Here is a 57,671-nt window from a genome sequence, read left to right on the forward strand (position 1 = left end):
CCGGATCCGGACAAACCTACGGATATAGAACTTGACGATGACGGCAATCCGTTAGGCGGAACCCGCGGCGATCTTCCTTCCGATGAAACGGACGGAAAACCGGGAAGCAGTCTCTTGCCGAAAACCGGGGAAAGCAGTCTTCTCCCCTGGCAACTGGCGGGTGCCGCTTTCATCCTGGCAGGATGTTGGCTAAGACGAAAACGTAAGCAGCAAGAATCCTAATTTAGGGGGGCATTTCCAAAGATCCGGAGAATCGGAGCTTGGGAGTGCCCTCCTTTCATTCATTGTTAAGAAATTGTTCAGAAAGGTGAATTACAATAAGCCAATGACGCAATGACTTTTGTAATATAATTATTTTTTTAGGTCTTTATCCCGCTTCAAGGGAATAGCAGCAAAAAGGAGCAATAGGTCCATGAACCAGAATCGCAAACACGCCCTTTTTTCCGGGATTTTGATTTGTCTCGTCTTCGCGTTGACCTCAGGATGCACATTGGCAGAGAACGGACCGGACCAGGCAGGCGACGGCGGACAAGCCGGCCCAAAGCCTGCGATTCAGCGCTACACCGGAGAGAAAAGCCGGGAAATACCGTTCGTATACACGGCCAAGAAAGAACTGTCCCTCACGTTTAACGGGATGGGCGATCGGGATACGATGTACCGGCTATTGGACGAGCTGGATACTTACCGGATCCAAGCGACGTTTTTTTTGCCCGGCATGAGAGTGGCCGAGGAGCCAGACATCGCGGCCGAGATTTTGGCCAGAGGCCATGAGATCGAGAACAACACGCTAAACCAGCTGGATCTCAAAAACCTGGATTATGAACAAATCTATAAGGAAATCGAGCTGAGCAACGAGGTGATCGAGAAGCAGATCGGGGTCAAGCCGAAGTACGTCCGCACGAAATCCGGCGATTATCCGGCGGATGTTCCGCTGATTGCCGCGCAATTGGGCATGAAAGGGGTCGTGAGCTACAACATCAACCCGCGCGACCGGGACATGCAAGACGCCAATGCGATCGGAGATTACGTCAAACGTTATATTCACCGGGGCGGGATCATCTCGCTGAACACCGACATCAACCCGGAGGTGATTCCGTCCATTCGGTACATCGCCCAAGCGGCCGACGAGATCGGGTATCGGCTGATTCCGCTGGACGAGCTGGTCGAGCACGGAGGGATGCGCAAGCCGCTAGACCAAATCCCCGGATACGACGCGGCACAAATTAATCCGGATTACAAAGACGCCCAATACCGGCTGATCTATCAGGTAGATACGCCGCAAAAACACGTGGCGCTTACGTTCGACGATTGGGGCAGCGATAAAACGGTCACCCGTATTCTCGATATTTTGGCGGAGGGCCATGTCCACGCTACCTTTTTCCTAAGAGCTAAGGGCGTCGAAACGAATCCGAACCTGGCCCGGGCCATGGTAGAAGGCGGTCATGACGTCGCCAACCATTCCTATAGCCATCCGGTGGTGACGTCTTTAACCCCGGCGGAGCTGCAGGAAGACGTGGTCAAGGCGCATCAGGTCATTACCGAGGCGATCCAGCAGCAGCCCGTCATGCTGTTCCGGCCGCCGACCGGCGTCGTGGACGACAAACGGGCCAAGGCGATTGCCGCCATCGGTTATCCCGATATCGCTCTGTACGACGTGACGACGCTCGATTGGGATTCCTCTAACAGCGCCGACGACATCGTGAACGGGGTCATGGAACAGGCCAAGCCGGGTAGCGTCATTTTATTGCACATGCTTGACGACATCCATACGATCGAAGCGCTGCCGCGCGTCATTCAAGGTCTGAAGGCCAGAGGGTACGCGTTCGTGAAGATGGCGGATTTGATTCAAGAGCAGAATTCGAATACAACGGAGACTAAATGAGATGAATTTACTAGATAGGATCACATCATGCCAAGCCACGATCGCCGTGATCGGCTTAGGATACGTCGGACTGCCGATCGCGTGCCTTCTCCCAAAAAGCCAAGGTCATCGGGTTTGACGTGAATGCGCGAAAAATCGAAGCTTACCGTCAAGGCCGGGATGTTACCGGCGATATCGGAGACGAGGCGATTGAGAAGTGCAGCGTTGAATTCACGTCGGATCCGGAGCGGCTGCGGGAGGCCGAGTGCATTATTGTGGCCGTCCCAACCCCTGTGCAAAGCGGCAACGTGCCCGATTTGCGATTCGTCCGAGACGCGAGTATGCTCGTCGGAAGCGTGATGACTCGGGGAGCGGTCGTCATTTACGAATCCACCGTCTATCCGGGGGTGACGGACGAGGTTTGCGTCCCGGCACTGGAAGCGGAATCGGGACTTGCCTGCGGACCGGATTTTAAAGTTGGCTATTCGCCGGAACGCATCAATCCCGGAGATCGGCAACACCGGCTCGAAAATATCGTGAAAATCGTCTCCGGGAACGACCGGGAAGCTTTGGAACTGGTGGCCCGTTTATACGAGCTGATTATCGATGCCGGCGTCCACCGGGCGGAGAGCATCCGGGTCGCGGAGGCGGCCAAGGTCATCGAAAACGCTCAACGGGATATTAACATCGCGTTCATGAACGAGCTGTCGATGCTGTTCCATGAGATGGACATCGATACCAACGCGGTGCTGCAGGCTGCCGGAACCAAATGGAATTTCCTGCCCTTCCGGCCGGGTTTGGTCGGCGGACACTGCATCGGAATCGATCCGTATTATCTGACCTATAAAGCGGAGGACGCCGGCTACCATTCCAAAATTATTTTGGCTGGCAGGCATATCAACGACGGAATGGGGAAATACGTCGCCCAAAACATCATAAAGAGGATGGTTCGCCAGCAAGTTGACCTGAAGCATTCGCGGGTAGGGGTTCTCGGTATATCGTTCAAGGAGGATTGCCGGGATATCCGGAATTCAAAGGTGATCGACATTATCCGGGAGCTGCAGGATTACGGCATCACTCCGTTGGTGGCCGACCCGCTCGTGGACCCGCGGGAAGCTTACGAGGAATACGGCATCGAGCTCAGCGACATGTCCTATATGCGGGATCTGAACGTGGTGGTTCTCGCTGTACCGCATCGCCGTTTCACAAGCTTAAGCTTTCCCGAGGTGGAGGCGATGTTCCGTCCGGGCCAAGCCAAATTAATGGTCGACGTGAAAGGCGCTTTTTCGAAAAACAGGTACGAGGAGAGCGGCATCCATTACTGGAGCTTATAGGACTTGGAATGAAAAGGATGGGAGAGCGAACCGTGTTCAGAAAGAAGCCTAAACGTTCGGAAGAAATCATGGCGGTTCCGCGCGGAGACAGAAGAACTCTGAGGTACGTCCCCGACCCCGAACGCCTTCGCGTTTCGGTGGACAGGAGGGGGCGCCGGAAGGCATTGCCTCGCCGGAGATCCGGCCTGGATCTGCAACAACTCGGACAGAGATATATCGCGGATTTTCCGGTGGCGATCAAGGCGAAGGGACACCGAAAAAAGGGCGGCAGCGAGGGGCGGGTGAACGACCTTTCCGCGACGGGAATGCTCGTGGAGTTGCCGGAGTCGGTGCGCTTGGGAGAACGGGATATGGCCAAACTTCGGTTCCGCATTCCCCCGGGTATCATGCCGGAAGGGTTTGAAGGGAAGGTGAAGCTGGACGCGTCCGTCGTCCGGACGTTCGAAACGTCCGGGGAGAACGGCGTTAAGCGCATGGCCGCTTTCGAGTTTGTGGAGCCGCTGACGGCCTATTTCCGGAGGAAACGTTGGGGATACTCGGTGTATACGGCCAGCGCCACTTTGCTGGCGGCCAGCGCTTTCATTCTGTTGTTGCGCGCCGAAAGCATCATTTACTTTAAATACAACCTCGTATTGTACCTATACAGCTTGATTGCGGCAGCTTTCCTGATTACGCGGTACCTGTTCGGCGCGTTGTACCGGGACGTGCCGATCAATCCGGAATATACCCCGGGGGTGTCGATCATCATTCCCTGCTTCAACGAGGCGGAATGGATCCAGCGGACGGTCATCAGCTGCATGAACCAGGATTATCCGATCGACAAGCTGGAAGTGATCGTCGTCGACGACCGGTCGACGGACGCATCCGCGGAGCGGATTCGCGGTATCGTGGAGAAGCTGCATGCCGAGGAGGAGCGTTTCGCCACCCCCGAGCGGCTGAAGTTTACCGTTCTGGAAACAAACGGCGGCAAGCGCATGGCGTTGGTGAAAGGCGTGGAAATGGCCAAGCACGATTTGGTCGTGTTCGTCGATTCAGACAGTTTTCTTGCGCCGACGGCGATCCGCCACCTGATCCAGCCGTTCCAAGATCCGAAGATGGGCGGCGTGGCCGGGCGCACGGACGTGGAAAACAAATACACGAACACCATCACCAAGCTGCAAACGGTCCGATATTACATCGCCTTTCGGATCATGAAGGCCGCCGAATCGTGGTTCGACAGCGTCACCTGCTTATCGGGGCCGCTGTCTTGCTATCGCAAGGAGTTGATCCTGAAGCACTCCAAGGCGTGGCTGAACCAGAAGTTTCTCGGCCAACCCGCCACGTTCGGCGACGACCGGAGCATGACCAACTTTATTTTGAAGACGCACCGGACCGGCTATCAGGACGCCGCGATTTGTTCGACGATCGTCCCTTCGCGGATGGACGTATTCCTGAAGCAGCAGATGCGCTGGAAGCGTTCCTGGCTGCGCGAATCGTTGCGGGCGGCGGGGTTCATTTGGCGGAAGGAACCTTTTATGGCGCTGTTTTTCTATGTCGGGCTGATCGTTCCGATCGCCGCCCCGGTCGTGGTATTGTACAATCTCGTGTACGTGCCTGCCGTTTACGGGATTTTTCCCGGGACTTTCTTGACTGGGCTGCTGATGATGTCGATGCTGATGAGTTTAGCGCATCTGATGTACCGCAAGAGCAGGTTATGGGTGTTCGGCTTTGTTTTTTGCCTGTTCTACGAGTTCGTGCTGCTATGGCAGATGCCCGTCGCGTGGGTGACTTTTTGGAAGTCCACTTGGGGCACGCGGGAGACGCCGCAGGACGTCGAGGCCAAGCGGAAAAAGGAAGCTCGAAAGAAAAACAAACCTAAAGGGATCGGAATCCCTTTTTAATTGCCTACTAATGCATTGATTTGGGTTTGGGGTGAGAATGGCCGAGATGGCGCAGAAAAAACGAAACACCGTGTTGAACGTCCGCCGGAAAAACCGCCGGAAACGTATTCGGGTCTTCTTTCAAGCCGCGATCTTGCTGATCTTCGGAACCCTCCTGTACCACGCCGTGTTCGACGTGAAGACCTACGAGGCACCGGACAAGTCGGCTTGGAATCAGAAGCGAGGGTTCATCGCGTTGTCCTATTTCGGCGTGGGGCGGAACGGAACGGCGAAGCTGGTGGCGAAGAGCCAGCTGGACGAACAATTGAAGGCGCTGCACGATCAGGGATACCGGACGATCTCGCAGCAGGATATTCTCGATTTCTATGCCAAAGGCGCGTCGTTGCCGGACAAAGCGTTGTTCCTTGCGTTTGAGGACGGCCGGAACGATTCGGATTTGTTTGCCGAACCGCTGCTGGAAAAATACAACTATAAAGCGACGTTTCTATCCTATGCGGACAAAATGGGCAATAGCGAACGCAAATTCGTACAGCCGAAGGACATGCTGGACATGGTCAAAACCGGCTTTTGGGAACTGGGAACGAACGGATATCGGCTCAGCTACATCAACATTTTCGATAAGGATGGCCGGTTTGTCGGGATGAAGGACGAAAAGGAGCTGACCGACAAGGCGAATGTAGCCTATTACAACCATTACTTAATGGATTTCCTCCGGGACGAAAACATGATTCCGGTCGAAAACCGCGCACAAATGGAGGCCCGGATCGAAAGCGACTATAAGGCGATGAATGACGTCTATGCGAAATCGCTTGGATACGTTCCTTCGGTTTACATGATCATGCACGCGAACGCGTTGGGGGAAGGCATGAACCCCTTGGTGACGGCGGCCAATACGGCGAACATCAAGCGGTTGTTCAAGCTGCATTTCAACCGGGAAGGTTCCTCGTTGAATACGAAAGCCAACGGCGTTTTGGACTTGACCCGGGTTCAGCCGGAACCCTATTGGTCGACGAATCATCTCCTGATGAAAATCCGTATGGATACCGGGGAATCGATGGTGTTTGTCCGCGGGGACGAGGAGGCGGCGGGCGCATGGGAAGGACTGAACGGAGCCGCCGAGTTCGCCGGCAACAAGATCGTGTTGACGTCGCCTCCAGGCGGCATCGGCAAACAGGCCCTGAAGGAAAAGGTCCGGGACGTCAAAGTAGCCGCGACGGCAGCCGGCAACGTTGTCGGCAAGCAAATGATTTACCTTCGTTACAACCGCGAAAATGAAAGTTATGTGCGTTTGATTTTGGAAAACAACACCGTTACGGTCGAACAGAAGACGGCCGGACGTCTGCCGGAATTCCTGTTTAAGCAAGAGCTGGCTCCCGTATCCTGGGAAGAGGAGGATCTGGCTTTCGACAAGGCTTCGGTCTATACGCGGGAGCAGACCGCGGCCGGAGCTTCGAAACAGACGGAAATTCCGGTCAATATCCGGGATTCCCGGCGAATCGAAGCCGAGCTGCAAGGAAATGAGCTGAAGCTGACGGTGGACGGGGAGGTTTTGCTGGAGCACCTGCGGGTCGACGATTCGATCGGCTCCGGTCAGGTTGTGTTGGCGGCGCAATTCAGCGAACAAAACGAAAAGGACGATATTTACGACGCGGTTTTCGAGAACGTGGAGATCACCTCTCTGGGAGCAAAGGACGGAGGGGCGGCCGTGGTGTTCAGCAATCGGCTTTCGGGCTGGAAGGGCGTGACAAGGCAAGCGAAGTTAACGTTTGACGGCGCCGTCAACTGGATGATCGAGCATTTTTAAGACGAGGCGTGCGCTTCGGAATAAGGGGGGGGGAGCGGTGCGAAAGAAGTTATCGTGGCTGTTCATCGTACTTGGATTAGCCATTTTGGTTACTCCGGCGCTGCAGGAATGGAAAGCGGACCGGGAGCAGGAAAAAATGCTGGCTGTGGCGGAGCAAGCGAAAGAGCGGAACGATCTTGCCGAAGTGACGAAGCTTGCCGCCGGTTATGAGCGGGTGTCGCGCTTGCTGGGGGAGGAGGCCAACGAGCCGCGCACGGTAGAGCCGAAGCCCTTCAAGCCGGGCGCGGATGGGAAAACGCCGATCGCCACGATCGAAATCCCGGTGATCGACCTTAAACTCCCCGTGTTGGAAGGCGCAACGAAAGCAAACATGAAATATGCGGCGGCGCACATGACCGAAACGTCTCCGTTAGGCGAAACGGGAAACGCGGCGATCGCCGCCCACCGGGCGAGAACGAAAGGGCGGTTGTTTAACCGTCTGAACGAGGTGAACATCGGGGATCAAATCGATATCGACGCCGAAACCGGACGTTTCGTTTACGAGGTTTACGAGATCTCGGTCGTTGAACCCACCGATGTCTCCGTCCTGGAGCCCAAAGGCGACGACCGGATCTTGACCTTGATCACTTGCGAACCGCTGAAAAATCCGACGCACCGGTTGATCATTCACGCCAAGTTGCTTCCCGATAGCGGGAAAGAATCACAAAAATCCATGTAGAAGATCACTTTAATATCGTTACTCCTCCTGGATAAGATAGTAGAATGGAAGAAGATTCGTACTAGAAAAGTCAGATAAGAACATTCCAGGAGGATCGCCAAATGCCTATCTTTTTCGATGAAGCGAAAGGCCTATTCCATTTGCAGTCCCGCAATACGAGTTACCTGATTCAATTGGTCCACGGGTATCCCGCCCATGCGTATTTCGGCGCCAAGCTGCGCCACGGCAGTAACCTCGAAGGTTTGCTGACCTTCCAGGAACGCGCTTCGTTCAGCCCGAATCCTCTTCCGGAGGACAAATCGATTTCGCTGGACTCTCTTCCGCAGGAGTACCCGCAATACGGGACGAGCGATTTTCGCAGCCCGGCCTATCAGGTGCGTCTCGCGAACGGAACACGGGCGACCGAGCTGACGTACCGTACCCATCGGATCGTCCCGGGAAAGCCGGCGTTAGAGGGGTTGCCTGCCGTTTACGTCGAGCTGGACAACGAAGCGGAAACGCTGGAACTGGAGCTGGAAGATCGCGTCTCCGGACTGTCCGTCGTATTAAACTACACGGTTTTTGCCGATTTTGACGCCATCGCCAGATCGGCCCGGTTCAGCAATGGCAGCGGCGAACCGATCCAACTGGAGCGGGCACTCAGTGCCTCGGTCGATTTCCCGGACGCTTCCTACGACGCCCTGTATCTGTCGGGAGCCTGGGCGCGTGAGCGCCATGTGCAGCGCAGACGGCTGGCTCCGGGCGTAACCGGGATCAGCAGCCGCCGCGGTTCGAGCTCGCATCAGCAGAATCCGTTCCTGGCGTTGTTGCGGCCGGACGCAACGGAGCAGCAAGGCGAGGTTTACGGCTTCAGTCTGGTTTACAGCGGGAACTTCACCGCCGAAGCGGAGGTCGAGCAGTTCGGGACAACCCGCGTCTCGATCGGGATGAATCCGTTCGATTTTTCCTGGAAGCTGGCGCCCGGCGAGAGCTTCCAAACGCCGGAGGCGGTGCTCGTGTATTCCGCCGAAGGGCTGGGGGGCATGTCGCGCACCTATCATCGACTGTATCGGACCCGGTTATGCCGCGGGCAATTCCGCGACCAGGAACGGCCGATTCTCGTCAACAACTGGGAAGCGACGTATTTCGATTTCAACGCCGACAAGATCGAGGCGATTGCCCAAGAAGGCAGCAAACTGGGCATCGAGCTGTTTGTGCTTGATGACGGCTGGTTTGGCCGGCGAGACCGCGATAACAGCTCGCTGGGCGATTGGTTCGAGGACCGCCGCAAGCTGCCTGAGGGGTTGGCGGACTTGGCCCGCCGCGTCAAGGACACCGGGCTGCAGTTCGGCCTTTGGTTCGAGCCGGAAATGGTCTCTCCGGACAGCGATCTGTACCGGGCCCATCCCGACTGGTGCCTCCACGTTCCGGAGCGCCGTCGCACGGAAGCCCGCGACCAGCTGGTGTTGGATATGTCGCGCAGCGACGTGCGCCAGTACTTGTACGATCGCTTGAGCGACATTTTCTCCACGGTGCCGATCACGTACGTCAAGTGGGACATGAACCGGAACATGACGGAGATCGGTTCGGCAGCCAGCCCGGCGGAGCGGCAGGGGGAAGTCGCCCACCGTTACATGTTGGGGCTGTATGAACTCTTGGAGCGTCTGACGAGCGAATTTCCGCATATCTTGTTCGAGAGCTGCTCCGGCGGCGGCGGCCGGTTTGATCCGGGCATGCTGTATTACATGCCGCAAACGTGGACGAGCGACGATACGGATGCAGCGGAGCGCTTGAAAATCCAATACGGCACCAGCCTCGTTTATCCGGTGTCGACGATGGGGGCGCACGTCTCTGCGGTGCCGAACCACCAAGTGGAGCGGACGACCCCGTTGACGTTCCGAGGGGACGTGGCCATGTCCGGCAATTTCGGCTACGAATTGGATCTCACCCGGTTTACGGACGACGAGAAGGATACGGCCAAACGCCAGATCGCGCTGTACAAAGAAATTCGCGGTTTGGTTCAGCAAGGCGATCTGTACCGTCTGCAAAGCCCGTTCGAAGGCAACGAGACGGCATGGATGTTCGTCAGCCCGGACCAGAACGAGGCGTTGCTGTTCTATTTCCGCGTGCTGGCGGAACCCAACGGCCCGTTGCGCAGCGTGAAGCTGCAGGGTCTCGATCCGGCCAAAGACTACGAGGTGGCCGGTAGCGGCGAGGTGTACGGCGGTGACCGCCTGATGAGCGCCGGCTTGTCCATGGCCTCGGTGCGCGGCGACTTCAGCAGCAAGATGGTCCGGCTGAAAGCGAAGCGGTAACCTACGAAAAAGACCTGAAGGAGTGAGTCTCCTTCAGGTCTTTTTGCTTGCCAAGAGGCGTTTCGCGCCTTACGCTTCTTTTCCTTCATCGCGGCAGCCGGGAAACATGCCCGTGGTGATGGCGATGCGGTTCCAGCAGTTGATGACGTTGATCGCAAAGATGAGATCCATCGTTTCCTTCTCGCTGAAAAAGCCGCGGACCCGGTCATAAACCGGCTGCGGCACGCCGCCTTCGGCGATTCGGGTCACGGCTTCGGTCAACTCCAGCACCGCTTTCTCCCGTTCGGTATAGCAGGGCGATTCCCGCCAAACGCTGACGAGGGCAATCCGCTGCTCGCTATCGCCGAGCTGGCGCAATTCCGTCGTGTGCATATCGAGACAATAAGCGCAGCCGTTGATTTGCGATGCGCGTATTTTGATCAACTCGTACAAGACCCGGTCGAATCCGCTCTCCGTGACTTGGCGTTCCAACCGGCTCATCGCCTGGTAAACGTTCGGGTTGGCTTGATAATGATCCATTCTGACTTTCATGCGATATCCCTCCATTGGAGAATGATTTGTTTCTTACGCATGTAAGACAAGAGAAGGGATCGATTTGTGACCGCTAGAGGCTCGAGGCTTTGACGATTTTCTCGGGATTGCTGATCATATAGAAACGCCGAATCCGGCCCTGCGCATCGCCTTCAAACAGAATAACGTGAATGACCCGTCCATCGCGGTAATGAACCAGTCCGATTTCCCCGTTGATCTGCGTCGGAACCAGCTCGCCCTGCAGGGAACCTTTGGCCTGGATCCCAGCCCAGAAAGCAATGATACGCTCCTTGGAAAAGATGGGGTTGAGCGCTGCCCTGACTTTGCCGCCTCCATCGGTAATCAGCACGGCGTCCTCCCGAATGACTTCCAGAAGGGGGGCGAAATCCCCGGTTTTTGCGGCTTTTAAAAACTCGCTGGTCCATTTTGCCACTGTCTTCTCATCAGCGGGGGTTACTTCATGCTCCGTTTTGACCTTTTGCCGGGCCCGGCTCAGCAGCTTGCGGCAGGCGACCGCGCTTTTCCCCAAGATGTCGGCGATCTCCTCGTATTCCAGGGCAAACGACTCCCTCAGAACAAAAACGGTCCTCTCGTCGGGCGTCAGCCGCTCCAGCAATACCATAAACGCGTAAGAGATTTGCTCTTCTCGGAGCAAGCGGTCAAGTTGCGTCTCTGGAAGCGGATCGAAGACAGGTTCGGGTAACCATGGCCCGGTATACAGCTCCCGGGACATTCGAGGCGATTTCAGCGCGCTCAGGCTGCGGTTCACGACGGCGCGCATTAAATAAGACTTGGGTTGGCGAATGCTGTCAGCCAGTACGTTCTGCTGCAGCTCCGCAAACACTTCCTGCACGATGTCCTCCGCTTCCGACCAGGAACCGGTCAGCCGGTAAGAGAGGGCGGTCATCGAATGGCGGTAATCTTGATAAAACTGGGCCAAGCGGGCAGACGTCTGCATGGTTGCCAGCCCTCCTTTCATTGCGATTCACTATCTATTATCTTAACGAAAAAATAAAAAATGCCCAGCCCCTTTTCAAACGGGGGGCCGGGCATTGGCTACGGTAGCTTAAAACTTGAAGATATGTATCGTCTTTTGCAGCTGGAACACCGCATTTTTCATCGCTTCGGCCTCTTCGGCCATCGCCCGGATCGAGGTGATTTGCTCGTTCATGGAAGCCGAGACCTGTTCGGTACCTGCCGCGGATTCTTCGGTGATGGCGGAAATGTTCTGAATCGCGGAAGAGATATTCTGCGCGCTTTCCAGCATCGCTTCGCTTTCTCGGGAGAATGCGGCGATTTCTCCGCTGATGTACTGCACGCTTTGGACGATCTCCTGGAAGATCTGTTCCGCCTCGCGGATCATTTCGCTTTGCTGACGGACGACTTCCTCGTTGATCTTGATGTTTTGTCCCGCCTGCTTCACGTCCTGCTCGATGCTGCGGACCAGGTTAAATACCTCTTTGGTTGAAGCGGTCGATTCCTCGGCCAGTTTGCGAACCTCGTGGGCAACCACGGCGAAGCCGGCTCCGTGCTCGCCTGCCCGGGCAGCTTCAATCGAGGCGTTCAGCGACAGCAGGTTCGTCTGTTCGGCAATCTCCGAGATCGTGGCGGTAATTTTGGTAATGCCTTGCGCATTCTTGGCCAAAGCCTCGATGGAATCGGCGACTTTCCCGGTGGCTTCGATATTCTTGCGCATACCGTTCGCCTGCCGGGAGACGGATTCCCGACCGCGTTCTACCAGTTGAATCATTTCGTCGGAGCGTTGATTCATATCCCGGGTGGCAACGGTGTAATTACTAACCTTTTGCTCGATCTCGCCGATCGCATCTTTCATGCCGCTGACATCTTCGGAGATGGCGTTGGCACCAAGCGCCAGCTCATTGGAGGAGTGGGTGACTTGGGTCATGACTTCGATCAGCTCTTGGTTGCGGTCGGAAATGCTCCGGCTGGAATCCATCACTTTGCGGGTGATATCCGATGTCTCCTGCAGGATCTTGCGCAGCTTGTCCACCATGCTGTTGAAGGAACGGCTGAGATCGTCCATGCCTCCGGACTCCGAAATTCGACTGGTGAAGTCGCCTTTGGCGATTTTTGCGGAAGCGCTTGTGACATCGTCAAACGAACCGGTAAGCGCTTTCTGAAGATAACGCGAAAGCGGGAAAGTAAGCGCTGCCAATATGACGACCAGCAAGATACCGATGATGATATGTCCCAGCAGGATGTAGGCAATCAGGGATGGGACGGCAAAGAGCGCGGCCACGAGATAACACGCGGCGGAGATCTTTCCGGATAAGGGAAGTCGGTTGAACCATGTCATGGGATTCATGTCCTCCTTAAGTAGTAGGTGAATTCTACCATAATTATAACATCCAGGGCGCCAGGGGTATAGGACGAAATATTCCGAGAAATTCTAAGCGAAAGTTGAAAAATTTCCGATTTTGCCGAACCTTGGAGGTTGCGATTTTCTTATTGACAACCAACTTGGACCCTTGTTAAATATAATAAAGAATTATTTCGTATACGAAATATTAAAGAGTGAAACAAAAGTGTAAAGGATGAGTACCGTTTGGATCAGAAGCAGCGCATGCATGATATCGTGGAGTCCTTCCGCGAAGTGAAAAGGGCGTTTTATCATTTGTTATCCAAACAAGCCGAACCCTTCGGCATAACCGGCATTCAGTTCATGACGCTGAAACGAATCCAGAACAACCCGCACATCGGGATTACGGAGCTTGCCGATCAAATGCGGATGGGGAACAGCACGGTCAGCGGCGTGATCGATCGACTGGTCAAGGCGGGGCTGGTGGTGCGCGAACGATTGGACATCGACCGCAGATCCGTTGTTTTGCAAATCACGGACAAAGGGATGGAGGTCTATCAGCAGACCGACCTTGAATATACCAAGGCGATTTCGATCGTATTGGCGTCAGCGGAGAAAGATATTGACCATATGCTGCAGACGCATCACAAAATCATCGCATCATTAGAGAAAGCGAGAGAAGAAACCTATGAGCCATGAAACTACTGTACCGGCCGCAAATTTCAAAAGATGGCCGATCGTCATGGCGCTCTTGATCGGAGCGTTTGTGTCGATCTTGAACCAAACCTTGATGAACGTCGCCCTGCCGCAAATGATGGACGACTTGGGCGTCGGAGCAACAACCATTCAATGGCTTTCTACCGGATTCATGCTTGTGAATGGCGTCTTGATTCCGATTAGCGCCTTTCTGATGGAACGTTTCACCACGCGGATGCTGTTCATTTCCGCGATGATTTTGTTCTCGGCAGGCACGTTTATTTGCGGCATCGGCTCGAGCTTCGAGCTGGTGCTCATCGGGCGGCTGGTTCAGGCTGCCGGCGCCGGCGTGCTGATGCCGCTCATGACGGTCGTATTTCTGACGATCTTCCCGATCGAGAAGCGCGGCCAGGCGATGGGGATGATGGGGATCGCCATGATCTTCGCCCCTGCGGTCGGCCCGACGCTTTCCGGCTGGGTCATTGAGCATCACCCTTGGAACGTCTTGTTCTGGATCATTTTGCCGTTTGCGGTCCTATCGATTTTCCTTGGCGTGATCTTTATGAAAAATGTAACCCGGATTGGCCGGCCGAAGTTGGACGTTCTGTCGATCATTTTGTCGACGCTGGGTTTCGGCGGCGTTTTGTACGGGTTCAGCGAAGCCGGCAGCACGAGCTGGGGGGAGACGGAAGTCGTCGTCAGCTTGATTGTTGGCGTTGTCGCCCTGGGATTGTTCCTGTGGCGACAATTGAAGTCGGATAAACCTTTGCTGGAGTTCCGCGTATTCCGCTACGACATGTTCTCGCTTACCACGATCATCAATGTGGTGGTGACGATGGCGATGTATGCGGCGATGATCCTGCTGCCGATTTACCTGCAAAAAATCCGCGGATTCTCCCCACTCGAGTCCGGGCTTCTACTGATGCCTGGAGCGATTCTGATGGGGATCATGTCGCCGATTACCGGGATGATCTTCGACCGGATCGGTGCGCGTTGGCTGGCGGTGATCGGTTTAGCCATCACGGCGATAACGACTTGGGAATTCAGCAATTTGACCGACGGCACGACGTATTCCCATCTTATCTTGATGTATACGGCGCGCATGTTCGGGATGTCCATGCTGATGATGCCGATTCAGACGGCCGGCCTCAATCAATTGCCGGCCCGGCTTAACGCCCATGGGACCGCGATGTCCAATACGCTGCGGACGATCGCCGGCGCGCTGGGCACCGCACTTCTCGTCACGATCATGTCCACGCGTGCAAAGGATAAGGCGGCAGAAATGATCATTTCCGCCGGCATCAACCCGAAAGATCCGGCCAACGCCCAGCAATTGGCCCTGATCACCCGTGATGCGACGATCAACGGGATCGATTTCGCCTTCGTCGTGGCCACGGGGATTACGCTGATCGCTTTCGTCTTAGCTTTCTTTATCCGCAAAGTGCAGGTGAATAAAGAAGGTCAGGACCCGAACCAAGAGGAGAACGGCATGAAGCCTGCCAAGGCTTAAGCCGAAAACTTGGAGAGCAATACAAAACCGGCACCGATAGGTGCCGGTTATTTTGGTTGAACTGGAGTTCATGACTCTCGATCCGTGTTTGGGAGGTGTATATTGCGAAAATGCAGATATTGCGGAGGCTGTGCCCGGAGATAGCCTTCGTCCGGACGGCGTGCGTCCATGGGCGATCGATTCCGAAACGGCATCCCGGCTATGGAGGCTAAGCGAGGAGTGGATCGGCACCCGGTTTGCTGCGGAGTAAGGCAGAAAAAAAGGCTGTTCCCAAATGGAAATTGGGGAACAGCCTTTGATTTTGTACGCGTCAATCGATTCCTTTAGCCCAACACAACTTCGACCTGATGCACGCCGCCGTCGCCAACCGGCGCGATGACGTTGCCTTGGATCGGCTGGCCGTCGACCGTGATGCGGGCTACGCCTTTCTCCACGTGGTTCGGGTTGCTGACCCGGATCACATACGTATCGCCGCGGAAGACGCGGGTGATCTCGTAGCCGTCCCAAGCCGACGGAATGCAAGGGTCCACCTTCAGACCGTTAAAGTCGGCTTGAATGCCGAGGATTGCCTGCGTAATCGCCACGTAGTTCCATGCAGCCGTCCCGGTGAGCCAGGAGTTCTTCGCTTCGCCGTGACGCACCGCGTCTTTACCGGCGATCATTTGCGAGTAGACATATGGCTCCATCCGATGAACTTCGCTGATCTCCTCAAGGTAAGCCGGCGCGATCTTGGCGTATACCTCAAACGCCCGGTCGCCGTGGCCCAATACGGTTTCGGCGATCATGATCCACGGGTTGTTGTGGCAGAAGATCCCGGCGTTCTCTTTATACCCTGGCGGGTAACTGGAGATTTCGCCCAGATTCAAATAATATTTCGAATACGGCGGCTGCTGCAGCACGATACCGTATTTCGTATCCAGACGCTCCGCCACGGAAGTGAGCGCTTTAGCTGCCAAACCTTCCTCTACGCCGATACCGGCCATGACGCACATGCCTTGCGGCTCGATGAAGATTTGTCCTTCGGCGTTTTCCTTGCTGCCGATTTTCTCGCCGTAATGGTCGTAGGCACGTAGGAACCAGTCGCCGTCAAAGCCGTGCTCCAGCGTCGTTTTTCGCATTTTTTCGGTCCAATCGAGCGCTTCGGTCGCTTCGGTGTCCAGCCCGCGCATGCGGCAAATTTCTGCGAAATCCGGACCAACGAAGACGAACAGGCCGGCGATAAATACGGATTCGGCTACGCGGCCTTCGATATTCGCGGTCGTTTGGAACGATTCGCCCGGCTCCTTGGAGAAGCAGTTCAGGTTGAGGCAGTCGTTCCAGTCGGCCCGGCCGATCAACGGCAAGCCATGCGGCCCGAGGTTATGCACGACATGATAGAAGGAACGTCTCAAATGTTCAAACAGCGTCGCCGTGTTGTCCGGATTGCTGTCGAACGGCACTTGCTCGTCGAGGATGCTGATATCGCCGGTCTCCTTGATGTAAGCGGCCGTACCCAGCACCAGCCACAACGGATCATCGTTAAAGCCGCTGCCGACTTCGTTGTTGCCTTTCTTCGTGAGCGGTTGATATTGGTGATACGCGCTGCCATCCTCGAATTGCGTGGCGGCGATGTCGAGAATCCGCTCTCTGGCGCGCTCCGGAATTTGATGCACGAAGCCAAGCAAGTCCTGGTTGGAATCGCGGAAGCCCATGCCGCGGCCAATGCCGGATTCGAAATAGGAGGCCGAACGCGACATGTTGAACGTCACCATACATTGATACGGATTCCAGATGTTGACCATACGGTTCAACTTGTCGTCGCCGCTTTGGATTTGGTATTTGGACAGCAAGCCGTCCCAATACGCCGCCAAGTCGGCCATCGCGCGGTCAACGTCGGCGTCGGTGGCGAATTTAGCGATCATGTCAAGCGCCGGTTTTTTGTTGATCACGCTTGGGGATTCCCATTTGTCTTCTTCCGGCAATTCGACGTAACCGAGAATGAAGATCAGGCTTTGCTCTTCGCCCGGCGCAAGTTTCAGCGTCACTTCGTGTGAACCGATCGGCGACCAGCCGCTGGCGACGGAGTTGGAGGCTCTGCCGGCCACGACGACCTGAGGTTCGTGCAAGCCATTGTACAGGCCCACGAACGATTCGCGGTCCGTATCGAAGCCGTCGATGTCGCGGTTGACGGAATAGAAGGCATAGTGATTCCGGCGCTCGCGGTATTCCGTTTTATGGTAGATGACCGAATCCAGGACTTCCACTTCGCCGGTGCTCAGGTTGCGCTGGAAGTTGGTCATGTCATCCTGCGCGTTCCAAAGGCAGAATTCGGCAAAAGAGAAGAGGGAGACTTTTTTCGTCTGGGAGCTCGTATTTTTTACCGTCAGGCGATGTACTTCGCCATTGTAGCCTAGCGGAATAAACGCTAATTGCGTCACCGAAATCCCGCCGCGTTCCCCGGTAATCGACGTATAGCCCAAGCCGTGCCGGCATTCGTAAAAATCAAGCTCGCGCTTCACCGGCATCCAGCCCGGCGTCCAGAAATCGTCATTGTCGTGGTCGCGGAGGTAGTAATAGCGTCCGCCGGTATCGAGTGGAATGTTGTTGTAGCGGTACCGGGTCAACCGGCGCAAGCGCGCATCCCGATAGAACGTGTAACCGCCGGCCGTGTTGGAGATGAGTCCGAAAAATTGCTCATTGCCGAGGTAGTTAATCCAAGGGTAAGGGGTTTGCGGCGTATGGATCACATACTCTTTACGCTGATCGTCAAATGCTCCGAATTTCATGAATAGGAACTCTCCCTTCGTTTGTGAACGCGCGTTTATTTTATTGAAAAAAGATTCCTCCCGGCGATCGTTGATCGAATAGAGGAGGAGGTACACCGGCTTAATCCATCGGGGGCTGGCAGGAATCCCGGATGACCAGGCGGGTTGGAAAGCTGACCGTGCTGAACGTGGGCTGTTCCGCTTCGCAAAGCTCGATCACCCTTAATACGGCGGCTTTGGCCATTTCATCGACGGGCAGCCGGACGGTCGTCAGCTTGGGCGTGATCCGTGAGGCCAGCTCCACATCGTCAAAACCGATGACGGACAACTGCTCCGGCACGCTGATCCCCTTTTCCGCAAACGCTTCCATCGCGGCGAAGGCCATGTCGTCGTTGGCGCAGAACAACGCCGTCGGCAAGGTTCCCTGTTCGATCAGCCTGCAGGTTTCGCGGTAGGCGCTCTCTTTCAGGAACTCGCCCTCCAGCATAAATGCTTCGGGCAGCGGTAATCCGTGCTTCCTCAGGGTGTGCTCATAGGCTAAGTATCGCTCGCGCCCCGAGTACGTATTCATGCTGCCTTTCAGGATGCCGATGTCCCGGTGACCCAGCTCGATCAAGTATTCGATCGCCTGGACCGTGCCCTCGTAGTCATTGGAGTTGATGACGGCGAGGTGGTTCTTGTTCAGCCGCTCCGCCATGATTTCCGCGATGTCGTAATCGACGAGCACCAGCGGCGCTTCCTGATCGACCATTTCCCGAACCAGTTCGATGTCCTTTTGCGTGCCGACCAGAATGCCGCCGTCGATTCGCTTCTGCAAGAAGGCCTGCTTGACCTTCTGAAAATCCCCCGGCGAATAGACGGTATGAATCAGCACATAAAATCCGCGGGCATTGGCTGTATCGACGACCATGTCGACGATCGGGGCAAAGTAGCTGTTCTGATAGATGCGGCTGGTGTCTTCCTTCTCGGTCATGCTGATGGCGAACAGGCCGATCGTATCCGTCCGTTTGCCGGCTAGCGCCCGGGCAAAGCTGTTCGGTTCGTAATGGTGCTGCTCGATGACGCGGAGCACCTTGGCCCGTGTTGCTTCCGGAACGTTCGGATAGTTGTTGATCACCCGTGATACGGTGCTGCGGGACACCCCGGCCAGTTTAGCTATGTCTTCGCTGCGCATAAGGTTCGTCCCCACTTTCGTAAACGCGCGTTTATAGGGTTATTTTATAGCATCCCCCGAAATTAATCAATTCCCAAAAAAGCACGAAAAAAAGGCGGCTATTTCGCCGCCTTTGGAAGGTTCTCCAAATACTTCTTCATCATCTCGATCGCTTTGTCCTTATTCTTCGTATCGGCGCGGAGGGAGATGATCATGTCCGTCATGCCGAGCGGCAGCTCCTTCACGAGGGTGCTGTCGGTGACGTTAATCCCGTACACATGCTCGGTATTGTCTTCGTCGGATACATCCTTGACGAGGTTTTCATCGGTCAGGAGAGATTTAAGCTCGCCGTTCGCCACGTCGTCGAGGCTCAGAAAAGCGCCGCCGTTCGACAGCCACAAGAACGTAGGCGAATCGGTAATATAAATATCCGGACTGGTTGTGGCGATCACCGCCATCGCTTTTTGTTGGTAAGCCATATCGGCGGAACTCAAACCGGCTTCTCCCTGAGGCGGCAAATACACATTCTCAATCTCCACCCGTTTGAAACCGGGGATCTGCGCCGTCATGGCTTGCTCCAAAGCGTCGACACCGCCATTTTGGTCGTCGGTCATAAAATTCCCAACCATCATGATCGACAGGTCGACGGGAGGCAGGGAGGCCAGTCGTTTTTGTTCTTCGCGGTGGTCAAGATAAGCGTTCGTGCCGAAAATAATGGCTACCACAGCAATGAGTCCGATAATCACATAAGTCCGGTAGAGCCGGAAAAAATCGTCGATCTTCTCGGCGGTTCCGGCGAAATTGCCCCACTTCGCATAGCGCTTCTGTTTTAGCTCCGCAATTTTCCGCTGTTCCTCCGTCTCCACGATCCGCTTGTAGGCTTGGATTTTTCGTTCGATTTCCTCGGCTTCGCCGGGATCGAGGTGGCGGGAGCGGGATTTGCGCAGCAAAATGTCGAACACTCGCTCCAGCTCTTCGCGGGAAGCGTTTTCGGGCAGGGCTAGCAGTTGATAATCCTGTTTTAAATTGTCGTTGTCCATCGTCTTTCTCCTCTGAATCGTTCGGGTTTTAAGGTATAAATATTATATGGAAAGTGATGCATACATTTATTATACTTTGTATTTGTAACGAAGGGAAATCGCCTTCCGGCATGAAAAAAGCCGGGTGAACCTTGCGGTTCCCCGGCCTTTGCTTCATTAGAAGCCAGGCTTGGATTAACGAACCCGGCGCATGGAAATGATCATGTCGCTCCAGTACCCGCTGTCCAGCGGGCTGATTTGAACCCCGGGGTCGCCCCAGGTATGAATGAACCTGCCGTCGCCGATATAGATGCCGACATGGCCGGCAATATTGTCGGATTTAAAACGACCGGGGACGGTGAAGAAGATCAAGTCCCCGACTTGAAGCTGGTCGCGCGTGACCGAAACGCCTTCTTGGGCTTGATCCCGGGCCAGACGGGGCAGGTCTTGGCCAAATTTTTTGAAGACATGCCGGGTAAAGGACGAACAATCGAACGTTTTGGACTGCTCGTAAGGAGCCGCGCCGAATTCATAAGGAACACCCAAATATTGCTTGGCATAGGCGATCATCTCATCGCGTTGATCGGCGACGCCGAGAATTCCGTAGCGGCTTGTCCCAGTCTGCGGCTGAATGGGGTCACCCGCCGGGGTAATGCGGTCAAACGCCAAATCTCCCGTGCGGGAATCGATCCGGGCTTTCGATTGCAGCAGGGCGGATACGGAATCCATCGTCATGTACACTTGACCGTTCTCCCGCACTGGCGCTTGGGGCAGGGAAATCGGGCGTCCGAAGGAAATCGCATGCCTTTGGCTGGGTTGAACCGTAAACATCACATCGGTAAAGCCGAGATTGGCGCTATCCTCCGTTTCTTGCAGCCGCAAGCCAAGACTATGGGCCACTTGCGTCAGCGGTACCCAGGACGTGCCGCCGGCGTCCGTAACCGCTTCCGTTTTCACCGGCGAATGACCGGCTGGAGGAACGGAATCCGAGCGGAGCCGGTTCTGCTGGTTGCATGAGGTAGCGAGCATTAGCGGCAGCGCCATACAAACAAGAAATATCCCAAACTTCAAGGAATTGCGCATAAGTTGAGCAGCACTCCATTCATTCAGATTAGCGAGTCACTTGAAGTATGTAAAAAAAGAGATAGAACTATTCGGGCAGGAGCTAAAGGAGCATCCATCACCATGAAGAGCACCATCATTCAAAGATCGCACGTGCAGCGCAAGCCGTCCCGGCAGCGCCGCAACCTCGCGATCGCAACTTGGGAAGGCGTGCCTTCCACGATTTTTCAGACATTGCTTGGCGGTCAGTTCCTGACCGGGTTTCTGCTGTATCTCGGGGCGAATTCAGCGCAAATCGGCTTTGTGCTGGCGATCACGACCTTTGTCAATATTGCCCAGATTGCGGTGGCGTTCCTGATCCAACGATTGACCAGCCGCAAATGGGCGCTGGTGCTGTTCGTCGGGATGCACCGGATCCTTTGGGGGGCGACGGGCCTCGTTCCGTTTATTTTTCCCCACCGTTATTGGGTTGCGGGTTTTATTGGACTGTATATCGCCGCGTTTATATTCAATACGGTCGGCGCGATGCTGTGGAACTCGCTGATTAGCGATATTGTGCCGGCCCGCGTCCGCGGCAGGTATTTCGGGATTCGGAATACGTTCCTTAATGCGCTTAACACGCTGGTGATGTTTTTGGGCGGGATGGTGCTGGATCATTATCCGGCAGCGCAAGGGTTCTTCTACTTATATATCGTGATCTGGATATGTGCGATTGCCAACATTATCGTGTTTATGTTCTATCCCGACGCGGCTTTCGAGCGCTCGGCCGAAAGCAAGTTCATGCCGATGCTGCGCAAACCGCTCCGCGACGGAGCTTTCATGAAGGCAACCTTGTTCCTGGCAGGCTTCCTGCTGCTGCAGAACCTAGTCGTTCCGTTGTATTCGTATGTGATGCTGGAACTGCTGCACATCAATTACCAAACTATCTCGCTCTTAAATGTGACGCAGACGGTGTTTATGATGGCAAGCTTTTACGTTTGGGGCAATCTCAATGCGCGATACAGTAATCGCCGTCTGTTGTTCTGGACGCTGCCGATCATCGCGCTTGCGATTCTCTGCTGGGGCGGCTTGTCCTTCTTGCCGATGCTTCCCGTTCTCTTTCTGGCCCACATGGTGTTTGGGGTGGGGGTCGGCGGCTTCAACCAGTTGGCTTTTAACTTCATGATCGGCGATACCCCCAAACCGGAACGCCCGATGTATATGGCGATGTACTCCGCCATCACCGGTGTTGCTTCTTTCTTTGGTCCGCTGCTGGGCGGACAGGTGCTGGAATGGATCGAAGCGTGGCCGACCTGGACTCAGGTATACGGGATGCAGCTGTTTGTCGGTACGGCGATGATCGTCTTGGCGGTGAGCCTGGGACGACGGATCTTGCGAGACGTGTGAAGGGGGGCGTATCATGGGGGGAAGATGTTGCTCCTGCTATGACGGACAGGGGTGACTTTTGGGAGCGCTTTAAGGTATATTACAAGTTGAACAGCTAAGCAATGAAGGGAGATTATCATCCATGGCACAAAGAACGGCTTATGAAGGCACTTATCAAGGCGAAAGAGCGGTATGGCTCAAATCCGGGCGATTCGAGGCGGTGATGCTGCCGGAAATCGGCGGTAATCTGATTGCTTTCCGCGATGTCGAAAGCGGTTACCGTTTCTTGCGCGAACCTGGCGAGAGCGAGATGGAGGTTTTCAAAAGCAATCCGGGGGTTCACGGCATTCCGGTCCTGTTCCCTCCAAACCGTTACGAGGACGGGTTGTTCCCGTGGAAGGGCGAAGTGCTTCAATTTCCGGTGAATGAGGCAGCGACGCATAACCATCTGCACGGATTCTTACATACGACGGCCTGGGAGGTCGAGGATTTCGGCCAAACCCCGTTGGAAAGTTATGTATCCGTCAAGGTTTCCGTTGACGAGAACCATGAAGTGTACCGTTACTTGCCATTCAAATTCACCGTGCGGCTGAAATACATCTTAAGCGATGATGGTTTGGCCCAGCAGGTGTTCGTTCGAAATGACGGCGACAAGGAGATGCCATGCCTGCTGGCGTTCCATACGGCGGTGAATGCGCCGTTTGCGCCGCAGAGCACGGCCAAAGACTACAAGGTGAAGCTGACGATCGGGCAACGTTGGCAAATGAGCGAACGGATGCTTCCGACCGGAGCCTACCAACCGCTGACGGCCGAAGAGCTGCAAATGCAGGGAGAAGGCGTATTCCCATTCTTCGCTTCGATGGATAATCATTACACGGCCGTGCCGCAAAACGGCAGAAACCGGATGGAACTGACCGATACGAAACTAGGCAAGACCCTCGTTTATGACGTGGGTACGTCCTACAAGCAATGGATGATTTGGAACAACGGAGCAACGGAAGGATTCTTCTGCCCCGAGCCGCAAATCAATCTGGTCAATGCGCCGAAGGCAGAGTTGCCGGCAGAGGAAATCGGGTTATTCAGCCTGCTTCCCGGAGAGATCTGGGAGGAGCGCGCCCGTCTGTACGTGAAGTAAGGTAGACAACGGAAAAAGCAGCCGACCGGCCGTCTGGGACGACGCGGATCAGGCTGCTTTTTCTTTGGCCGTTTGGCATGGCAGGATTTCCATGGCGGAGGTTAATTGACCCCGGCGGTTACCTTGCCGCGCTGTGACGGAATCAGCCGTTTCATTTGCTCCAGATTGCGTCTGGGCACATGAATCGTCTTGATGCCGTGCCGTTCATCCCGGAACCATACGACGTTGTCGCGAATTTCGGAGACTTGGGACAGGTTGACGTAGCAGTTCGTGCTGATGCGATAGAAGCGAGGGTCCGAGATCAGCTTCGAGGTCTGTTCGGCGGATAATCTCTGTTTAATACTGTAATTCCGTCCATGGAAGCAAACCAGTCCGTGAGCTCCGATCTTGAAGAAATACGTCTCGTAAGGATTGAGATCCTCGTAGACGCCTCTTTCTTCGAGTCCGACGTTCATCATTCCAAATCCCCCTTTAGAAGATGCTTTCGGAAGCGCTTACAGTATATCATATTTTAACCAATTTGGGTAGGTGACCGATTTATATTAAAAATTTTATATTTATCCGGCCGAGACTGGACTTTTAGGTCCTTTTACGAAAAAATAGAGGGGATGCCATTCAAAACAAGCTTCTTATAAAGGAGGAAATTCACTTGTCAGCGCCACAACCTCGATTGATGTTATTTGTGGGATCGTATGCCGAAGCGGGCGATCCCGGAGTTTATGCATATGAAATGGATACGGCCAGCGGCGAGATTCGTCTCATGGATCAAGCCTCCGGTTTGAAGAACCCCACCTTCCTTGGCGTGGACGCGGAGCGCCGCAAGGTTTATGCGATTTCGGAAACGACCAAAGAGGGAGACCGGATCGGCGAAATCGTCGCATTCGACGTGGATGATGCAGGCAAACTGCACGAATTGAACCGGGAGGTCACCATCCGCCCTTCCTCTTCGCATATTCAACTCGACCGGAGCGGCCGGTATGCCGTCGTGTCGGGTTATCACGGCGGGAACGTCGGCCTTGTGGAGATTCAGGCAGATGGAACTGTTGGCCGATTGGTCGACGAGCGTCAGCATGAAGGCCAAGGGGCCGACCCGGTGCGTCAGGACCGTCCGCATCCCCATTCCGTCGCCTTCAGCCCGGATAACCGGTTTGCGTTGGTCGCCGACTTGGGACTGGACCGCATTGTCGTCTATACGTTCGAGCCGGAAGCCGGCCGACTGGTTTTCCGGAGCGAGGCAGCTACCCCGCCGGGGGCCGGTCCGCGTCACCTCGCCTTCCATCCGAATGGAAAATGGGTATATTCCATCAATGAGGTGAATTCCTCGCTGTCCCTCTTTTATTATGATGAAGCGACCGGGCAGTTGGCCTTGCAGGACACGGTGCCAACTCTTCCGGCGGGTTATGCCGGGGATAACACAACGGCAGAGGTCGCCATTTCGGCGGATGGCCGGTATCTCTACGGTTCCAATCGCGGCCATGACAGCTTGGTGCAGTACGCAATCGATCCGGGGAGCGGACGTCTTACGCTGGTGGAGCATGTCTCGAGCGAAGGCGGACATCCACGTCATTTTGCGCTTTCCCCGGACGGCAAGCATCTGATTGCGGCGAACCGGGACGACAATGTGCTGGCCGTCTTTGCGGTAGCGCCCGATAGCGGCCGCTTGACGTTTACCGGCCGAACCGTATCCGTATCCAAGCCGGTCTGCGTAAAGCCGGTATGGTTCTAGAAGGATTTATTTGCAATGTGGCAGAGGCTCGCTTAAGATTAACGCAGGGGATTAATCTCCAGTAAACATGAAGGAGCCGGTTCTGACTCATGACGTTTTTTAAGGAATTGTTTCAAATGGCGGGATTCCGCAGGGTGCTTGCCCTGCTGTTTGTCGTTATCGTATTGTATTTCGCCCGAAGTATGCTGAACATGCTGCTGATTACGTTCATTCTAACGTATCTCATCAATCGGCTTCATAATTTTATCAGCCGGAATGTGGCCAAGGTGATTCGCGTCAACCGAACCGTCACCGTGCTGTTAATCTACGTCGTGTTGATTACGCTGCTCGGCTCCGCGATTTACTACTATATGCCGGTGCTGCTTACTGAACTGACCGACCTGGTCAACCAGGTGATCTCCTTCTATTCCAATCCTCCGGTGCTGCCGGATAATCCGATCCTGAATTACATTGTTGAATATTTGAAAGATATCGATTTATCGGCTTATATCAACAACGGGTTCGATTTCCTGCTCAGTACGCTGACGGATATCGGCGAATGGAGCTTGAATCTGTTCATCGCGATCGTCCTTAGCTTGTTTTTCCTGCTGGAAAAAGAGAAGGTCACGAATTTTACCGTCTTATTCCGGGAAAGCCGGATTGGCGGGCTGTTCAAGGAACTGGAATACTTTGGAAGAAAGTTTGTTCAATCCTTCGGCAAAGTGATCGAGGTGCAATTTTTGATTGCCCTCGTCAATGCGGCCTTATCGACGATTTTTCTATGGATTTTCGGATTTCCGAACCTCATCGCCCTGGCGATCATGATCTTCCTGCTAGGCCTGGTCCCGGTCATGGGCGTCATCATTTCGCTGATCCCGCTTTGCGCGATCGCCTTCAAAATCGGCGGGTTGGTCAAAATCGTTTATGTCCTGATCATGATCGCCGTTGTTCATGCGGTCGAGACATATTTCCTGAACCCGAAATTCATGTCCAACAAAACCCATTTGCCGATATTCTTCACCTTTCTCATCCTGCTGGTCTCCGAGCATTTCCTTGGGGTCTGGGGATTGATCGTGGGCGTTCCGATCTTTATCTTCCTGCTGGATATCGTGGAGGTTCCCGTGGGCGTTCATCCGTCCGCAGCGGTGAAAATCGCGGCAGAATCGGGTACGCCGGATAAGGAGTAATCCTCGAATGTAAGACGAGGCAAGACGCAAAACCGCTGGGCTGACCATAAAGGCAGCCCAGCGGTTTTTTCATGAACCTACGCTCCCATCAGTGAGGAAGGTGGTTCCAGTTGATCTGGTTGTTCTGGTAATCCGCCGTAGGATGTCCCGGCTCGCGGTCTTTCCAGGAGCGGTGAATGACTTTCTTTAGCTTGTCCGGGAGCTTGGCTTTGATCTTATCCGCCTTGGTTCGGTCGATTTTGCCTTCGGCCAGCGCTTTGTCGATATTGCGGTTCGCCGATTCGGTCAGCTTCTTCAGGTATTCCTCTTCGCTCCAGCCCTTCTCGGCCTGTACGATCTGCAGCAGCGTTTTCCCTTGCTTCAACTGCTCGACCAGCGCCTTCGGTTCGATGCCTAGCAGCTCAGCCGTATCTTTGACGATATGACCGCCGCGGAAATGTCCGTGCGGTGGGTGCTTCGTTTCCGTTTGCGACGGATTTGGGCTCACCTGCTGCGGTTGATCCGCCGGTGCGCTTGTATCCGCGTATGCGGTACCCGCCGAGGCAGCCGAGCCGGCTGCGAGCAGGAGAGCAAGGGTCAATTTGCCGGCCATCGGTTTCAAGTTCTCCATAAACATGGACTTTTTTCACCTCTTCGTTTAGAATAATTTGGTCCTTGCCTTCATCAGTTTTGACCAAAAAAACGCAGGATATCTGAAACGAACCTTAATATTTCTTAAAATTTCGCTTAAAATAAATGGAATGTGTCGTGGAACGTAGGGGGAATGGAAGTGACATTTGGTGCCAGAATGCTGAAAACGGGAGTCGCGGTTACATTGGCTCTATATGCCGGCGTTCTACTGGGGTTATCTTCGCCGGTCATCGCGGCGATCGCCGCGATTTTTGCCATGCAGCCGACGATTTATCGTTCATGGCGTTACTTGATCGATCAACTGCAGACGAATACGCTGGGGGCCATCTTGGCGATGCTTGGGGGCATGGTGTTCTCGAACGAACCGATCGCGGTAGGTCTCGTTTGCATTATCGTCATCATGATCTGTCTAAAGCTAAAAATGGGGGATACGATCGGCATTACGCTCGTTACGGTCGTTTCCGTTATGGAGGCTTCAGGCCAGTGGGAATTTGCGTTGAACCGGTTTTTGCTGAGCTTGATCGGTATTTTTTCCGCTTTTATCATCAATATTGCCCTGTTTCCGCCCAAACCGAAGGTGCAATTCGAGCAGCAAGTCCGGCAAACGTTCGATCGGCTGTCGCTGCTGCTGCGTACGGCCATCTCCGACGAGATCAAAGAAGCGGTCTTTCGGGCCGATAAGCGGGAGCTGGAGGATACGATCACCCAATTGGCCGATAAGTACAAGCTGATGGAGGAGGATCAGAAGAAAATCAAGGCGCCGAAATTCAGCGACCATCGACAGCTCGTGGTGTATAAGCAAATGTTGCGTACGCTTCGCAAAGGGTTCGAGGTGCTGGATGCGGTGGAGCAGCATTATTTCCAAGCGGCCCGTACGCCCGAGCTAAACCGGGAATTCGACGAGCATCTGGAGAAGCTGACGAAGTTCCATGAGCATGTCATGCTGAAGTTCGACGATAAGCTGAAGCCGGGCTACAGCGAATCGATGCAGTTCGAAACGGAAAACGACGAGTTTCTGCGACGGATGCTGGACCGGTATGCGGCGGAGCGGACAGGCGTGCTGCGCTTATCCATCGTGTCGGCCGAGATGTACGAATATGGGCATCAATTGGAGCGCCTGAACCGGTTGGCCGATCATTCCGCGACAGGTGCCGGCGATTAATCGATACCAAATGAAAAAAAGTCCTGCCGTTGAGGCAGGACTTTCATGTCGGAAATCCGCAAACATAGATTGATAAGTAAGGATCTTCTTGGTACAATAAAAAATGGACTGCAAACTATATGATGATAGTCGCAATCAACCTGAGTCAATCTTATCACATTTTTAAATGATTGTCAATAGATCGGCTGTGGAAGATGCAGAAGCCATTCAAGGGAGCGATTCAATTGGATCATACAGATCAGGCTTGGCAGGAAGAGCAACGCCGCGTGGAGTACGTGGCCGACCAAATCGACGCCAGAATTCGGAAGCTCGAGCGGGAGGTCGGCAGCGTTCGCGGGGACGTCGTGGAGATGCGGAAAGACTTTTGGGACGAGGTGACGGTGAATTTCAGCGAAGCGGATGATGTCGGCGAAACGTCCACCAGTTTGCGGCAGCAATCCCAGGTGCTCGCGGAGCGGGAAAAAAGCCATCAGCATGCGTCCATCGCGCTGGGGAAGATGAAACGTCTGAAGCAATCGCCTTATTTCGGCCGAATCGACTTCGCCGAGGACGGCGAACCGGAAGAAGCCATCTATCTCGGGATTGCTTCGCTGCTGGAGGAGGGAGATGAGACGTTCCTCGTCTATGACTGGCGGGCGCCGATTTCCAACCTCTACTATGACAGCGTCCCCGGTCCTGCGTCTTATGAAACGCCGTCCGGCACGATCACGGGGACAATGTCGCTGAAACGCCAATTCGTGATCCACGGCCGCCGCATCAAGCTGATGTTCGACACCGGCGTCACGATCGGAGACGAGCTGCTGCAGCAAGTATTAAGCCGCAGCTCCGATGCGCAAATGAAGAGCATCGTGGCCACGATCCAGCGCGAGCAGAATAAAATCATCCGCAACGATCGCAGCCGAATGCTGATCGTGCAAGGGGCGGCCGGGAGCGGCAAGACGTCGGCCGCCTTGCAGCGGGTGGCTTACTTGCTCTACAAGCACCGGGAGGTGTTGCAGGCTGACCAAATGATCTTGTTCTCGCCCAATCCGATGTTCAACAGCTATGTATCGACCGTACTTCCTGAACTAGGCGAAGAAAACATGCAGCAAACGACGTTCCAGGAGTACCTTGAGCACCGGCTCGGGAGGGAATTCCAGCTCGAGGATCCGTTTGTGCAGATCGAATACGTGCTTTCCGCTCCCGAAGATGATGCTTATCAAGCTCGTGTCGACGGAATTCGCTTTAAATCATCGGTGCAGTTTTTGCATGCGATCACGCGGTATAAGGAGCTGCTGGAGCAGAAAGGGATGATTTTTAAGCCGCTGCGCTTTCAAGGGAAGGAAATTGTCGGCGCGGAGGAAATTGCCCGGCAATTTTATGCCTTTGACCCGGCGATCCGTCTGGCAAACCGCTGCGAGCTGCTGAAAGAATGGCTGCTCAAGGAAGTCGCTGCCTTCGGCAAATCGGAACTGGATCAGCCTTGGGTAGAAGAACAAATTCAGTTGCTGGATACGGAGGATTATCAGCGGGCTTACCAGCGCATGCGCCGCAAGCAGCAAGGCAAAGGAACCTCGTTCAGCGACTATGAGGAAGAGAAGACGATCCTGGCCAGAATGGTTGTCAGCGACCGTCTCAAGCCGCTCCGCAAATGGGTCAAATCGCTGCGGTTCGTAGATGTGACGCGGCTGTATATGCAGCTCTTCAGCGATCCGTCGATGATCCGCGAGGTCAATCCGGAAGGGCTTCCCGAACGTTGGGAAGACATCTGCGACCAGACGCTGCGGAAAATTGCGGAGGGCGAGCTTTTCTATGAAGATATAACGCCTTTCCTCTATTTAAAAGAGCTGCTGCTCGGTTTCCGGTCCAACACCTCGATTCGTCACGTCATCATCGACGAGGCGCAGGATTATTCGCCGTTTCAGCTGTTCTTCCTGAAGCGGCTGTTCCCTCGGGCCAAAATGACGGCCCTTGGCGATTTGAACCAGGCGATTTATGCCCATGCCTCGGTGCTTCAGCAGTCTTCGGTGCTCAGCGATTTGTACGGAGCGGAGGAGAGCGAGCTGATTACGCTGGAGCAAAGCTACCGTTCCACACGCCAAATCGTCGAGTTCACTCGCGAAATGATTCCCGGCGGGGAGGCGATCGTTCCGTTTAATCGGGAAGGCGCGATGCCTGAGGTTCACCTGGTCGGCGATGCCGACGAGCTTCACGTTTCGTTGGAGGCAACGATCGGCCAGCTGCGTGTGGACGGATACGAATCGATTGCCGTGATTTGCAAAACGGCGGAGGAAAGCTTGGAGGCTTACGAACGGCTGAGCGCCAAGTTGCCGGCCAAGCTAATCAAGAAAACGACGTTATCCTTTGAGAAGGGGGTCCATGTCATTCCGGCGTATCTGGCCAAAGGCGTGGAATTCGATGCGGTCCTGATTTATGACGGATCGGACCGGAGATATACGAGGGAAGCCGAACGGAAGCTGTTTTATACAGCCTGCACGAGAGCGATGCACCTGCTGCGCGTATATTCCATCGGCGAACCGAGCCGATTTGTCCAGGAAGCCGCGAAATCAACCTATACGCTGCTTCCTTAAAGGGCGGTATAATTTCGGCGAAATGAATCACACTAACCGGGTCTGTTTTAAACTTCTTTCGTGAAGGGTGGCCTGATGGTTAGATGGTCGGCAAAAAAGGCGATTTGATTGCTTTGGCATCCATACCGCTTATCATGACGCTAGGGAATTCCATGCTGATTCCGATTTTGCCCCAAATTGCCCGCGAGCTTCATGTCACCTCCTTTCAGGTAAGCATGCTTATCACCGTATATGCTGTGGTGGCCATATTGCTGATCCCGATTGCCGGCTATCTCTCCGATAAATTCGGCCGCAAAGCGATCATCGTCCCCAGCTTGATCGTCGCGGGGATCGGCGGCTGCATTGCGGGGGTTGCGGACTGGTTTACGGATGGGCTTGCCGTATACTGGATGATTTTGGGCGGCCGTTTCCTGCAAGGGATCGGGGCGGCCGGCGCCTTTCCGATCGTGCTGCCGCTTGTCGGCGACCTGTTTGAAAGCGAGGAGGAAGTCAGCCATAATCTGGGCGTGATCGAAACCTCCAATACGTTCGGCAAAGTGCTAAGCCCGATCTTAGGCGCGTTGCTCGGCGCCTGGATTTGGTATGCGCCGCTCCTGTCGATTCCGGCGCTGTGTCTAATCTCGCTGCTGCTGGTGATCATTTTGGTACACGAACCCAAGGATCGGGAGAAAGCCAAACCGCTCCGCGAATTCGTTTCTTCCGTCAAAAGCGTGCTGAAGCAAAAAGGCCGCTGGTTGTATGCCATCTTTTCGATCGGCTGCATCTCCATGTTCCTGCTCTTTGGCGTGCTGTTTTACCTGTCCGAGCAGCTCGAGACGAAACACGGCCTGAACGGCGTGATCAAAGGGCTGGTTTTGGCAATTCCGCTTGCGGCCTTATGTTTGGCGTCTTTCATTACCGGCAAAAAAATCGGTAAAGACAAAAAGCTGATGAAATGGTCTGGCGTTGCCGGGCTGATTCTATCCACCGGCGCATTGTTCGGCATCGGCTTTTTTAACAATATCTATTTTGTGATCGCTTGCCTCATCGTCTGCGGGTCTGGCATCGGCATCGTACTGCCCAGCTCCGATGCCTTGATCACCGAGGGAATCGACAAGGAGATGCGCGGCACGATTACTTCAATCTACAGCAGCATGCGCTTTATCGGCGTATCGGCGGGGCCGCCGGTGATGTCGCTGTTGATGAAGGCGGGGCACATGACGATGTTCTTCGTCATCGCCGGGGTTTCACTGGTGGCGGTCATCCTGCTGCTGACCCTGGTTAAACCCGAATCGGGGCGCGGCGGGGCGGTCAAGCCGAAAGAGCCCCGGAAACGAGCCAAGGTCGCAAGACCCTTGCACCAAGGATAATTTGGCCACTCACAGCAGCGGACCTTCGGGTTACGCTGCTGTTCTATTGTCCGGGCTTTTTTGGTATGATAGGAGCGAAGTGCCGCTGAGCAGATGAGACCAGCGGGCAGGGCAACGAATCGTGATGATTTTGGAGGGGTAGACATGAATGCCAAACAGGCGGCGGGTTACCGCGCTGCAGAATGGGTTAAGGACGGAATGACGATAGGTCTCGGCACAGGGTCGACGGCTTATTACGCGATCGAGAAAATCGGAGAGATGGTCGGGAATGGACTTAAGATCCGCGCGATTGCAACCTCTAAGGCTTCGGAGGAGCTTGCCGCGAAATATCGTATCCCGATGATTCAGGCGAAGGACGTGGACCGTTTGGATCTGGCTATCGACGGGGCCGACGAGGTGGATCCGCAAATGGCGTTGATCAAAGGCGGCGGCGGAGCTTTACTCCGGGAGAAGCTGGTCGCCATCAACAGCGACCGTTTTATCGTCATTGCCGACCAGGGCAAGATGGTTTCCAGCTTGGGGCGTTTCAAGCTGCCGATCGAACTGGTTCCATTTTGCTACGAATGGACGCTGCGGGAGCTGAAAAGCCGTTACGACGTCCCGTTCGAAATGCGGATGCAAGGGGACCGGCTGTACGTTACCGACAACGGGAACTACATCGTGGATGCGGCCTTCGGCCAAATCGCCGAACCTGCCCGATTAAGCGATGAGTTGAAGGCGATGACGGGCGTTGTCGAGCATGGATTGTTCGTCGGAATCGCGCAAACCGTCGTAATCGGTTATGAAGACGGCCGTACGGAAATCAAGGAGGCTCCATGTTCAAACCAATAAACTCGCGGGTGGACGAGCCGGCGATTCGCGAATTGCTGGAATGCGCGGTCGTGTTCGATCCGGATGCGCTGGAAGCGGCGGCTCGTTTATACCGGAATGGCGATGCCTATAAGCTGTACGGGTACGAGGAGGAGAACGGATATGCGGGAATCATCGGTTTTCGCGTGAACGCTTCGCGAACGCTCGAAATCACCCATCTTGCCGTCCATCCGGAACAACGGATGAAAGGATATGGCCGTGCTTTAGTGCTGCTCGCCCTTACGGAAGCCGGTCCGGAACGGATGGAGGCCGTCACCGATGAGGAAGGGGCGGATTTTTTCCGCAGCATCGGGTTTCAGATTACCGGGCTTCGGGATGAAGCTTCCGGGGAAGAACGGTTTCGCTGCATTTATGAAGTAGATGAGAATGACGAGGAATAACGGGCAACTAGATTGAAGGCTGCGGGGGAAACCCTGCGGCCTTCTTTTTATGAGAAGGGGATTTGTGCAAAAAGATATTTGACTTTCAGGGTACAATCGCCTATAGTTTCATTGTCGAACTATTTTACTATAGAACTAACTGGACGAGTTTGGTTCAAAGAGACAGGGGGGATTCGGAGGTGAATCTTGAGTCGAAGCAGCTGATCGAGCGGTACATGGCGGCTTATTTCGAGGTCACCAAACGGCTGAACGGGCAAATCCGCGATATTATTCAAGAGGATATCACCATGGAGCAATTTCAGATTTTGAAGTATATCGCCCCCCGCGGCCGGTGTACCTCAACGGAACTGGCAGATACTTTTGCGGTAGGCAAAAGCTCCATCACCGCCATGATCACGCGGATGGTCGATAAGGGGTTTTTGCACCGGACCCGGGATGAGGAGGATCGCCGCGTCGTTTACTTGACCATGACGGAGCAGGGCAGACACAATTACGACGTCGTTCAGGAGCAAATCATGAACACGGTCTCGACGTATTTAGTGCATTTCGATGCGGACGAGGTGGAAGGATTTATTAGCGCTTTTGAGAAATTAGCCAGACTGATTGGCGAAGGGAGTTCGGGGAAATGAGATTCATACTGAAGGCAAGATGGTGGATCTTGCTGCTGTGGATCGCTCTGGCGGCCACATTGATGTTAACGGCGCCTTCCATGGCGGAATTGGTACGGGAGAATGGGGAAATTACCGTTCCGGACGGTTATTCCTCCTCTGAAGCTTCCGCCATTCTGGCGGAAGTGGCCGAGATGAAAGGCGGAGCGAAAGAGACACAGATCGCCCTCGTCTTCCATGACAAGGCAGGCATCGACGATGCCGATCAGAAAGAAATCGAGCAAGGAATTACTGCATTAAGCGACCATATGAAGGAGATCGGTATCGCTTCGATCACCGATCCGTACGGAACGCCGGAAGCGAAGGATAAGTTGATATCGAAAGACGGCAAAACGGTGTTAACCTCCTTGTCGGTGCTCGACGAGCAGCGTCCGCTCAAGGAGATCGAGCAGGATATCCATCAAAACCTGGATTCGTTGAAGGTCGAGCACTATTTGACCGGGCAAAAGCAGATCAATGAGGATATGGTCGTCAGTTCGGAGCAGGGTCTGAAGAAATCGGAATATTTCACGGTCATCTTTATTCTATTGATCCTGTTCGTCGTATTCCGCTCCGTGGTGGCGCCGTTCATTCCATTGCTGACGGTCGGACTCAGTTATCTCGTGTCCCAATCCATCGTCGCGTTTCTGGTAGATTCGGTAAATTTCCCGATCTCCACGTACACGCAAATCTTTATGGTGGCGGTCATGTTCGGGATCGGGACGGACTACTGCATCTTGCTGATCAGCCGCTTTAAGGAAGAGCTGCAGCACACGGACGACCAATGGGAAGCGATCGTCCAAACGTACCGCAAGGCGGGGAAAACCGTATTTTTCTCCGGGCTGGCCGTTCTGGTCGGCTTCTCAACGATCGGCTTGTCGCAGTTCATGTTGTACCGCTCGGCGGTTGCCGTAGCCGTTGGCATCGCGGTGATGCTCTTGGCATTGGTAACGGTCGTGCCGTTTTTCATGGCCGTGCTGGGGACCAAACTGTTCTGGCCGGTCCGCGGCTCGCTGGAGCATAAGGAAAACCGGTTTTGGGGCGCCATCGGTTCCTTCTCCTTGAAGCGTCCATGGGCAGCGCTGCTGATCGTTGCCGCGGTGACGGTGCCGTTCCTGATTTCCTACAGCGGCAATGTTTCCTTCAACAGCATGGAGGAAATCGGGGATGAATACGAATCGGTCAAAGCGTATAACATTATTTCCGAAAGCTTCGAACCGGGCGAATCCTTGCCATCCACGATCGTCATTAAGAACGACGAACGCATGGATAATGCGGAGTATATGGCGTTATCCGAAAAAATCAGCCGCGAAGTAGAGAAAACGGACGGCGTGGCGAGCATTCGGGGCATGAGCCGTCCGACGGGCGAAATTCTTAAGGATTTCGCTTTGAGCAATCAGGTGAAGACCGTCGGCGAAGGATTAGGCGAAGGCGGGGAAGGCCTGGGCAAAATTCAAAACGGGTTGTCGGAAGCCAGCCAGGCGCTGTCGGAAAACGCACCGAAGCTCAAGGAAGCCGCCGACAGCACCGGTAAGCTGGTGGACGGCACCGCGAAGCTTAAAGACGGAATCTCCCAGCTGTCCGGCGGTCTAACCGCGATCGAGAAAGGGATTCGTGACGGTTCGGTTGGCGCGGGCCAGCTGAAGCAAGGGCTGCAGCAAGCGCAAAAAAGCGCTGAGGACCTCGCGAACGCCCAAAGTCAATTGCTTGGATCGTATCAGCAATTGGCTCAAGGCGTCACCGGCCTGGGCGGCGGTCTGACGCAAATTCGCGAACAATTGGGCGCGGCCTCGCAGGGTTTAACCGCCTTGACCGCCCGTTTCTCGAGCTTGGAGGGCAAGTTCCCTGAATTGGCTTCGGATACAGATTATTTGACCATTCGCGGTACGGTGACGGAGACCGGCAAAGGGCTGGGCCAATTGACTGCCGGACTGCAGCAAGCCGAAGGTCAGCTTGGGCAAGTGGCTGCGGGCCTGAACCAAGCGAACCAAGGTTATGCTCAAGCGGCAGCCGGCGGAAAACAGCTGGCTGCCGGTTTGGACCAGATCGTCGCTGGTCTGGCGAAGCTGCAATCCGGCCTCGTACAGGCGGCCGACGGCCAAGGAAAGATCGTCGGCCAGCTGCCTGAAGTTGAAACCGGCTTGGCGCAAATTCAAAACGGGCAAGAACAAATTCAAACCGGGTTCAGCCAGTTCTCCGGCCAAATCACGCAGTTGACCGACGGGTTGGACCAAAGCGTTGACGGCCTGGCGCAAGTGTCCGGCGGGTTAAATACCGCGAAGGATTACCTGACGGAGGTCGGCAACACCGACAATGGGCTGGACGGCTGGTACGTCCCACAGCAAGCGCTCGAAAACGAGCAAATCACGCAGGTGTTCGATACGTATCTATCCGCGGACCGCAAGGTGATGAAGCTCGAGGTCGTTTTCTCCAGCAATCCTTACGGTCGGGAAGCCATCGACCGGGTTGGTGCGGTGGAATCCGCCGTACAGACGGCGGTCAAAGGGACGCAGCTGGAAAACGCCAAAATCGCGGTCGGCGGCGTATCCAGCACGTTTAACGACCTCAAGACCATTTCGGGCAACGACTATACACGCACGGTGATTCTGATGCTGGCCGGGATCTTCATTATCCTGGTACTGCTGCTTCGCTCGCTGGTGATGCCGGTGTATATTATTCTGTCGTTGGTGTTGACGTTTTACGCTTCGATTGGATTTACGGAATGGGTATTCGTCGACATCTTCGGCTACTCGGGCGTAAGTTGGGCGACGCCGTTCTTCGGGTTCGTCATGCTGGTGGCGCTGGGCGTCGACTACAGTATCTTCCTGATGGACCGCTTCAACGAGAACAAGGAGTGGAACGTCGGCGATGCGATTTTGCATTCGATGCGCAACATGGGGACGGTCATTTTGTCCGCGGCGATCATCCTTGGCGGAACGATGGCGTCGATGTACCCATCCGGCGTCATGTCCATGCTGCAAATCGCCACGCTCGTGTTGTCTGGCTTGGCGCTGTATTCGGTCATCGTTCTGCCGTTCCTCATCCCGGTCATGGTGAAGATGTTCGGGCAAGGCAACTGGTGGCCGTTTCATCGCCGGATCGGCGAGAGCTCCGAGCGGGGAAAAAGCATAGAACTGTAACGTAGATCGAGGCACAAAAAACGCCGGCTTCTATCCAAACGGAGAGAAGCCGGCGTTCTTTTTTTCATCGTAAACCTTACCCCAACGTTCCGCGCTTAAGGAAGCTGCGCAGCGCCCATTTTCGCTCCTGGCGCTTCTTATATTTCGGCAGGGAGCGATAGACCGCAATCGATTCGTTAAAGGCCTGCTTGGCCTCCTCTTTGCTGCCCAAAGACTGATAAAGGCTGCCAAGCAAGTAATAAGCTTCGCTGGATGAGGATTGGATTTCGCCGAACCGGGCGGCGTATTGCAGCGCCTTCTGCGGGTCTTGTTCCCGGAAGGCGGAAGCCAACCTTAAATAAGGTTGTCCGTACTTCACCCGTTCATTCAAGCTTAACGCATGCAAAATATGCGCTTCGCCTTCGTCGATCCGTCCGAGACCCAAGCACGCCGTCCCTAGATCATCCCAAAATTCCGCCGACGTCTCGGAGGCGTCCTTTGCTTCTTCCAGCAGCCGATGCGCCTCGGCATATTTCTTGCGTTCCAGCAGCAAGCGGGCAAGCTCGCGTTTGGCGGAAACGTCGAAAGGGCTGGCGGCTAACTGCTGCCGAAGCCGCGAGATGCTGCGGCTGCGCTTCAAGGGCTTGCCCAGGCTCGGAAATAATCCGACATAACGCCGATCGATGAAGTAAAGGATCAATAGCAAAACGAGAATGGCGAGAAAAGGATTGCCCAGCAGCCAAGATAAGAACAGAAACAGGAATATCTTACTCATTCAAGTCCCCCACCCATGACATCATAATTTCCAATTATAACACAGGGGAAGGAGGACGAGGCAAAAAATGAGAAACAGCCGCCCGTGGAGGCGGCTGAATACCGTTTCTCGTTATTGGAAGCTGCGCATCGAACCTGCGGAGCCGACCGAGCCTGTGCCGGTGATCGAGCCTGTGCCCTGTGAGCTCATGGAACCCATGGAGCCTGCGGCACCCGACCCCATGGAGCTCATGGAGCCAACGGACCCGGAACCGATGGAGCTTAGCGAACCGGCGCTTGGCGTGCTCGGAATGTGGCTGTTGATGGCGGAGCCGAAGCTTCCGATGCTGCCGCCGCTGAAGCCGCTTTGACCGATGCCTTGCGTGCTGTAGGAGGTTTGACCAACGTTCGGCTGCGAATAGCTTGTGCCGATCCCGGACATCGAGTTTACGCTGTGTTCAAGCTGTCCCGCGATTTGCGCCACGCGTTGGAACTGTTGCATTGCCGTTTGATGCCCATGCAGCGCCGTTTGGATGGTTTGTACCGCTCTGCGCTCGCGCTGCGCCAATTCCTCCAACTGCATCGCGTTTTGCTGCTCCTGTTGCAGCATTTGCTGGTACATCATCGTGGCCTGACGGGTTTGCTGCTCCAATTGGCGCATCGTTTGTTCGATTTCGCGAATTTGCTGACTGACGTTGTTGTACATTAGCTGAAAATCCTCCTCGAGATAGGTTAGGTTGTGAAACCATCGTTAGGTTACCCTTCGGACCTGCGGCTATGCATCCTTGAACCGGCAAGGTAAAGGTCCAATCCCTCGTCCAAAGGGGATCATAAACTATAGGTGGAGGTGATCGCGAATGGACAAAAACGAGTTTATCGGTAAAATCGCTCCCCTTGCCCTCGCCAGCTCGGAGGAAAGCGGGATTCCGGCCTCGCTGACGATCGCCCAGGCGGCTTTGGAATCGAACTGGGGCGCCAGCCGATTGGCCGTTGAGGGCCATAATTTGTTCGGGCTCAAAGGCAGCGGTCCGGCGGGAAGCTTGATCGTACCCACAACCGAATACCGGGGAGGAAAAACGGTGACGGTTAACGCCGCCTTCCGCAAATATCGGTCCTGGGCGGAGTCGATCGCCGACCATGCCCGTTTATTATCGGCTGCCCGCTATGCCGGGGCGGTTCGGAAGACGGGGCCAGAGGCGGCGCGGGCTGTCGCTTCGGCCGGGTATGCCTCGGACCCGCAATATGCGAGCAAGCTGATTCGTTTAATGGATACCTTTAACTTGACCCAATATGATGAAGCGAAGGGAGATGAACCGATGACCGCGGAAGAGAAGGAGCAGTTCGAATCGCTCCAGGAAACGGTTCGCGCGCAGGCGAAGCAAATCGCCGACCTGGAGAAATGGACCCGGCCCGGCATTCCCGACTGGGCAAAGGAAGCGGTGGCAGCTGCGGTGAATTATAGTAAAGAGGATCCGCTGCTGAAGAACCCGGAGCAGGGCAGCGTTGATTTTTACCGGATCATCACCGTGATGCACCGCCGGGGGTTGTTTGACAGAAAGGGATAAGCGCAACTACCGGTTTGGATCGACATGACCCGTGCGGTTGTATTCCGACTTTTCCGGTGGTACGATGGGTTGGCAGATGAAGGAACCGCCGTGAAGGAGGGAGTTCGATTCGCAAGGGGTTATGGATAACTGCGGCTGTAGGACTGGTCCTGTTTGCGGCCATCTATACCTGGTGGTATATCGAGAACGTATCTCCGGTGAAGATGACAAAAACCCTGGAGGGAATAGCCTGGTTGGAGGAGGACCTTGCATTCTCACCGCCGGTTCGAATCAAGTTCGACGGTTATTACGACAAGAGAGACGATCAATTTAAAGGCACTGTGGAGATTAACGGGCGGGTTTACTCGGATATGTTTTTGGATAACGGGTATCCTTCGACTCATTTTGAAGGTAAGGACATCAATCATCAAGGGCCGGTTTATTTCGATAGAGATTTGGAGCGCCTGGCTTGGTCCTTACCCCAGTCGGAGCTTCCTCCCGAGCTTACGAATCAGCAGTTTCCCGAAGCGGAGGTTTGGCTGGTTGCTCCGGCATCTTCCAGCGAAGTAGCGAAAAGCTTGCGACAGGAGCTGGAGGATCGCCACTTGCAGAAGCTTGGGCTCAAATAAAAAAAGGACAAAAGCCCTCGTAGGAAACCTTACTACAAGGGCTTTTGTCCGGGCATCCCTTGCGGGACGCCCATCATGGGAGAGGAGAAACCGGACGAAGAGCTTATGGGGAAACGTAAGTCTTCTCCGCGGTTGTCTACGACATTTGGTGATGTCGATAATCTAAGTTTGTCCGGGCAAGGGGGTTTTATACCTCCGACCGCAAAAATTTGTATGATATTTTTCGTTTTTCATTCCAAGGCGGATTATGGTACGATATCGACAGGAATTTTCCAGGCATATAAAGGTGTGTGAACAAACCGATGAGAGTCATTTCGGGCAGCGCCCGGGGCAGATCGCTCAAAGCCGTTCCCGGCATGGGGACAAGGCCAACAACGGACAAAGTGAAAGAAGCGATATTCAGCATGATCGGGCCGTACTTTGACGGAGGCGCAGCGCTGGACTTGTTTGCGGGTACCGGAGGTCTCGGGATCGAGGCGCTAAGCCGCGGCATGGATAAGGCCGTTTTTATCGATAAAGAATTCAAAAGCATTGAAACGGTCCGGCAGAATTTGAAAGCAACCGGGTTCGAAGAGAAAGCCGAAGTGTACAAAAACGACGCCGAGCGGGCGCTGAAAGCCCTCGCGAAACGAAGCGCGGCATTCGACCTGGTGTTCTTGGACCCGCCATACCGCTTGAAACACGGCGATGCGCTGATGGTGCTGATGGACGAGCTGCAGTTGCTCGCGCCGCAGGCGACGGTCGTGCTCGAATACGAATCCTCGTATGCGTATCCTGAACGGTTTGGGCCTTTCCGACAAATGCGCAAAGCGGAATATGGGGAAACCGCCGTTTCGATTTATGCCTACGATTCCGAGCCGAACGCGGTTCAAACCGACGATCAAGGAGGAGCAACAACATGAACGAACAGCGGAAACCGCGGGTGGCGGTCTATCCGGGCAGCTTTGACCCCGTAACGAAAGGGCATATGGACATTATCCAGCGGGCCTCGCGCCAGTTTGACCGACTGATCGTGGCGGTGCTGAACAATTTGAGCAAAAAACCGTTATTCACCGTCGATGAACGAAAGGCGCTGCTCGCCGAAGTCACCGGACATCTGCCGAACGTGGAGATCGACAGCTTCCGGGATCTGCTGGTCAATTACATGGATTATAAGCAAGCCCATGTGATCGTCCGGGGCATCCGCTCCGTTACCGATTTCGAATATGAGCTGCAGTTGGCTTCCACCAACCATAAGCTGAATAGCGACGTTGAGACGATTTTTATGATGACGCACCCGAAATATTCGTATTTGAGCTCCAGCGTCGTCAAGGAGATCGCCAGTTTCCACGGAGATGTCAGCGATCTCGTTCCGCCGGAGGTGGAGAAGGCGCTGCGCGGGAAGTTCAAGGAAAAACTGGGGCCGAGCTAAGGACCCGGCCGGATTAGAGTCTGTCTTGACGCCGCCATAGGAGCGCGATGGACACGAAGCCAAACGTCAGCAAAGTCAGCATCCATAGCTGCCATTCCATCACCCCGAACGCTTGTTGCCAACCAGGCAGCGTGGCGGACGGGGTGTCGCTACCTAAAGGGGCAGGCTTGCCTCCGCTAAAGGCCGGGAGCACGCCCGGCAGCCAACGGGTGAACGGCTTCCACAGCAGCAAAGTGAGGACATAAGCGTAGGCCGCATGCAGCAGGCGGCTCAGCACAAACGACCGTTCGCCGATGCCGGCGGGTCCAAGGATCGCCCGCACCTGCAGATAAGCGCATAAACCGCTCCACCCGAGCGCCGCTCCTAACAGGGAAGCGGCAAGCGCCGGGGGAAGGGACGAAGCCGGCCCGGTAATCGCATAGGAGCCCAGGTGGATTTCCAGTACGCTTTTCACGGCGACGGCAAAAACCTGGTCGGGCAAAGCCAACAGGATCACGTGGATGACGACCGCAAAAATGAGCATATACCCTCCGGTAATCATCAGCGTTTGAACACCGGAAGTAACCGAGTCGCCCAGCAGTTTGCCGAAGCTGCGGCCATCCTCGCGGCGGGCTTCCTCCATGCGGCGCATGGCAAGACGCAGCAAAGGAACGCGGGAATGGGCTTCGCCCGAGTTCGCCGTGTCGGGAGTATTGGAACCGGAGCGGTCCGGGAACACCAGATGCAGCGTGACGCCGGCCGCCAACCCGGCCGCCCAATGCACGGCCAACAGGAGCAGGCCGAAATCGGGACGGCCCACGAACCCTGCGCCGATGACGACGACAATCAGCATCGGGCTGCAGAAATGGGCCGCGGCCGCGAGGCGTTCGGCTTCGCTTGCGGTTACTTTGCCCTGCTTATACAGCGTGACCGCCGCTTCCGCCGCGGCAGGGAATCCGGCCGTCATGCCGAGCGGCAGCACCCAGCCGAAGGAGCCGGGCAACCCCAGAATGCGGCGGGTAAAGGGATCAAGCAATGCGCCAAGTCCGTGGGCAAACCCGGCGGCAAGCAGCATTTGCGACAGAACGACGAACGGCAGCAGGGCCGGAAACACGATCCGCCACCAGATGGCCAAGCCCTCGCCGGAAGCTTTAAACGCTTCGCCGGGGGCATAGACGACGCAGATGACGACCAAGACGGCCAAAAATCCGGTTAACAACGTGGAAAGCGGGCTGGCGGCCAAACGTCGGAAATTCATATGTATAGTTCCACCTTCTTTGTCATTAGATAAAGACCGATAGCAAATCAGCGTATAGTACATGCTATGCATCAGCCGCTAAGGACAGACTACCGGTTTCATGGAGCCGGCATCACAAGGAAGGCGAGCCGTCGGAAGCCGAAGGTTTGCCGTGCACAGGAAGGGAGGAGAACGGGATGCGACCATCCAGAGCCAAGGCGATCAAATCAGGGCTGTACGTCCTGACGATCGCGGTGATCGTTTATGTTGTCGTATACATGTCAACCCCGTATATGATCAATCAACCGGGGACGGCGGAGGAAATCCAACCAATGGTTTCGATCAAGTCGGGGGATGCGGAGGAAAAAGGGACGTTTATGCTGACGACGGTTTCGGTCAGTTACGCCAACGTGTGGATGCTGGCAACCGCCCGCTTCAACAAACATGCCGAAATCGTCCGAAAGGAACCGGACCGCAATGATGAGGAATATGAAACCCAACAGCGTTATTACATGAGCAGCTCCCAATCGAACGCCATCATGGCTGCTTACCATAAGGCGGGCGTCAAATACGACGTCGTCTCGGAGTATGTCTTCATTGTCGGCTTATCCAAAGAAAACCCGCCGAAAGGGGACTTCCATTCCGGCGATATCATTCGTGAAGTGAACGGCCAGCAGGTGAAACGGTTTGAGGATCTCGGGCTCCTGCTGAAAGACGATAAACCGGGGGATCGGGTGAACCTCCGGTTGGAGCGCGGCGGCAAAACCATAGACCTTCAAGCGGAGCTTGTGGAGATCCCGGCGGCCGACGGAGGCCGGAAAGCCGGCTTGGGCGTGACGGTTGGCGAGCTGCGCAAGGTGCAAGCGGCCGATCCGACCAAGGAAGTGCAATTTGCCGATACGCGGATCGGCGGCCCGTCCGCCGGTTTGATGTTTACGCTCGAAATCTACAATCAGTTGACGCCGGGCGATTTGAGTAAAGGCTACCGTGTGGCCGGCACCGGCACGATCGCCGAGGACGGGACCGTTGGAGCGATCGGCGGGGTCCAGTTCAAGATCGTGGCGTCGGACCGGGAGAAGGCGGAAATATTTTTCGTGCCGGAGGCAAACTATAAAGACGCGAAGGCGAAAGCGGAGGAAATCGGCTCGAAGATGAAGCTGGTCCCGGTGAAGAAGCTGGACGACGCCCTGAATTATTTAGCTTCGCTGGAGCCGAAGGCTACATGAAGCCTAAGCGGGGCCGAGCCGGTCTCCCCTTCTTGCCTTTAGAGTTCTTCCAAGCGAAGGGGAGACTGACGGTACTCGCGTTGCAGTTCCTCCGTCCGGCGCTGCGGCATGGCGTTCGCGTAGGCGGCGGCGGCGCGAATGTCGAGGGCGAGCTGCGGATGATCGAGCTCGGCGGCCCGGGTGATGATCGGCAACCGGGCCGTTTGCTTCATCCGTTTCAGCAATTGCTGCCCGGCAGCGCTGAAGCCCAGCACGCGCAGATAACCCGGGCCTTGGGCTAGCGCCGTTGGCGCCAGCAGCTCGCGGGGATGCTGCAAGAGAATGTGCAGCAGCGTGCGCTGCAGCTTCGTATGCGTGTAGCGTTTCGTTTTGAGCTGCGTGAGCAGCTCGGCGACGGTCGGGTTCGACAGGCGGGGCAGCGTTTTTTTGATTCGGTATTCCAGCCCTTCCGTCACTTCGTGAAGGGCGGCGAGCTGCTCCGGCGTAGCCAGGAGCAGCTGGTGGAAGAGCGGCGCGGCCAAGCTCTCCCACGTCACGGGCCCGCGTCCCGCCGCGAACTCGCGGGCGAGGATGTCCGCCGTGTCCGGCGGGAGATACGGTGCGGCCGCGTCGAGGCCGCCGCCGGCGATCAGCCGCCGCACGGCGGTGGCGCTGGCGATGCTCGCGTCCTTCGGCGCGACATCGCCGTGCCCTGCGGCCCGGCGCCGGACGGTGGCCGGCGCGATGCCGCTGCCCAGCCGCCGCAGCGCGATCAGGTAGTGCAGCCCCAAACTGTTGTTGGGCTGCTCCAACAGCGATCGCGCTGCGGCGGCATCGGCGGCGCTGCCGCTGAGCGTGCGCGCGGCCGCTGCGGCGTAGGCCGCGGGGTAGCTCGCCCCGGTGGCGAGCTCCTCCGCGATGGCCGCCCGCAGCGCCTGCGGTTCGGCGGCCAGCCGCTCGGCCAGCGGCTGCAGCGCCGTAAGCGCGCCGGCTTCGCTGCCGAAGCACAGATGCGTCGCGACGCCGGTCGCTTCGAGCAGGGCCACGGCCCCGTAGGCGAACCACTCGGCCGGCTGGGCCGCATAGGCGACCGGCAGCTCCAGCACGACGTCGACCCCCAGGCGGAGGGCCATTTCGGCCCGTGCCCACTTGTCGACGAGCGCCGGCTCGCCGCGCTGCAGGAAATCGCCGCTCATGACGGCGATCGCCGCATCGGCACCGGTAAGCCGTTTGGCTTCGGCGAAATGATAGGCGTGACCGTTATGCAGCGGATTATATTCCACAATGATACCTACGATGTTCAAAGGGTTCTACTCCTTGGGTTCCAGGGATTTTTGGAGGAATCTTTCCCCTATGAATATACCATGAATTTGGCACGGAGCTAAGAGAACGGAGCGTCCGCAGCGTTTTCACCGGAATAACAGCTTTATTGTTGACAAAACTTACTTAAAATCGGTATAATAATTTTTGTTTGTTTGGAGTGATGCTGATGTTTATGAATTTGCGTCAGGTAACCTCGTCCGAAGCCCCGGTGAAGATCCATCAGACTTTGGACGTTAGCCGCGTCGTTAAAGGTCGCAGGGATATTACCGCGATCAGTCCGCTGCAGGTCGATTTGCAAGCGGAAGCTGCCGACGGAGACGTTGTTAACGTCAAAGGCAAGCTGACGACGGAGCTCGACATGACCTGTTCCCGGTGCCTGAAGCCCCTGAAACGGGCTGTACAAGCGGAGTTTGCGGAAAGCTTCAAACAAAGCGATGATCCCGAGACGGACATGCAGGCGCAGGAAGAAGACGAAGACTTGCAATATGTCGCCGACGACAAGGTCGATCTGGTGCCGTATGTGGAAGAAACGCTGTTGCTTCACCTTCCGTATGCCGCCCTGTGCCAGGAATCCTGCAAAGGGCTTTGCCCGAATTGCGGGACAGATCTGAACGAGCAGGAATGCGGCTGCAATACGGACGTGATCGATCCGCGGCTCGCAGCGCTCGGCGATTTTTTCAAAAAATAAGCAAGTAAACACACGAATTAAACCCCGGTTTGGGTTGACTTGATTAAGGAGGTGGGAACCATGGCAGTACCTCAACGGAGAACGTCCAAAACGCGCCGCGACAAACGCCGCACGCATTTCAAATTGGCTGTGCCGGGCATGGTAAAATGTGAACAATGCGGAGAATTGAAGCTTGCTCACCACGTATGCAAAGTTTGCGGAACATACAAATCGAGAGAAATCATCGGCCAATAAGCTTTAGGCATCCAACTCAAAGTAGTACTTCATTTCGGTGAGGTGCTATTTTTTTTGTCTTCACCGGCCTGGCTTCACGTGAGGTTTATGGCAATTTCGCTTTTCTTTTGGGGCGGGATGCTTTATACTACATTTTAGTACCAGGTTCTAAAGAACTTCGCCAAATTTTACATATAACGAATCGTTGATTTTATAGATAGACCATCATTATGGGTTGTTTAATCATCAGGGGGGGATACCCATCGAACGTTTGCCGAAGCGGGCGAGGCAGCAGCAGCTCATCCAAATGATAGAAGCCAATCCGTTTATAACGGACCAGGAGCTGACGCGTCAGCTAAAGGTCAGCATCCAGACGATCCGGCTTGACCGGATGGAGCTCGGCATCCCCGAACTCCGGGAACGGATGAAGCTGATGGCGGAACGGTCGTACGACCAGGTTCGTTCTTTGCCGCTGCACGAGGTCATCGGGGAAATCGTCGATCTGCAGTTGGACAAGAGCGGGATCTCCATCTTTGAAATCCGCGAGGAGCATGTGTTCTCCCGGACGGGCATCGCCCGCGGCCACCATGTGTTCGCGCAGGCCAATTCCCTGGCCGTGGCCGTCATCAACGATGAAATCGCTTTGACATTTTCCGCGGACATCCGGTTTATCCGTTCGGTTCACTTAGGAGAGAAATGCATCGCGAAAGCTTACGTTCGGCCGAGCTCGGGCCAGAAAGGCAAAGCCAAGGTCGAGGTGTTTACTTACGTAGGCGAGGAAATGGTATTTCAGGGGAATTTCGTCATCTACCGGTCCACCGGGGATGACCATCCAGAAGGAGGAAGTCAGCATGAAAATCGCCATTGATGCCATGGGCGGTGACCACGCGCCGCAAAGCACGGTCGAAGGCGCGTTGGCCGCAGCCAAGGAATGGGGCGACATCGAGATCATTCTGGTCGGCGACGAGCAGGTGCTGAAGCCGATGGTGCAAGACGCTCCGGCGAATTTGCGGATCCACCACGCGTCCGAGGTGATCGATGCGGAGGACGAGCCGGTTAAGGCCGTTCGTCGCAAAAAAGATGCGTCGATGGTCGTGGCCGGACGACTCGTTCGCGAGGGCGAAGCCGCGGCGATGATCTCCGCGGGCAACACCGGCGCGCTCATGACGACGGGACTGCTGGTGGTCGGACGGATGGAAGGAATCGAGCGGCCGGCGTTGGCGCCGATGATTCCGACCCTCGACGGACGCGGGGTCTTGGCGCTCGATCTAGGCGCAAATATGGATGCCAAGCCGGAGCACCTGGCGCAATACGCGCTGATGGGCAGCGTTTACCGGGATAAGGTCCACGGGATCGCAAAACCACGCGTCGGGCTGTTGAATGTCGGCACGGAGGCAATGAAAGGCAACGAGTTAACCAAAGCGGCTTTCCCGCTGTTGGAGGCAATGCCGATCAACTTCGTCGGTAATGTGGAAGCCCGGGACGTCTTAACCGGAGCTTGCGACGTGCTGGTCTGCGACGGCTTTGCCGGGAACATTCTGCTGAAATCGCTGGAAGGTACGGCGGGGGCGATGTTTTCGATTTTGAAGAAGGAATTTTCGAAATCCCTTAAAAATAAGCTGGCTGCAGCCGTGTTGATGCCGTCGCTGCGCGGCTTGAAGACGATGATGGATTATAAGGAGCATGGCGGCGCACCGCTTCTCGGCCTTAGCGGTTTGGTCGTGAAGGGACACGGGTCCTCGGACGGCGGCGCGATCAAAAACGCCGTACGCCAGGCGCGCACGGCCCTGCAGAGCAGTCTGACGGAGAGCATAGCACGGGAAATCAGCGGGAAGTGAGTGACGAGAGTGAACAATTTACGTTCGGTAGGAATTATCGGAACCGGGAAATACGTGCCGGAGAAAGTGTTGACGAACGCCGATTTGGAGAAAATGGTGGAAACGAACGACGAATGGATCGTCTCGCGTACAGGGATCAAAGAACGGCATATTGCCGCACCGGAGCAAGCGACCTCCGATCTGGCTTATGAAGCGGCCGTTCGTGCCCTGGAGTCCGCGAACCTTAAAGCGGAAGAGCTGGATCTGATTATCGTAGCCACGATTACGCCGGATACGGCGTTTCCGTCGACGGCCTGCATTTTGCAGGATAAGCTCGGCGCGAAGAAAGCGGCGGCCTTCGATTTGTCCGCAGCCTGCTCGGGTTTCGTGTACGGAATGGCGACCGCAAACGGTTTTATCCAGACGGGGATGTATCGCAACGCGCTGGTGATCGGCGCGGACACGTTGTCCCGGATCACGGATTATTCGGATCGGAACACCTGCGTGCTGTTCGGAGACGGAGCTGGAGCTGTCATTATTGGAGAGGTGCCGGAAGGACGCGGATTCTTGTCCTTCGATCTCGGCGCGGAAGGCGCCGGCGGCGAATTGCTGAAGCTGGAGGCGGGCGGTTCCCGGCTGCCGGCTTCGGAGGCGACCGTAGCGGATCGCAAGCATTATATCTACATGAACGGGCGCGAAGTATTCAAGTTTGCCGTTCGCGTAATGGGAACGGCAACCGAGGAAGTGCTTCGCAAAGCCGGGAAGAGCAAAGAGGATATCGATCTGTTCGTGCCTCATCAGGCAAACATTCGTATCATCCAATCCGCGATGCAGCGCCTGGACCTGCCGGAGGAGAAATGCGTCATCAACGTGGATAAATATGCAAACACGTCGGCCGCTTCGATCCCGCTGGCACTTGTGGAAGCGGCGGAAGACGGACGGATGAAGGAAGGCGACACTATCCTGCTGGTCGGCTTCGGGGGCGGTTTGACCTGGGGCGCGTCCGTGCTGGTGTGGTAAGGCGCGATTTCGCGGCCGCCAACGTAGACGATTGTAGGCGATCAACCGGACTTTATCGATAGGGAGTGCACAGGATGGGAAAAATCGCTTTTGTTTTTCCGGGACAGGGTTCCCAAAGCGTAGGAATGGGCAAGGATATATATGATGCGTTGCCGGCAGCGCAGGCGCGCTTCGAAACGGCTGACGAACAGCTGGGCTTCTCGCTGAGCGGCTTGATCTTCGACGGGCCGGACACCGAGCTGAAGCAAACGGCCAACACGCAGCCGGCTCTGCTGACGACGAGCGTGGCGCTGTACGAGGCATTTGCGGCCAAAGGGCTCAAACCGGACTATGTCGCCGGTCACAGCCTGGGGGAATACAGCGCGCTGACGGCGGCTGGCGTTCTCGGCTTCGAGGATGCCGTGAAGCTCGTACGGGCCCGCGGTGAATATATGGAGCAGGCCGTACCGGGCGGACAAGGCGCGATGGCTGCGGTGCTTGGCGGCGAACGCGAAGCGCTCGCGCAGCTGTGTGCGGACATTACCTCCGGCGGTGCGCTTGTTGAGCTGGCGAATGTCAACTGCCCGGGACAGATCGTCGTGTCGGGGAGCCAAGAAGGGGTTAACCTCGTTGTAGAACGGGTGAAGGAAATTGGCGCCAAGCGGGCGATTCCGCTCGAAGTGAGCGGACCGTTCCATTCCTCCCTCATGAAGACGGCGGCCGAACGGCTGGGCGAACGGTTGTCCGTCGCCTCGTTCCGCGACGCCGAGGTGCCGGTCGTCGCGAACGTAACGGCCCGTCCGGTGCAGAGCGGGGCGGAAATTGCGGAGCTGTTGGTGCGCCAGGTTTATTCACCCGTGCTTTGGGAGGATAGCGTAAATTGGCTCCTCTCGCAGGGAGTGGATACTTTCGTGGAGATCGGCCCCGGCAGCGTCTTGACCGGTTTGATCAAGAAGATCGATAAATCGGTCCGCCTCTTTAACGTCAGCGGATTGGACAGCCTGGAGCAAACGGCTGAAGCCTTCAATTAAGGCGGCAGACTTAACCTGTGGAATTACCTTCGCCGCAAAGGAGCCGCTTGGGCTCAAGGAATGGCGATGAGATTTAGTTCTTGCAAGACGGAGTTTTGATTTGGATGTCTCTCATAAACAAGGCGAAAGGAGATGAACCGATGAGCAAACCGCTTCAAGGGAAAACCGCTTTGGTGACGGGAGCTTCCCGCGGGATCGGCCGTAGCATTGCGTTGGCCTTGGCCGAGGCTGGAGCCGACGTTGTCGTGAATTATGCGGGGAATGAAGAAGCCGCCGCACGCGTCGTTTCCGAAATCGAGGCGCTCGGCGTGAAATCCTACGCAGCCAAAGCGCATGTAGGCAGCAGCGAGCAATTCGAGGAAATGGTGAAGTCCGTGCTCGATGCGTGGGGCCGGATCGATATTCTGGTGAATAACGCCGGAATTACAAGAGATAATTTAATTATGCGCATGAAGGAAGAAGAGTTTGATCAAGTCATCGAGACGAACCTGAAGGGCGTATTCAACGGGATCAAAGCCGTGACGCGTCCGATGATGAAGCAACGCTCGGGGCGAATTATCAATATCTCTTCCGTGGTCGGCGTGCTCGGTAACGCGGGTCAAGCGAACTATGTCGCCGCCAAAGCCGGAGTCATCGGCCTGACGAAAGCATCGGCTCGCGAGTTGGCTTCGCGCGGAATCACCGTGAACTGCGTTGCTCCCGGGTTTATCGATACCGACATGACAGGCGAACTTCCGGAGGAATATCGCCAGAAGCTGCTCGGGGATATCCCGTTGGCCCGGTTGGGACAGCCGGAGGAGATCGCAAGCGTGGTTCTGTTCCTCGCCTCGGACAGCGCGGCCTATATGACCGGACAGACGCTGCACGTGGACGGCGGAATGTATATGTAAATCGCGCCTTTCGCTTCTATGGCATTTTAACTTCAAATCTCTTATAATACCAAAGAGGAGGTGAACCGGATGTCCGATGTATTGGATCGCGTAAAACGCATTGTGGTCGATCGCCTCGGCGCTGATGAAGCCGAAGTGACGCTGGAAGCGTCTTTCAAAGACGACTTGGGTGCGGATTCGCTCGACGTAGTTGAATTGGTCATGGAATTGGAAGATGAATTCGATCTGGAAATTTCCGACGAAGATGCAGAGAAGATTACGACTGTAGGTGAAGTTGTAAACTACATACAATCTCATACCTAATGTCATCCCAAAGTCCCGTACCTCCTACATAGCAGGCGGGACTTCTCCTCATCTTTACCCTCTGCAAGCATTCGTGCTTAAAGTCCAAGAATGATAAGTACACATGAAGTCCATACGAGGTGAGTGTGTTTGAAGCATAGAGTAGTAGTAACGGGAATGGGGGTCGTGACGGCGCTCGGCCAAGACCTGGATACGCTATGGGATAACCTGGTTCAAGGGAAATCCGGCGTTTCGAGAGTCGAAGCCTTCGACGTCAGCGAATACCCGACACAAATCGCGGCTTCCGTGAAAGATTTTAATCCCGAGGATTATGTCGACCGGAAGGAAGCGCGGAAAATGGACCGTTTCGTGCAGTTTGCGACTGCAGCGGCGGTAAACGCAATGAAAGACAGCGGGCTTAACATCGCCGAGCAGGCCGACCCGGAGCGGGTAGGCGTCATGATCGGTTCGGGGATCGGCGGTCTCGGTACTTGGGAAGACCAGCATAACATTTTGCTGGAGAAAGGTCCGAAACGTGTCAGCCCGTTTTTTATTCCTATGATGATTGCCAATATGGCCTCGGGCCATGTATCGATCCTGTTCGGGGCAAAGGGCCCGAACACGACGGCGGTGACTGCGTGCGCGACCGGAACTCATTCCATCGGCGATTCGTACAAGCTCATCCAGCGGGGTGATGCCGATGTGATGATTTGCGGAGGCGCGGAAGCAACGATCCGTCCGACCGGCATGGCGGGATTCTGCTCGATGCGGGCGATGTCGACCCGCAACGACGAACCGGAGAAAGCCAGCCGGCCGTTTGATCTGGAACGCGACGGCTTCGTCATGGGCGAAGGCGCCGGCGTTCTGATCTTGGAATCGCTGGAGCATGCGCAGAAGCGCGGCGCCAAAATTTACGGCGAAATTATCGGTTACGGCTTAAGCGGAGACGCGCACCACATGACCGAGCCGGACCCGAACGGTCCGGAGCGCTGCATGAAGATGGCGATCCGCGATGCCGGCATTGCGCCGGAGGAAGTGGATTACATCAACGCCCATGGTACGTCGACGCCGGTCGGGGACCGATCGGAGACGATCGCGATCAAGCGTGCGTTTGGCGACCATGCCTACAAATTGGCCGTAAGCTCGACCAAATCGATGACCGGTCACCTGCTTGGGGCTGCCGGCGGCGTGGAAGGCGTCATCTGCGGACTTACGCTGCAGCATGGGGTCATTCCGCCAACGATCAACCTGGAGCACCCGGATCCGGAATGCGATTTGGATTACGTTCCGAATGAAGCCCGTCGTGCAGACGTCCGCGTCACGATGTCCAATTCGTTCGGATTCGGTGGACATAACGCCACGATCATTATGAAGAAATACGAAGCGTAAGGGGTTAAGTCTGGTGAATGGAGATCTGAAGCAGTTACAGCAAAAACTTGAACTGGCATTCCAAAATCGGCAGCTTCTGAAACAAGCCTTCACCCACGCGTCATACGTGAACGAGCATCGCTTCAGCCAACACGAGGATAACGAGCGCCTGGAATTTTTGGGCGACGCCGTTCTCGAGTTGACCGTCTCGGAGCATTTATATCGGTTATTTCCGGATCGTCCCGAAGGTGAGTTGACCAAGCTGCGCGCCGCCATCGTGTGCGAGCCGTCGCTCGTGAAGTTCGCCGAAAACCTGGAATTCGGACAATACGTCCTGCTGGGCAAAGGCGAGGAGCTGACGGGAGGACGTACCCGTCCGGCGCTGCTTGCAGACGTGTTTGAATCCTTTATCGGCGCTTTATACCTGGACCAGGGCCTGGAAGCCGTGACTGCGTTCCTTCGTCGCCATGTTTTCCCTAAATTGACCCTGGACGGCAAGCTGGCGACCAGCGATTTCAAGACGGAGTTGCAGGAGCTGACGCAGCATCATGGCATGGGCGCGTTGGAATACCGGATCGTGGAAGAACGGGGACCGGCTCATGAGCGCGAATTCGTCGCGGAGGTCTGCATGGAAGGACGTCCGCTCGGTCAGGGCACCGGCAGATCCAAGAAGGAAGCCGAGCAGCAGGCGGCTGCCGTGGCGTTGGAGCTGCTGAATCAAACTCAGCTTGATGGAAATTAAATCAGAAGGTCGTCCCCAAGGTCATGCGGACCAAACGGGGACGGCCTTTTTTTGAGCCCATGTATTCCTGTGGAGCTCTAACGCTGATCAGCGTTGCTATTGATGTATTTATTGAGGATTGTAAATTGTAACGCTTATGAGGGAGCTTATTAGCAGTCTTTTTATCCATAGAGGGGTGATTTGGTGTTCATAAGCTCGCTGGTCAGCGTTAGCCTCGAAACTCCGTGATTTTTGACTAAATAAGCCTCCTGGCAAGCGTTAGCGCAAAAATGCCGTAGATCCGATCTGATGGATCAGTTCAGTTCCATGTTATCTTTGGCCCTGTGCCATCTTGGACTTCGTACTAAGGCAGCCGCTTGCGAATCTCCGTCATCAGCGTCAGTGTATCCATGCCGGAATGGTTGCCTAGCAGGATTAGGGTGTAGCCGCCACCCAGCTCCCGGGACATCCCCGTGGCGTAGCCGGTGCCGCTGCCGTTGTGAAAGACGCGCGTAACCCCGTTTTCCTGGCGAATCATCCAGCCGTAGCCGTAGTTCTTCTCGGAATACGGAGTCATCATTTGGGCGATGGACGTTTGGCGGAGGACCCGCTCCGTTTCGAATGAGGCGATCCAGGTCAGCATGTTGTCGGCGGTGGAATACAGCGTGCCGGTGCCGGACTGGGAGATATAAGGGCCGGCCGGTGCCCATAGCTGATCTCCGGCGCTGACGTAACCCTGGATGACCGGAACGGATGGCTTCGCTTCCCCGGTTTCGTTCAAACCCAGCGGATCAAAGAAGTGCTGCTTCAAATATTCCCCGTAGCTCATCCCCGAGGTTTTCTCGATAATCCCCGCCAGAACGACATAACCGCTATTGCTGTAAATGAACTTGCTGCCCGGTTCAACCAGCAGCGGTTTGGCTTGGATGGCCTCAATCGTATCCAGCAAGGATAAGCCCGCTTCGCGCGGAAAATTGGGGTTGATGCCCGAAAGGTGCGACAACAGCAGGTGAACGGTAATCCGATCCCCGGCAGGAAAACCGGGGAAGTACGAGTCCAGCGTGTCGTCCAATCGCAGCTTTCCTTCCTCCGCCAGCTTCATCACGGCCGCCGCCGTAAATGACTTGGTCAGAGATCCGAGGCGGGATTTGCGATCGGCCCGAACGAGGTGGTTCTCCCCATCATAACCGTAACCTTTGCGCAGCAGGATCTGGTCCCCTTTAGCGATCAAAGCGATGCCGGAGTAACGCTGGGCGATCAAGTAGCGGTCGGCCGCATCCGTTTGGGGGGAGCTGAACGTTGCCGGGTCCGGCATCAAGTCGATCTGCAAGATTCCGGTTGCCGCTCCGGCGCGGACTTCTGCTTTCAGCACCTCGGCCAAAGCCCGCATCGGCACCAGGGTGACGCCGCCGCGATCGAACGATGCCCACTCCATTCGGATCGGGTCGCCGTTGACGCTGAACAGATCCGTCCCTGCGCGGTGCAACATCGTATCGCCGTGGAGCCTCAGCTCGGCAGCGCGCTTGACGGTGTTCCATTTGACTTCCGCACCTAGGCGCTCGGCAGTTTCGCGCAGCGGCACATATGTCACTCCGCGATAGACGAGCGGCGTAGTGGTCCAAACGATCTCTTGTCCACCGATCGTTACGTTTGCGGAGGTCACCGCTTGCGTCTGCTGGGCGACCGCCGTTGGGAGCGCCGGCGTTAACAGGGACCCGGCGCAAACGCCTACGGCTAATAACAGGCCGGTCAGGCAGGAATATTTCCTCATGCTCATCAAGGGCGCTCCTTTTACCGATATAAGAGATTGGATTTTTCTATCACACTAGCAAAAAGGAAATGGGATTTCAAGCGAGCGAGAGAGGCGTCATGCCCGGCTCCCGCACGGCATGGTTTGCCTGTCCTCCGGGGCTTCGGGTATGTTACAATAGTCGGTAGAGGTGATAGTGAACGTATGTTTTTGAAACGGATAGAGTTAGCAGGCTTCAAATCGTTCGCCGATAAAACGGAGATGGAATTCGTCCGCGGGATTACCGCCGTGGTCGGACCCAACGGCAGCGGCAAGAGCAACATCTCCGACGGCATCCGCTGGGTGCTCGGGGAGCAAAGCGCCAAGTCTTTGCGCGGCGGGAAAATGGAAGATATCATTTTCGCTGGCAGCGACGCGCGCAAGGCGGTGAATTTCAGCGAGGTCTCGTTGACGCTGGACAACACCGATCAGGCGCTGCCGCTCGACTTCAGCGAAGTGACGGTCACCCGGCGGGTCCATCGCAGCGGGGACAGCGAATATTTTATCAACAAACAGGCCTGTAGGCTGAAGGATATCACCGAGCTGTTCATGGACACGGGGATCGGGAAGGAAGCTTACTCTATCATCGGGCAAGGCCGGATCGAGGAGATTTTAAGTACGCGTTCGGAGGATCGCCGCGGCATCTTCGAAGAGGCTTCGGGGATCGTGAAATACAAGAGCCGCAAGCGCGACGCCCGCCGCAAGCTGGACGAGACCGAGCAGAACCTGCTTCGCATCAACGACCTGGTGTCCGAGCTGGAAGACCAGATCGAGCCGCTGAAGGAGCAATCGGAGAAAGCGCTCAAATACAAGGAATTGCGCGAGCAATTGAAAAATAAAGAAATTTCGTTATACGTGCATCAGATCGAGCAAATCCATGCATCGTGGAGCGAGGCGAATGCCAAGCTGGCCAAACTGCAAGAGGAGCAACTGGCGTTGTCGACCGTCGTCTCCGCGCATGATGCCAAACTGGAGAGCGATCGGCTGGCACTCCGTCAGGTCGAGGACCAAATTGAGCTGCTGCAAGGACAGTTGCTTGAATATAGCGAAAGCTATGAGAAAAGCGAAGGTTATGGAGAGGTTCTGAAGGAACGCGCCAAAAACCTGACCCAAAACCGCGAGCAACTGCGTCAGTCACTTGAGGTCAGCGAAGAGCGATTTGCCCAGCGGCAGCAGGAAAAGGAGCAGCTGGCGGCCAAATTCGCCGCAGCGGAGCAGCAGCTTAGCGAGCTGCGCAATGAACTGGCGGCCGAAGAAGCGAAGCTGATCGGCGTGACCGGCGGCATCAGCCAGGCGCAAGAGGAAGGCTTGAAAGGCCAACTGCTGGACATCATGAACCGGATGGCGCAATCGCGCAACGAGATTCATTATGCCGACCAGCAGAAGGATAGCGTTAAACGCCGCATGGAACGCGCCGAAGAGGAAGGCGTGAAATGGACGGATGAGCTGGAAAGGCTCAAGGGGAGCAAAACCGAGCTGGAGAAGGTGCTGGACAAGCTGGGCAAAGAGATTGCCGATTTGCGCGGACAGTACATCCAGGAAAGCGAGCGCGTGAATTCGCTGCAGAAGCTTCTCGAAGAGAGTCAGAGCAACCTCCGCAAATGGGAGCAAAAGCGTGAAGCGTTGGTTTCCCGGCGCGACACGATGAAAGAGATGGAAGACGACTACGACGGGTTTGTCCTAGGCGTTAAGGAAGTGCTGAAGGCGTCGAAAAAATCGGCGTTGGCCGGGGTCCACGGTGCGGTTGCGGAATTGATCCGGGTTCCGGAGAAGCTCGAGCTCGCCGTGGAAACGGCGCTGGGTGCGGCCATGCAGCATATCGTCATGGAGAACGAAGCCGTATCGCGCCAAGCGATCGCCTTTCTGAAGCAGCGCCAGCTGGGCCGGGCGACGTTCCTGCCGCTGGACGTCATTCGTCCGCGCCAGATTTCCGCAGCGGATAAACGACAGCTGGAGGAAGCCGACGGGTTCGTCGGGATCGGCGCGGAGCTGGTCGGCTATGAGCCGCGGTATGCGGACATCGTCGGCAGCCTGCTCGGCAACGTCGTCTTTGCGAGCGACTTGGAACGGGCCAACAAGATGGCCGCACGGCTGCAATACCGCTTCCGCATCGTGACGCTCGAGGGCGACGTCGTGAATGCCGGCGGTTCGATGACCGGGGGCTCTCAGCACCGCAAGAACAGCAATCTGCTGGGCCGCAAGCGCCAACTCGACCAGCTCGCCAGCGACATCCGCGAGAGCGAGGAGATGTTGGATAAGCTGCGCAAAGGACTGGCGGACCTTCGCGGCCAGCTGGCCAAGGCGGAAAGCGAGCTGACGCGGCTGCGCGAAGCCGGCGACGCCAAGCGGGTCGAAGAGCAAGCCTGCGCGGGCGACCTGAAGCAGATCGATCACGAGTGGCGCCACGTCTCCGAGCAATTTGAGTTATATGGCCAGGAGAAAGGCCACTACTTGAAAGAGCTCGAGGATCTTGAGGCAACGAAGAAAGCTGCCGAGGAGCGCCTTGTGGAGCTGGAGAAAGAGGAACAAACCGTTCAGCAGAACATCCGCGCCGCCGAATTCGCGCGTAAAGCAAGCGAATCGGCCAAGGAGGAGCTGCAGGATTTGCTGACCGGCCTGAAGGTCCGGGAAGGCAAGCTGGATCAGGAATGCCAGTCGCTCCGCGAACAGTTGCGCCGTGCGGAGGACGAATTCAAAGTGCAAGAGCGCGAGCTGGGGCAAAACCGCACGATCCTCCAATCCATCGA

49 protein-coding genes and 1 pseudogene (2 of these 50 only partly in view) are annotated in these 57,671 nt (G+C 55.7%); 36 read left to right on the forward strand and 14 right to left on the reverse strand.

Translation table 11 applies throughout. The features are described 5' to 3' along the window. The 7 genes and pseudogenes from MJ257_RS04180 to MJ257_RS04210 form a co-directional block, all read left to right on the forward strand. Positions 1-222, forward strand: the final stretch of a protein-coding gene (locus MJ257_RS04180) for a SpaA isopeptide-forming pilin-related protein (RefSeq protein WP_240268050.1). Its footprint begins 4,149 nt before the window's first position; the window shows 222 of its 4,371 coding nt (coding positions 4,150-4,371); the start codon falls outside the window, past its left edge; it ends in the stop codon at positions 220-222. Between the two features lie 190 nt (positions 223-412). Next, positions 413-1,882 carry a polysaccharide deacetylase family protein gene (locus tag MJ257_RS04185; protein WP_240268051.1) on the forward strand — a complete coding sequence of 490 codons (1,470 nt, stop codon included), beginning with the start codon at positions 413-415 and terminating at the stop codon, positions 1,880-1,882. Position 1,883: 1 nt separating this feature from the next. Next, positions 1,884-3,195: pseudogene (locus MJ257_RS04190) on the forward strand (nucleotide sugar dehydrogenase). An 8-nt stretch (positions 3,196-3,203) separates the two neighbouring features. Next, positions 3,204-5,075, forward strand: a complete 1,872-nt coding sequence (locus MJ257_RS04195) for a glycosyltransferase family 2 protein (RefSeq protein WP_240268052.1) — start codon at positions 3,204-3,206, stop codon at positions 5,073-5,075. A gap of 46 nt (positions 5,076-5,121) precedes the next feature. Then, on the forward strand, positions 5,122-6,879 hold the full coding sequence (locus tag MJ257_RS04200) for a polysaccharide deacetylase family protein (protein ID WP_240268053.1): 1,758 nt from the start codon (positions 5,122-5,124) through the stop codon (positions 6,877-6,879). 37 nt (positions 6,880-6,916) lie between these two features. Continuing rightward, positions 6,917-7,597, forward strand: a complete 681-nt coding sequence (locus MJ257_RS04205) for a class D sortase (protein WP_240268054.1) — start codon at positions 6,917-6,919, stop codon at positions 7,595-7,597. A 101-nt stretch (positions 7,598-7,698) separates the two neighbouring features. Continuing rightward, the gene (locus MJ257_RS04210) at positions 7,699-9,891 is read left to right on the forward strand and encodes an alpha-galactosidase (RefSeq protein ID WP_240268055.1); all 2,193 of its coding nucleotides are present in this window, start codon (positions 7,699-7,701) and stop codon (positions 9,889-9,891) included. Between the two features lie 69 nt (positions 9,892-9,960). On the opposite strand, the gene MJ257_RS04215 is transcribed toward MJ257_RS04210, so the two are convergent. The 3 genes from MJ257_RS04215 to MJ257_RS04225 all read right to left on the reverse strand — a co-directional run bounded on the left by MJ257_RS04215 (position 9,961) and on the right by MJ257_RS04225 (position 12,739). After that, positions 9,961-10,422 carry a carboxymuconolactone decarboxylase family protein gene (locus tag MJ257_RS04215; protein WP_240268056.1) on the reverse strand — a complete coding sequence of 154 codons (462 nt, stop codon included), beginning with the start codon at positions 10,420-10,422 and terminating at the stop codon, positions 9,961-9,963. A 73-nt stretch (positions 10,423-10,495) separates the two neighbouring features. Further along, positions 10,496-11,380 carry an RNA polymerase sigma factor SigJ gene (sigJ, locus tag MJ257_RS04220; protein ID WP_240268057.1) on the reverse strand — a complete coding sequence of 295 codons (885 nt, stop codon included), beginning with the start codon at positions 11,378-11,380 and terminating at the stop codon, positions 10,496-10,498. A 108-nt stretch (positions 11,381-11,488) separates the two neighbouring features. Continuing rightward, positions 11,489-12,739, reverse strand: a complete 1,251-nt coding sequence (locus tag MJ257_RS04225) for a methyl-accepting chemotaxis protein (RefSeq protein ID WP_240268058.1) — start codon at positions 12,737-12,739, stop codon at positions 11,489-11,491. 249 nt (positions 12,740-12,988) lie between these two features. Here MJ257_RS04225 and MJ257_RS04230 point away from each other — a divergent pair, with 249 nt between their 5' ends. Both MJ257_RS04230 and MJ257_RS04235 read left to right on the forward strand, forming a co-directional pair. Then, positions 12,989-13,441, forward strand: a complete 453-nt coding sequence (locus MJ257_RS04230; RefSeq protein ID WP_240268059.1) for a MarR family winged helix-turn-helix transcriptional regulator — start codon at positions 12,989-12,991, stop codon at positions 13,439-13,441. After that, positions 13,431-14,948, forward strand: coding sequence for a DHA2 family efflux MFS transporter permease subunit (locus MJ257_RS04235; protein ID WP_240268060.1), 1,518 nt, complete (start codon positions 13,431-13,433; stop codon positions 14,946-14,948). The genes MJ257_RS04230 and MJ257_RS04235 overlap by 11 nt, the downstream gene beginning before the upstream one ends. Positions 14,949-15,271: 323 nt before the next feature. Here MJ257_RS04235 and MJ257_RS04240 read toward each other — a convergent pair whose 3' ends face one another. From MJ257_RS04240 to MJ257_RS04255, 4 genes are all read right to left on the reverse strand, one after another. Then, positions 15,272-17,713, reverse strand: coding sequence for a glycoside hydrolase family 94 protein (locus MJ257_RS04240; RefSeq protein ID WP_240268061.1), 2,442 nt, complete (start codon positions 17,711-17,713; stop codon positions 15,272-15,274). Between the two features lie 100 nt (positions 17,714-17,813). Continuing rightward, complete coding sequence (locus MJ257_RS04245; RefSeq protein WP_240268062.1) at positions 17,814-18,866, reverse strand: LacI family DNA-binding transcriptional regulator; 1,053 nt, start codon at positions 18,864-18,866, stop codon at positions 17,814-17,816. Between the two features lie 98 nt (positions 18,867-18,964). Next, on the reverse strand, positions 18,965-19,885 hold the full coding sequence (locus MJ257_RS04250) for a molecular chaperone DnaJ (protein ID WP_240268063.1): 921 nt from the start codon (positions 19,883-19,885) through the stop codon (positions 18,965-18,967). A 174-nt stretch (positions 19,886-20,059) separates the two neighbouring features. Next, entirely contained in the window at positions 20,060-20,935 is an 876-nt protein-coding gene (locus MJ257_RS04255; RefSeq protein ID WP_240268064.1) for a C40 family peptidase, read from the reverse strand. A gap of 114 nt (positions 20,936-21,049) precedes the next feature. Between MJ257_RS04255 and MJ257_RS04260 the strand changes: the two genes are divergently transcribed. Together MJ257_RS04260 and MJ257_RS04265 are read left to right on the forward strand one after the other, a co-directional pair. After that, complete coding sequence (locus tag MJ257_RS04260; RefSeq protein ID WP_240268065.1) at positions 21,050-22,312, forward strand: MFS transporter; 1,263 nt, start codon at positions 21,050-21,052, stop codon at positions 22,310-22,312. Positions 22,313-22,433: 121 nt separating this feature from the next. Then, the gene (locus tag MJ257_RS04265) at positions 22,434-23,426 is read left to right on the forward strand and encodes an aldose 1-epimerase (protein WP_240268066.1); all 993 of its coding nucleotides are present in this window, start codon (positions 22,434-22,436) and stop codon (positions 23,424-23,426) included. A gap of 101 nt (positions 23,427-23,527) precedes the next feature. Here the strand turns inward: MJ257_RS04265 and MJ257_RS04270 are convergent, their stop codons facing one another. Continuing rightward, positions 23,528-23,884: a LytTR family transcriptional regulator DNA-binding domain-containing protein gene (locus tag MJ257_RS04270; RefSeq protein ID WP_240268067.1), complete on the reverse strand. Its 357-nt coding sequence runs from the start codon at positions 23,882-23,884 to the stop codon at positions 23,528-23,530. Between the two features lie 215 nt (positions 23,885-24,099). Here MJ257_RS04270 and MJ257_RS04275 point away from each other — a divergent pair, with 215 nt between their 5' ends. Beyond that, entirely contained in the window at positions 24,100-25,152 is a 1,053-nt protein-coding gene (locus MJ257_RS04275) for a lactonase family protein (RefSeq protein ID WP_240268106.1), read from the forward strand. An 89-nt stretch (positions 25,153-25,241) separates the two neighbouring features. Then, positions 25,242-26,318 carry an AI-2E family transporter gene (locus MJ257_RS04280; protein WP_240268068.1) on the forward strand — a complete coding sequence of 359 codons (1,077 nt, stop codon included), beginning with the start codon at positions 25,242-25,244 and terminating at the stop codon, positions 26,316-26,318. A gap of 88 nt (positions 26,319-26,406) precedes the next feature. On the opposite strand, the gene MJ257_RS04285 is transcribed toward MJ257_RS04280, so the two are convergent. Continuing rightward, complete coding sequence (locus tag MJ257_RS04285; protein WP_240268069.1) at positions 26,407-26,928, reverse strand: hypothetical protein; 522 nt, start codon at positions 26,926-26,928, stop codon at positions 26,407-26,409. A 159-nt stretch (positions 26,929-27,087) separates the two neighbouring features. On the opposite strand from MJ257_RS04285, the gene MJ257_RS04290 reads away from it, so the two are divergent. The 7 genes from MJ257_RS04290 (at position 27,088) to MJ257_RS04320 (ending at position 37,066) form a co-directional block, all read left to right on the forward strand. After that, a complete protein-coding gene (locus MJ257_RS04290) occupies positions 27,088-28,110 on the forward strand; it encodes an FUSC family protein (RefSeq protein WP_240268107.1) in 1,023 nt (340 codons plus the stop codon). 194 nt (positions 28,111-28,304) lie between these two features. After that, entirely contained in the window at positions 28,305-30,680 is a 2,376-nt protein-coding gene (gene helD / locus MJ257_RS04295; protein ID WP_240268070.1) for an RNA polymerase recycling motor HelD, read from the forward strand. Positions 30,681-30,763: 83 nt separating this feature from the next. After that, positions 30,764-32,029, forward strand: a complete 1,266-nt coding sequence (gene bcbE, locus MJ257_RS04300) for a bacillibactin exporter BcbE (RefSeq protein WP_240268071.1) — start codon at positions 30,764-30,766, stop codon at positions 32,027-32,029. Positions 32,030-32,173: 144 nt separating this feature from the next. Further along, positions 32,174-32,860 (forward strand): ribose-5-phosphate isomerase RpiA, encoded by a 687-nt coding sequence (rpiA, locus tag MJ257_RS04305; protein ID WP_240268072.1) that lies wholly within the window; start codon positions 32,174-32,176, stop codon positions 32,858-32,860. Continuing rightward, on the forward strand, positions 32,845-33,279 hold the full coding sequence (locus MJ257_RS04310; RefSeq protein ID WP_240268073.1) for a GNAT family N-acetyltransferase: 435 nt from the start codon (positions 32,845-32,847) through the stop codon (positions 33,277-33,279). Before rpiA ends, MJ257_RS04310 begins: the two co-directional genes overlap by 16 nt. 179 nt (positions 33,280-33,458) lie before the next feature. Continuing rightward, the gene (locus MJ257_RS04315) at positions 33,459-33,908 is read left to right on the forward strand and encodes a MarR family winged helix-turn-helix transcriptional regulator (protein ID WP_240268074.1); all 450 of its coding nucleotides are present in this window, start codon (positions 33,459-33,461) and stop codon (positions 33,906-33,908) included. Beyond that, on the forward strand, positions 33,905-37,066 hold the full coding sequence (locus MJ257_RS04320) for an MMPL family transporter (RefSeq protein WP_240268075.1): 3,162 nt from the start codon (positions 33,905-33,907) through the stop codon (positions 37,064-37,066). Before MJ257_RS04315 ends, MJ257_RS04320 begins: the two co-directional genes overlap by 4 nt. Positions 37,067-37,142: 76 nt before the next feature. Here MJ257_RS04320 and MJ257_RS04325 read toward each other — a convergent pair whose 3' ends face one another. Further along, positions 37,143-37,820 carry a tetratricopeptide repeat protein gene (locus MJ257_RS04325; RefSeq protein WP_240268076.1) on the reverse strand — a complete coding sequence of 226 codons (678 nt, stop codon included), beginning with the start codon at positions 37,818-37,820 and terminating at the stop codon, positions 37,143-37,145. Positions 37,821-37,931: 111 nt separating this feature from the next. Further along, complete coding sequence (locus MJ257_RS04330) at positions 37,932-38,504, reverse strand: hypothetical protein (protein WP_240268077.1); 573 nt, start codon at positions 38,502-38,504, stop codon at positions 37,932-37,934. Between the two features lie 151 nt (positions 38,505-38,655). Here MJ257_RS04330 and MJ257_RS04335 point away from each other — a divergent pair, with 151 nt between their 5' ends. From MJ257_RS04335 to coaD, 4 genes are all read left to right on the forward strand, one after another. Beyond that, positions 38,656-39,363: a glycoside hydrolase family 73 protein gene (locus tag MJ257_RS04335; RefSeq protein WP_240268078.1), complete on the forward strand. Its 708-nt coding sequence runs from the start codon at positions 38,656-38,658 to the stop codon at positions 39,361-39,363. Positions 39,364-39,560: 197 nt separating this feature from the next. Continuing rightward, a complete protein-coding gene (locus tag MJ257_RS04340) occupies positions 39,561-39,971 on the forward strand; it encodes a hypothetical protein (RefSeq protein ID WP_240268079.1) in 411 nt (136 codons plus the stop codon). Positions 39,972-40,273: 302 nt separating this feature from the next. Beyond that, positions 40,274-40,873, forward strand: coding sequence for a 16S rRNA (guanine(966)-N(2))-methyltransferase RsmD (gene rsmD / locus MJ257_RS04345; RefSeq protein WP_240268080.1), 600 nt, complete (start codon positions 40,274-40,276; stop codon positions 40,871-40,873). After that, positions 40,870-41,382 carry a pantetheine-phosphate adenylyltransferase gene (coaD, locus tag MJ257_RS04350; protein ID WP_240268081.1) on the forward strand — a complete coding sequence of 171 codons (513 nt, stop codon included), beginning with the start codon at positions 40,870-40,872 and terminating at the stop codon, positions 41,380-41,382. Before rsmD ends, coaD begins: the two co-directional genes overlap by 4 nt. Positions 41,383-41,395: 13 nt before the next feature. Here coaD and MJ257_RS04355 read toward each other — a convergent pair whose 3' ends face one another. Beyond that, positions 41,396-42,619, reverse strand: a complete 1,224-nt coding sequence (locus MJ257_RS04355; protein ID WP_240268082.1) for a nucleoside recognition domain-containing protein — start codon at positions 42,617-42,619, stop codon at positions 41,396-41,398. Positions 42,620-42,795: 176 nt separating this feature from the next. On the opposite strand from MJ257_RS04355, the gene MJ257_RS04360 reads away from it, so the two are divergent. Further along, the gene (locus MJ257_RS04360) at positions 42,796-43,824 is read left to right on the forward strand and encodes a SepM family pheromone-processing serine protease (protein ID WP_240268083.1); all 1,029 of its coding nucleotides are present in this window, start codon (positions 42,796-42,798) and stop codon (positions 43,822-43,824) included. A 38-nt stretch (positions 43,825-43,862) separates the two neighbouring features. Here the strand turns inward: MJ257_RS04360 and MJ257_RS04365 are convergent, their stop codons facing one another. After that, on the reverse strand, positions 43,863-45,107 hold the full coding sequence (locus tag MJ257_RS04365) for a nucleotidyltransferase (protein WP_240268084.1): 1,245 nt from the start codon (positions 45,105-45,107) through the stop codon (positions 43,863-43,865). A 185-nt stretch (positions 45,108-45,292) separates the two neighbouring features. Between MJ257_RS04365 and MJ257_RS04370 the strand changes: the two genes are divergently transcribed. From MJ257_RS04370 to rnc, 10 genes are all read left to right on the forward strand, one after another. Further along, positions 45,293-45,814 carry a YceD family protein gene (locus MJ257_RS04370; RefSeq protein WP_240268085.1) on the forward strand — a complete coding sequence of 174 codons (522 nt, stop codon included), beginning with the start codon at positions 45,293-45,295 and terminating at the stop codon, positions 45,812-45,814. Positions 45,815-45,874: 60 nt separating this feature from the next. Further along, on the forward strand, positions 45,875-46,048 hold the full coding sequence (rpmF, locus tag MJ257_RS04375; protein ID WP_009222962.1) for a 50S ribosomal protein L32: 174 nt from the start codon (positions 45,875-45,877) through the stop codon (positions 46,046-46,048). A 250-nt stretch (positions 46,049-46,298) separates the two neighbouring features. After that, positions 46,299-46,895, forward strand: a complete 597-nt coding sequence (gene fapR, locus MJ257_RS04380; protein WP_240268108.1) for a transcription factor FapR — start codon at positions 46,299-46,301, stop codon at positions 46,893-46,895. After that, positions 46,879-47,865: a phosphate acyltransferase PlsX gene (gene plsX, locus MJ257_RS04385; protein WP_240268086.1), complete on the forward strand. Its 987-nt coding sequence runs from the start codon at positions 46,879-46,881 to the stop codon at positions 47,863-47,865. The genes fapR and plsX overlap by 17 nt, the downstream gene beginning before the upstream one ends. Before the next feature lie 9 nt (positions 47,866-47,874). Further along, a complete protein-coding gene (locus MJ257_RS04390) occupies positions 47,875-48,864 on the forward strand; it encodes a beta-ketoacyl-ACP synthase III (RefSeq protein ID WP_240268087.1) in 990 nt (329 codons plus the stop codon). A gap of 74 nt (positions 48,865-48,938) precedes the next feature. Continuing rightward, positions 48,939-49,874, forward strand: a complete 936-nt coding sequence (gene fabD / locus MJ257_RS04395; RefSeq protein ID WP_240268088.1) for an ACP S-malonyltransferase — start codon at positions 48,939-48,941, stop codon at positions 49,872-49,874. Between the two features lie 140 nt (positions 49,875-50,014). Beyond that, complete coding sequence (fabG, locus tag MJ257_RS04400) at positions 50,015-50,764, forward strand: 3-oxoacyl-ACP reductase FabG (protein WP_240268089.1); 750 nt, start codon at positions 50,015-50,017, stop codon at positions 50,762-50,764. A gap of 69 nt (positions 50,765-50,833) precedes the next feature. Next, entirely contained in the window at positions 50,834-51,067 is a 234-nt protein-coding gene (acpP, locus tag MJ257_RS04405) for an acyl carrier protein (RefSeq protein ID WP_018750834.1), read from the forward strand. 129 nt (positions 51,068-51,196) lie between these two features. Further along, positions 51,197-52,435 carry a beta-ketoacyl-ACP synthase II gene (gene fabF, locus MJ257_RS04410; RefSeq protein ID WP_240268090.1) on the forward strand — a complete coding sequence of 413 codons (1,239 nt, stop codon included), beginning with the start codon at positions 51,197-51,199 and terminating at the stop codon, positions 52,433-52,435. Positions 52,436-52,448: 13 nt separating this feature from the next. Further along, a complete protein-coding gene (gene rnc, locus MJ257_RS04415) occupies positions 52,449-53,156 on the forward strand; it encodes a ribonuclease III (protein WP_240268091.1) in 708 nt (235 codons plus the stop codon). A 343-nt stretch (positions 53,157-53,499) separates the two neighbouring features. Here rnc and MJ257_RS04420 read toward each other — a convergent pair whose 3' ends face one another. Then, positions 53,500-54,912 carry a serine hydrolase domain-containing protein gene (locus MJ257_RS04420; protein ID WP_240268092.1) on the reverse strand — a complete coding sequence of 471 codons (1,413 nt, stop codon included), beginning with the start codon at positions 54,910-54,912 and terminating at the stop codon, positions 53,500-53,502. 177 nt (positions 54,913-55,089) lie between these two features. Here MJ257_RS04420 and smc point away from each other — a divergent pair, with 177 nt between their 5' ends. Beyond that, positions 55,090-57,671, forward strand: partial view of a chromosome segregation protein SMC gene (smc, locus tag MJ257_RS04425; RefSeq protein WP_240268093.1) — the 5' portion only. The gene runs 991 nt beyond the window's last position; 2,582 of the gene's 3,573 nt are visible here — the first part of the coding sequence; its start codon is at positions 55,090-55,092; the stop codon falls past the right edge of the window.

This window comes from Paenibacillus timonensis, from assembly GCF_022427145.1.
In the GTDB taxonomy this organism is placed as follows: domain Bacteria; phylum Bacillota; class Bacilli; order Paenibacillales; family Paenibacillaceae; genus Fontibacillus; species Fontibacillus timonensis.

Excerpts from the sequence above, each read along its gene's own strand:
- MJ257_RS04200 (WP_240268053.1), top strand. The coding sequence starts at position 5,122 with ATGGCGCAGAAAAAACGAAACACCGTGTTGAACGTCCGCCGGAAAAAC.
- MJ257_RS04330 (WP_240268077.1), bottom strand. The coding sequence starts at position 38,504 with ATGTACAACAACGTCAGTCAGCAAATTCGCGAAATCGAACAAACGATG.
- bcbE (WP_240268071.1), top strand. The coding sequence starts at position 30,764 with ATGGTCGGCAAAAAAGGCGATTTGATTGCTTTGGCATCCATACCGCTT.
- MJ257_RS04195 (WP_240268052.1), top strand. The coding sequence starts at position 3,204 with ATGAAAAGGATGGGAGAGCGAACCGTGTTCAGAAAGAAGCCTAAACGT.
- fabD (WP_240268088.1), top strand. The coding sequence starts at position 48,939 with ATGGGAAAAATCGCTTTTGTTTTTCCGGGACAGGGTTCCCAAAGCGTA.
- MJ257_RS04285 (WP_240268069.1), bottom strand. The coding sequence starts at position 26,928 with ATGGAGAACTTGAAACCGATGGCCGGCAAATTGACCCTTGCTCTCCTG.
- coaD (WP_240268081.1), top strand. The coding sequence starts at position 40,870 with ATGAACGAACAGCGGAAACCGCGGGTGGCGGTCTATCCGGGCAGCTTT.
- MJ257_RS04265 (WP_240268066.1), top strand. The coding sequence starts at position 22,434 with ATGGCACAAAGAACGGCTTATGAAGGCACTTATCAAGGCGAAAGAGCG.
- MJ257_RS04270 (WP_240268067.1), bottom strand. The coding sequence starts at position 23,884 with ATGATGAACGTCGGACTCGAAGAAAGAGGCGTCTACGAGGATCTCAAT.
- MJ257_RS04250 (WP_240268063.1), bottom strand. The coding sequence starts at position 19,885 with ATGGACAACGACAATTTAAAACAGGATTATCAACTGCTAGCCCTGCCC.
- MJ257_RS04245 (WP_240268062.1), bottom strand. The coding sequence starts at position 18,866 with ATGCGCAGCGAAGACATAGCTAAACTGGCCGGGGTGTCCCGCAGCACC.
- rpiA (WP_240268072.1), top strand. The coding sequence starts at position 32,174 with ATGAATGCCAAACAGGCGGCGGGTTACCGCGCTGCAGAATGGGTTAAG.
- MJ257_RS04360 (WP_240268083.1), top strand. The coding sequence starts at position 42,796 with ATGCGACCATCCAGAGCCAAGGCGATCAAATCAGGGCTGTACGTCCTG.
- MJ257_RS04325 (WP_240268076.1), bottom strand. The coding sequence starts at position 37,820 with ATGAGTAAGATATTCCTGTTTCTGTTCTTATCTTGGCTGCTGGGCAAT.
- MJ257_RS04215 (WP_240268056.1), bottom strand. The coding sequence starts at position 10,422 with ATGAAAGTCAGAATGGATCATTATCAAGCCAACCCGAACGTTTACCAG.
- MJ257_RS04355 (WP_240268082.1), bottom strand. The coding sequence starts at position 42,619 with ATGAATTTCCGACGTTTGGCCGCCAGCCCGCTTTCCACGTTGTTAACC.
- MJ257_RS04210 (WP_240268055.1), top strand. The coding sequence starts at position 7,699 with ATGCCTATCTTTTTCGATGAAGCGAAAGGCCTATTCCATTTGCAGTCC.
- MJ257_RS04240 (WP_240268061.1), bottom strand. The coding sequence starts at position 17,713 with ATGAAATTCGGAGCATTTGACGATCAGCGTAAAGAGTATGTGATCCAT.
- acpP (WP_018750834.1), top strand. The coding sequence starts at position 50,834 with ATGTCCGATGTATTGGATCGCGTAAAACGCATTGTGGTCGATCGCCTC.
- MJ257_RS04275 (WP_240268106.1), top strand. The coding sequence starts at position 24,100 with ATGTTATTTGTGGGATCGTATGCCGAAGCGGGCGATCCCGGAGTTTAT.
- MJ257_RS04310 (WP_240268073.1), top strand. The coding sequence starts at position 32,845 with ATGTTCAAACCAATAAACTCGCGGGTGGACGAGCCGGCGATTCGCGAA.
- MJ257_RS04320 (WP_240268075.1), top strand. The coding sequence starts at position 33,905 with ATGAGATTCATACTGAAGGCAAGATGGTGGATCTTGCTGCTGTGGATC.
- MJ257_RS04370 (WP_240268085.1), top strand. The coding sequence starts at position 45,293 with ATGTTTATGAATTTGCGTCAGGTAACCTCGTCCGAAGCCCCGGTGAAG.
- rpmF (WP_009222962.1), top strand. The coding sequence starts at position 45,875 with ATGGCAGTACCTCAACGGAGAACGTCCAAAACGCGCCGCGACAAACGC.
- MJ257_RS04335 (WP_240268078.1), top strand. The coding sequence starts at position 38,656 with ATGGACAAAAACGAGTTTATCGGTAAAATCGCTCCCCTTGCCCTCGCC.
- MJ257_RS04185 (WP_240268051.1), top strand. The coding sequence starts at position 413 with ATGAACCAGAATCGCAAACACGCCCTTTTTTCCGGGATTTTGATTTGT.
- MJ257_RS04420 (WP_240268092.1), bottom strand. The coding sequence starts at position 54,912 with ATGAGCATGAGGAAATATTCCTGCCTGACCGGCCTGTTATTAGCCGTA.
- sigJ (WP_240268057.1), bottom strand. The coding sequence starts at position 11,380 with ATGCAGACGTCTGCCCGCTTGGCCCAGTTTTATCAAGATTACCGCCAT.
- fabG (WP_240268089.1), top strand. The coding sequence starts at position 50,015 with ATGAGCAAACCGCTTCAAGGGAAAACCGCTTTGGTGACGGGAGCTTCC.
- rsmD (WP_240268080.1), top strand. The coding sequence starts at position 40,274 with ATGAGAGTCATTTCGGGCAGCGCCCGGGGCAGATCGCTCAAAGCCGTT.
- MJ257_RS04260 (WP_240268065.1), top strand. The coding sequence starts at position 21,050 with ATGAAGAGCACCATCATTCAAAGATCGCACGTGCAGCGCAAGCCGTCC.
- MJ257_RS04225 (WP_240268058.1), bottom strand. The coding sequence starts at position 12,739 with ATGACATGGTTCAACCGACTTCCCTTATCCGGAAAGATCTCCGCCGCG.
- MJ257_RS04235 (WP_240268060.1), top strand. The coding sequence starts at position 13,431 with ATGAGCCATGAAACTACTGTACCGGCCGCAAATTTCAAAAGATGGCCG.
- plsX (WP_240268086.1), top strand. The coding sequence starts at position 46,879 with ATGAAAATCGCCATTGATGCCATGGGCGGTGACCACGCGCCGCAAAGC.
- helD (WP_240268070.1), top strand. The coding sequence starts at position 28,305 with ATGCAGAAGCCATTCAAGGGAGCGATTCAATTGGATCATACAGATCAG.
- MJ257_RS04280 (WP_240268068.1), top strand. The coding sequence starts at position 25,242 with ATGACGTTTTTTAAGGAATTGTTTCAAATGGCGGGATTCCGCAGGGTG.